This window comes from Prodigiosinella aquatilis (assembly GCA_030388725.1).
Lineage (GTDB): Bacteria > Pseudomonadota > Gammaproteobacteria > Enterobacterales > Enterobacteriaceae > Prodigiosinella > Prodigiosinella aquatilis.
The window spans coordinates 4,723,979-4,781,649 of record CP128857.1 but is presented as its reverse complement, the minus strand read 5'-3'; the positions used below and the strand labels follow the sequence as shown (position 1 = coordinate 4,781,649).

Genomic DNA, 57,671 nt, shown 5'->3' with positions numbered 1-57,671 from the left:
GATCACTAATGCCACAGAGTCCTATTATTCTGGAGACAGCAAAAGCGGTATTGGTTATAACGCCCATCTCGGGGCGGATTATCGGATTAACAAAGAGATGACCATTGGCGGACAGATGGGATATGACACCTACGGCAGTTATAACGAAACAGTAGCCCAACTCTATTTCCGTTATGGGCTTGGGGATAAATAAGCATGAATGAACGTCAGCAACAAACCCTGAGTTATTATCGTCAGCAGCAGTTTCAACCTGGTTGGGTAAGCCTTCTTAATGTGGTGATCGAAGGGATGATAGAAAATGCTGGCGAACAGGATGCTATCACTTTTCTGTACCAGGCTGGCGAGCAACTGGCCGAACGCTATCCTCTGAAGGACGCGGTTACGGTGGAAGGGCTGGAGTGTGAAATTAACCGTGTCCTGGCAATATTTCACTGGGGATGTGTGGATATTCAGCCGAGTGAGCAGGCGCTGGATATTTTTCATCTGGCATTGCCCGATGATGATAATCGACGGCTAAAGGGCAAACAATGGCGAATGGCGATGGGTGCGGTTCTGCAGGGACTCTATTCCCGCTGGTTATCCGCCCAGAATGGGAATGATCATATATTGCTGTCTTGTGAGAAAACAGACAGTGATGTTGTTTTGTTATTTCGTTATCAGAACGCGGCAAGAGGAACGGCACGATGAAACCGGCATGGCGTTGCGGGTGGGTAATGTTACTGATGGTTTTCTTCAGTACATCGGCAACAGCAGCCAGCGGCTGGGAAAGTTATAAAAGCCGTTTTATGATGACTGATGGGCGTATTCAGGATACGGGTAATAAAGGTATCAGTCACACGGAAGGGCAGGGATTCGCCATGTTGCTGGCAGTGCATTATGATGATCGCCGTGCGTTTGATAGCCTGTGGAACTGGACTCGTACTCATCTGCAAAACCCGGGTAATAACCTGTTTTACTGGCGTTATGTTCCGTCTGCCGCGAATCCGGTGGCAGATAAGAATGATGCCTCAGATGGTGATGTGCTTATTGGATGGGCGCTACTGAAAGCCGGAGAGAAATGGCGAGATAAACAGTATCTGCAAGCATCAGACGTTATTCAGAAAGCCATCGTAGCCCACAATATCATCCGATTTGCAGGACGAACGGTGATGCTGCCTGGTGCTGTCGGTTTTAACAAAAATAGTTATGTGATTCTCAACCCGTCTTATTTTCTGTTTCCAGCCTGGCGTGATTTTGCCAGACACAGCCACCTTCAGGTATGGAGTCAGTTGATTGACGATGGCATGGCCTTGCTGAGCGACATGCGTTTTGGCGAGGTGGCTTTACCGGTTGATTGGGTAGCGCTCAATGCGGATGGAAGTATGGCGCCAGCAACTGCCTGGCCGGCACGTTTTAGTTATGATGCCATCCGCATCCCCTTGTACCTCTACTGGTATGACGCCAAAACGCTGGCGTTGGTGCCTTTCCAGCTTTATTGGCGGAATTATGCCCGCTTGCGGACACCTGCCTGGATCGATGTGCTGAATAACCGTACTGCGCCTTACAATATGCAAGGCGGATTGCTGGCAGTGCGCGATCTGACAATGGGTGACATCAGTGATGTAACGGATAGTCTCAGTCCATCCGAAGATTACTATTCAGCCAGTTTGCACCTGTTAGTCTGGTTGGCCAGCGGCAAATAATCATCGGCATCTGTTCTGGGGGCGTTTCCCCCGGAACAGGTTTCGCCATTCTCTCCTGAGTCTCATATAAAGCAGCGAATTTTAGCCATCGTTAACTGAACGAACGCGTGCTTTCATCCCCTCTCCCCACGGCGTTAGTCCCGCCGGATGCTTCTATCAGCGGCGAAAATAGTTGTTGTTTCGGTAATGCTGTTCACTTGCGTTGATTGTCGGAAGAGAACCGGAAATGCAGCTCCCGCAGCGATATCTCACTTTGTGGTTACCCTGGGATCATGGTGCCTTAACGCTGACAAGTATTATGGTCATCAAGGCTTTTTGTGCGAAATGTTGCTTGTAATTTACATTAATGTTTATTTCTCTGCTGATGCAGAAGCGATTCAGCTCTTGTTTTTAACCAATGTCTCACAAACTAAAGTTATAAAAGATGTTCGCTTTGTTAGGGCAATGTTATTTTCCTGCGCAATCACTGGTGGCATGTTTTATCCGTTTTTTACCTACTGGTGTTTTCCTATCAAAGGGTATAAATATGAAAAAATCAATATTTAAAAGTTTATATTTTCAGGTGCTTACAGCTATAACACTCGGTGTTCTGTTAGGCCATTTTTACCCCGAGATGGGTGAGCAAATGAAACCTCTGGGTACTGGATTTGTTAAATTAATCAAAATGATTATTGCCCCAGTCATTTTTTGTACCGTTGTCTCGGGTATCGCTGGCATGGAAAGTATGAAGTCGGTCGGTCGTACCGGTGCGATTGCCTTACTCTATTTTGAAGTCGTCAGTACGTTTGCACTGATGATTGGTTTGCTGGTAGTTAACATCCTTCAGCCTGGCGCGGGGATGAATATCGACCCGGCTACTCTGGATGTTTCATCGGTTTCCTCTTATGCCAGCCAGGCTTCGCAGCATGGTGTGATCCCATTCCTGATGGATGTGATACCGTCCAGCGTGATTGGTGCCTTTGCCAGCGGTAATATTTTGCAGGTATTGCTGTTTGCCGTGATGTTTGGTTTTGCGCTGCATCATCTGGGTGAGAAAGGCGAGCTGGTGTTCAATTTTATCGAAAGCTTCTCCAAAGTGATTTTCGGTATCATTAATATGATCATGCGTCTGGCACCGCTCGGAGCCTTTGGAGCCATGGCCTTTACCATCGGTAAATATGGTGTGGGTTCGCTGTTACAGCTCGGCCAGCTGATCATCTGTTTCTACATTACCTGTGTGCTGTTTGTGGTGTTTGTACTGGGTACTATTGCCAGAATTACCGGCTTCAGTATCTTTAAGTTTATCCGTTACATTAGAGAAGAACTGTTAATCGTGCTCGGCACTTCTTCCTCCGAATCCGCCCTGCCACGCATGCTGGATAAAATGGAAAAGGTAGGTTGTAAGAAGTCGGTAGTGGGTCTGGTGATCCCAACTGGTTACTCTTTCAATCTGGACGGTACGTCTATTTATCTGACCATGGCGGCAGTGTTTATTGCTCAGGCAACTAATGCGCACATGGATATCTGGCACCAGATTACTCTGCTGGTGGTGCTGCTACTGTCATCAAAAGGTGCCGCAGGTGTAACGGGCAGTGGATTCATCGTTTTGGCGGCCACGATTTCTGCGGTAGGTCATCTGCCGTTGGCGGGTCTGGCGCTGATTCTGGGTATTGACCGTTTCATGTCTGAAGCTCGTGCATTAACCAATTTGGTGGGAAATGGTGTGGCGACAGTGGTTGTCGCTAAACTGTGTAACCAGCTGGATGAAAAACAGCTGGATGATGTCCTCTCCGGTCGTGAATCGAGTCAGGGCCTGGAGTCCCGCGTATCCTGATTTCGCCTGCCTGAACTTACCCTGCCTTTTACCCACGGCGCCTGTCAGTGCCGTGGGTAAATTTCATCCAATTCGTGTTAACGTTAAGCAATATCAACTTTTTTACTATTATTTTATCCTGCTGAGTGACATAGGCAAAAGCGTGCGGTCTAACGGAATGGTACACTTTGCCTCTCCTTTTGTGTGGTGCACAGACATAAGGTGATGGGATAAGTGTCACTGACATTCACAAAAAACATATCGTATTGGATAGTGATTAAAGTAGGGGTTCACATGCAGGGCACCAAAATAGGTCTTTTAGTTGGTGGAATGTTGCTGGCGGTTGTCAGCGGTAACGTGCAGGCTGAAACGCTACAACCGGATCCTGCCTGGCAACAGGGAAAACTGGATAATGGTTTTACCTGGCAACTATTGAGCACTCCCCAGCGCCCCAGTGACCGAATCGAATTACGTCTGGTGATAAATACCGGGTCGCTGTCAGAAAATGCACAGCAAGCAGGCTTTTCCCATTTTATTCCCCGCCTGGCACTGACGCCCGGTGAGCATTTCTCTGCGGGACAATTACCATCACTTTGGCAGTCAGCGGATAGTGATCATCCACTGCCACCTGCCACCACATCTTATGATTTCACCTCCTACAATTTGAGTTTGCCGAATAATCGTCCTGAGTTATTGAAGGATGCACTGAACTGGCTGGCAAATACGGCGGGTCAACTACAGATTACGGATAATCGGATTGCCATAGCGTTGAAAACGATGGACCCGGTGACAACCGCACCGGCCAACCCACGGGATCCCAGCTGGCATTATCGCCTGATGAAGGACTCCACACTGCTGGCGCATAATCCTGATCAGCCGATGAAAATTCCGGTTACCACTGAACAGTTGTCCCAGTTTTATAAAACCTGGTACACCCCGGATGCCATGACGCTGTATGTGGTAGGGAATGTAGATAATCGCAGTATCATCGAGCAGATTAATAACGTCTTCGCAAAATTACACGGCAAGCGCGTATCACCATCACCTATGCCAACATTGTCGCCAATTCCGTCGGAACCCGTCATCTTGATGAGTAGCAATGCGAAGCAGGACACGATTTCTCTGGTCTGGGATAGGCCCTGGCAAAAGATTCGAGACTCACAGGCGCTAGCCCGTTACTGGCATAGCGATCTGGCGCGGGAAGCGCTGTTCTGGCATATGCAACAGGCACTGAAAGAAAGCCCTCTGAAAGACACCAACATACGCTTTGATTGTAATGTGATGTATGGCCGGGCACAGTGCGCCATTCATCTGGATAATGTCACCAGTGAATCAGTTGAACAAGACGTCGTGTTTCTGGCAAAAGAACTGGTTTATTTACGGGATAAAGGTTTATCCCAAGCTGAGTTCGATACATTGCTGTCCCGTAAAACCGATGAGCTCAGCAAATTATTTGCTACCTATGCCCGTACCAGCACCGATATTCTTATGGAACAGCGATTGCGCTCACAGAGAAATGGCGTCGTCGATATCGCCCCGGAGCAATATCAGAAACTACGTCATGACTATTTGTCCTCAATCACACTGGAAATGTTGAATCAGGAGTTACGTCAGCAATTTTCTCAAGATGCTACGCTAGTGATGGTACAAAAGCAGGGGGAGCCGGAGGTCAACATAAAAGCGCTGATGGAAACGTATAACCGCCTGATGAAACCAGCTGAAGGCGCGTCTCCTGCCGCGGTGGAAACGCCCGGAGAAGCGGCTCCGGCAACCTAATGAACGGCGCTGATGCAGTCGGCCTGAAGCTGATCGCTTGCGCGTAACGTGATATAGAAAGCGCATGAGGATGCTCTCCTCTGGAGTGCGCTTCTTTCATGCGTTCTCCGGCACCTGGGGTGACGGAGAACGATTATGAGTGATGCTATACCCAGGCTGGCATGGCGTCTGGCGGAATGATGGCACCGCGATGCTGAATGACCGTACTGGCGGTAAGGTGCCCACGTTTGGCTGCCTCTTCTGCACTGCCACCATTCAACCGCACTGCCAGATAGCCAGCGCTGAATGAATCACCTGCGGCGGTAGTATCAATGACCTTTTCTTTCGGTAACCTGATGGCTGGAACATTTAGCAGTTGCGGTTCACCTTTCAGAGAAATAATGCAGGAATCCGCACCGCGTTTCACCACGACCTCCGTTACACCCAGCTTGTGGGTACGTGCCAGCACCTCTTCTATCGGCTGCTTGCCCCACAGCATGTCTTCATCATCCAGCGTCAGGAAGGCGATATCAGTACAAGAGAGCATGTCGGTATAGGCTTGCCGGGTCTCTTCTTCGCTTTGCCACAGGCGTGGGCGGTAGTTGTTGTCAAAAATGACTTTTCCACCGTTGGTGCGACAAGCGCGTAGCACGGACATCAGACGCTGACGGCTGGTCGGGTTAAGGATGGCCAGACTGATACCGCTCAGGTAGATATACTCGAATTGTGACAAATGCTTACTGATGGTTTCAGCATCATCACTTTCCAGCCAGTAACGGGCGGCGGCATCGTTACGCCAGTAATAGAACGTTCTCTCGCCGCTGGCATCGGTTTCGATAAAATACAGGCCTGGCAGCTTGTCATTCATACGCTGGATCAAATCGGTTTTGACACCTTCACTCTGCCAGGCGGCTATCATTTCTGTACTGAAAGAGTCGGTACCCAGCGCGGTCACGTAGTGGACATCCAGCGCGTCGGGCTTTACCTGACGTGCAATATATACGGCAGTATTCAGAGTATCACCGCCAAAGCCGCGGCTGAGATCCGCACCTTTTTGCGACAGTTCAATCATGCATTCGCCAATGATGGCAATGTTTTTTTTAGTCATGACAAGCCGGCCTGTTTGAAAAAGTAAATCGGTAAGTAACCAGGAAAAAGTCAGCGCCAGTCTCAACATTACACTGCGTAGAGTCAAGAGCGATGAAACGATGTTTTATTTTTTCATGATGTGGATCGGAAAACCAGCAGTTTCCCAATCCGGTACACGGCGTGCCTGGCGCAGTGGTGTTATTTTTTACGCAGTTCAGTTACAGGCTGACCACCGATTCCCCAGTTGTCGGTATCCACTTCATCAATCACGACCATGGTGGTGGCAGGATTTTTCCCCAGGGTATCTACCAGCACTTGTGTTACCCCTGCAATCAGCTGTTTCTTCTGCTCTGCCGTTGCTCCGTCTTTGGTGATTCTGATATTAACGAAAGGCATATTTTCTCCTGTCTGTTCGGGTAATAAAGTACAAAAATCGTTACGGAGCGTGACGCCTATTTCGGCGGAACACCGTCATCCCCTGTGTTATCGTCTTTATCTTCTGACGTTGCAATCCATGCCGCACAAAATAGTATTAGCCGAGCAAAAAAGTAGAAGAAAGTCATCAGGCCGATGACAGAGCCAAATGCGGCGCCGGAAGGTGAACGGGCAAGCCAGGGAAGTGCCACCGTCATGGCGAACTTCAGTATCTCGAAACCGATAGCTGCCATCAGTGTGCCGCGCAGTAGTGCGCTGTGTTGGGGTTTGGTGTGTGGCAACACCCACAGTATCCAGATAAATAACAGATAGTTGGCGAATATGGAGATAGACAGTGTGATCAGTGTCATCACGGGTCGCAACCATTCGATGCCGTCCAGACCCAACGCAATAACGATGGTGTTTTGTGCGGTACCCGCCACTGATGTCAGGAACAAGGTGATAATCAGGGCGATGAGCAGCCCAATCAGCGAAAAGAAATCGCGCAGGTACTGAAAATAGAGTTTCTCTTCATCATGTGGTTTACGTTCCCAGACATCACGAGATTGGGCATGGATCGCTTCACGCAGATTACCCATCCAGTTAACGCCGGAATACAGCGCAATCAGTAAACCGGTAATACCTACGGTAGTACGTTGTTGCACGGCGGTATTGACCGTGTTTTTCAGCGTATTGGCCAGGTTGGGATCACTGATGGTATTAACGATATGGTTGATCAGTTCCGCCAGCATATCCGGATTGGAGGCCAGCACAAAGCCCGCCGCCGCGAAAGAAACCATCAAAATGGGAATCAGAGACAAAAAAGAGAAATAGGTGATGGCTGCGCCAAACTGATTCCCCATCCGGTCATTAAAGCGTTCCCCGGCTCGGATAAAGTGCGCTACGCTAGGGACCGTTTTTAGCCGGTCACTCCACCGTTTCATCCGTGACAGCAATGATGTGGGATCTGGCGTGTTGCCATTACTCTGAATTTTCGGTGTGGTACGTTGTCGGTCTGGCATCGCTGGCATGACATTATCTCCTGAATACGGTCATCCATCCTATGGATTATAACTGACATCACGATAACTCCGGTTTTTTGTGCGCTGCACGTGGGTTGGTCAAATACTCGGTGATCAGTGCAATAATTGATATGGTATCAATTAGCGCTGAAAGTCTTGACCGGCTTGTTTATACTGCTGATTCTTGCTGTTAACACTAATCTTTCGTTTAACACGTTTGCCCCGCAAACGTTAATGTTAAGTGAGTCAATCTCTCATGCCTGCTCTGTCGCCGCCAGAACCATCACTGAGCGCGTTGCGCCTTAATGTGTGTATTGCTTCCGTGGTGATGTTTAACTTTGCCAGTTATCTGACCATTGGTTTACCGCTGGCGGTTTTGCCTGGTTATGTTCACGACCATCTTGGTTACAGCCCATTTTGGGCCGGGTTGGTGATCAGCCTACAGTATTTCGCTACCCTATTGAGTCGCCCGCATGCTGGACGTTATGCGGATGAAAAAGGCCCTAAAAACGTTGTGGTACTGGGGTTGGCAGGGGCGTTATTGAGTGGGGTTTTCTATGCGCTGGCGGCCTGGAATGATGCTTCGCCGGTGCTGGCATTATTATTGCTGTGTATGGGGCGCATCATTCTGGGTATCGGTCAGAGTTTTGCCGGTACCGGGGCGACGTTGTGGGGCATCGGAGTGGTGGGGGCACGGCATATTGGCCGAGTGATTTCATGGAACGGTATTGCAACCTATGGGGCGATGGCGGTGGGAGCGCCGCTGGGGGTGTGGATTTACCATCTGGGCGGACTGATGCTGTTGGCAAAGGTCATTATGCTGGTGACAACCGCCGCCATTCTGCTGGCGCTGCCACGACAGGCCGTAAGCGCCACACCGGGGAAAAAATTACCGTTTCGCGAAGTGCTGAGCAAAGTATGGGTATATGGCGTTATTCTGGCCCTGGGCTCGGCCGGATTTGGTGTTATCTCCACTTTTATCACTTTGTTTTATGACGATAAACATTGGGAAGGGGCCGCATTGACGCTGAGTATTTTCAGCTGTGCTTTCGTCGGAACTCGTTTACTGTTTCCTAATGTGATTAACCGATTTGGTGGTTTGGCGGTTTCTTTCGTGTGCTTTGTGGTTGAAGGTGTGGGGTTGCTGCTGGTGTGGCTGGCAATATATCCCGCCATGGCGGAAGCCGGGGCCTTTCTGGCGGGTGCGGGATTTTCGCTGGTTTTCCCCGCATTGGGTGTCGTTGCCGTGAAAGCGGTATCACCACAAAATCAAGGCAGTGGGCTGGCAACCTACACTATTTTCCTCGATCTCTCCCTGGGTATTGTGGGCCCGGTGGCCGGTGTGCTGATGGGATACACTGGTGTCGCGTCAATTTACCTCGCCGCGGCATTGTTGTTGCTGGGGGGAGTATTGCTGATCTGGCGGTTGTACCGACGTTCCCTGATTGTGCCGGAAGACACGTTAAGACGAGTGTAATCCTGTGATATCAGTGTCAGGGCCGTTTACGACCCTGATCCTTGTCAATGGAGTTTCAGCGTACTGATAATGCTTTCCGCATCGCTTTGTGCCTGCTGTTGATCGCCTGCGGGTAGGGTAATTTGTAATGTCATCAGGTGGTTATCCACTTTACCTAGTACGACGGAAGAATAGGCTTTCTGTCCGCCGCTGGTGATGATGCTGTCCAACTGCTGTAGTTTCTGTCCGTCTATCTCAATCGCTTTGTTGGTCACTACCTGGAGGTTGGCGTCACGAGTACGTTGCTGATCCTCCAAACGTTGGCTCAGTACGGCCAGCGTGTCAGGCGTGTTGCCGTCCAAAATAACGATCACGGCTTTTTGGCCATTTGAGTTGGCATAGACATGCATATTGTTCGACTGAGTGCTGAGCTTACCGCTTTGGTCGCTCAGGCCTGCCGGTAAGATAAACGACAGTTTCCCCGACAGTAGAGTAACCGTTTGTCCCGCTGATTTTTCGGCCGTTGCACTTTTACTTTGCACCGGGGTGTTTTTGTCACTATTTCCGTCGCACGCTGCCAGCGTTGCCGCCAGCAGACCGATTCCGAGGTATTTTGCTATATTCGGCATTGGGTCCCTTCTTTTGTCAATAAAACCGATACGGTGTTATGGCACCCGATTCAGGCAGTAAAAACAAGCGTTTTGTTGTCACAAACCCTGTCTTGTACCGGTAAAACCTGACAAAGAAGATAATTTTCCGGTTATTCCGAAATCAGTTTTCGCTTTGAACTGCCGGATAAGGGGTATCTTTTCCCTGCCGACTCAGGCGCCGGAGCAGCATATTCAGCGCTACACCATACATTGGCAGGAAAAATATCGTACAGATCGTGATTTTGAATGCATAGTCCACCATCGCGATCTCTCCCCAGTGTGTTGACATAAACGGGTTTGTACTGTGGTAAAACGCGATAAAGAAAAACGCCATCGTATCAACGAGATTTCCCAGCACGGCAGAGGCCGACGGTGCAACCCACCATGCATGGCGTTGGCGCAAGCGATTGAAGACCTGTACATCCAGAATCTGCCCCAACACGTAGGCCATAAAACTGGCGGAAGCAATACGGGCGACCACGATGTTGACTTCGCTCAGCACACCAAAACCCTGCCAGGCTCCCTGATAAAACAGTGAGGAAATCAGGTAGGAAATCATCAGGGCCGGTATCATTACCGCCAGGATAATGCGGCGTGCCAGCGGTGCGCCGAAAATTCGTACTGTTAGATCGGTTGCCAGGAAGATAAATGGAAAGGTAAACGCGCCCCAGGTGGTATGAAAACCAAAAATCATGATAGGGAGCTGTACTAGGTAGTTACTGGACGTGATGATCAGAACATGGAATAGCGACAACCAGCATAGGGCGGTGAGTCGCTGCTGCGGAGTAAATTGAAACATAGTATGACCTTTTTGGTTATTGGGGGGAGGGAACCCAAAAGTAACAAATCTTTTCGCCTCATATTACGGCACGACGCGGCATAATACGCAATTGTCTTATCTTTGCAATGGTTACTTTTCATGCAAGTATTTTGATGGCTTGCACCGGAAAATGCACAAGGTAAACTAGGGCGCTTCTACTCTTTTATTGACTGCAAACACCGCAAACAGAGAATTTTAATGGCTGATGTCTTTACCAACCCGGATAAAACGCTTGATGCGCAGGGACTGCGTTGCCCGGAGCCGGTGATGATGGTACGCAAAACCGTGCGACAGATGGAAACGGGTCAAACGCTGCTGATCATCGCCGATGATCCTGCTACTACGCGTGATATTCCAGGTTTTTGCCGCTATATGGAGCACGAGTTGCTGGCCCAGATGACAGAGCAACTGCCTTATCGTTATCTGCTGCGTAAAGGCCAGTAAAATACCCTGTATCGTGTCTACAGGGCGCTGAACACCTGATGATATTTAGCGCCCTTTGCAATATTAATCCCGTTTGCGCAGTAGCCGCAGTGCATTGGCAGTAACCAGCGCGGTGGCGCCGGAGTCTGCCAGCACCGCCAGCCATAATCCGGTAATACCCATCAGCGTGGTAATCAGAAATACCGCTTTTAGTCCCAGCGCGATAGCCACATTCTGACGGATATTACGGTAGGTCGCCCGGGATAAATCGATCATTGTTACCAGCGCAGTCAATCGGCTATGGGTTAAGGCAGCATCTGCTGTTTCCAGTGCCACATCCGTGCCGTTGCCCATAGCGATGCCGATCGTTGCGGCTTTCATCGCCGGGGCGTCGTTAATGCCGTCACCCACCATGGCAGTGGCGTATTGCCGATTCAGTGCATTGACCGCCTCGACCTTATCCGTCGGGAGTAGACCGGCACGATAGTCAATTCCCAACGTTTGCGCGATAGCGGCGGCAGCACGCGTATTGTCACCCGTTAGCATCACACATCGGATTCCCATACTGTGCAATGATTCAAGTGCGGCGCTGGCATCCGGACGTACTCCGTCACGTAATGCCAGTAAGCCCAACATCTGGTTTTCCTCTTGTACTGCCACCACGGTTTTACCTTCCCCTTCCAGCCGCTCAATCTGCTGTTGCCACACAGGTGTGAGGACGTCGTTAGGCAATCGGGAAGATGAACTGACCTGAATCTGTTTGCCATTAACCCGGCCTTCCACACCGATGCCAGCTTGTGTGCGACGAGCTTCGGCGAAAGGCAGCAACTTACTGCTCGCTTGTGCCCGCTGGATAATCGCCTGTGCCAACGGATGGTGTGAGCCGGATTCTACGGCGGCGGCACGGCCCAGCAACGCCATCTCACTGACCATTTCTGCGGGTATGATATCCGTTACTTGTGGTTTTCCCTCGGTCAGTGTGCCGGTTTTATCGAATGCGATAACACGTAACGTGCCGAGAGATTCCAGGGCAGCACCGCCTTTGATCAGTGCGCCACGGCGTGCCGCCGCTGCCAGCCCGGCAGTAATCGCCGCTGGTGTCGAAATGACCAATGCGCAGGGGCAACCGATCAACAGTAGCGCCAGTCCACGGTAAATCCAGGGTTGCCAGAGTTGCGACAGCAACAATGGAGGAACGATCATCACCAGCAGCGAAATCAACATGATGGCGGGAGTGTAATAGCGACTGAAGCGGTCGATAAAACGTTCAATGGGGGCCCGACGTTCTTCGGCTTCTTCAATCAGTTGCAACATACGGTCAATAGCATTGTTTCCCGGTTGGGATACCACTTCCAATTGCACCACGTGATCAACACACAGACTACCCGCTGCGATCCGGCTTCCCTGATGATGTTCAACCGGGATGGATTCACCGGTAATGGCACTTTCATCAAAGCTGGCGTCAATGGTCAGCAGTCGGGCATCGGCAGGTAGCCGGCCACCGGGAGACACTTCAATAATATCGCCGGGAATCAGCTCGGTGAGAGGAACGGTAACTCGCTTCTGTCCACGAAGAGTAACGGCCTCTTCCGGTAGTAATTTCATTAATGCGCTAACGCCGCTTCTGGCTCGTTGCGCCGCGTACGCTTCCAATCGTTCACCCAACATGAACAGTAACAACACTACCGTGGCCTCGGTAATAGCGCCGATAAGCAACGCACCCAGTGCCGCTACGCTCATCAGGGTTTCAATGGCAAAGGGGGAACCTGACCGGGTAAGCTGCCAGGCTTTTTTTATAACCGGTATCAGGCCGACTAACGTTGTGGCGAAAAAGGCTGCTTCACTCTTAGAGGGTGAGATAAACGATATCATCCAGCTTGCCATCGCCAGCAGAGCGAACAGGATTAAGAAACCGTTGCCCTGCATAACGCTGGAAGGTTGGGAAACAGATGAGGAGGATGTATCCGTGGTCCGAAGCGTAAATCCGACATTGTGAACGGCTTGCTGAACCTGTTCTCGTACATCGGTACGGGCATCGACGACCAGTTTTTCGGTAGCGAACAGCACGTTGACCTGATCAATGGTGGGAATATATTTTACAGCGGTTTCGATTTTTCTGGCACAACTGGGGCAATCCATGCCGTTGATTATCCAACTGAAACGTTGGCGGGAGAGAGAAGCTCGCTCGTCGCTGTCGGGGTCATCGGTATCGGCATTGCCGCTGTCATCCGATGCGCTGTGGGCGCCATCACGCTCGGTCGCCGCTATCGGATTGAGCGACGCGGCGATTGCTGGACAGCCAGTATGCGCCGACGCCGCAGAAGCCGGTTTGTGATGGTGGCCACAACGGCAGCGAGGGGTTTCAGTATGGTGATGAGGATGCATAGGTTACTCCTGTTTGATAGTCATTCTCATCGGAAACTTTACACCGTCATACCTGAGGAAACCAGTAGTCAGCCCGTTTAAAAATAGAGCGATTTAACAATCAGAAAGTGGCCACCAAAATAGCAGGCCGCCACAATGGCACGCTGGGCTCGGAAGCTGATGCGAAAGTGCTGGATCAGCCAGATAGCATGACCAATGAACAGCAGCCCTGTACCCACCAGCAACGAGAAATTGTAATCGGTACCCAGCGAGAAGTAATGTTCCCCTGCCACCCAGACCATGATGGTGGTCATCACCACAAAGGCGCAAACCAGCCAGCGTTGGGTACCCAGTTGTTGCCACAACACGGCAATCAGTAGCGCAGCAAGAATTATCAGCACTAGCGGCAGCGGCCAGAAGAAGCTCAGGGATAATTGCGAAGAGAGAAAACTCACCGTATAGAGCAGGTGCGCCATAAAATAGGCACCGATGGCAAACTGCAAGCGCTGGGTGGGAAGCAACAGCAGCGCATCACCAATCAGTGTTGCCAGCAGTCCTGCTATCACCAGATATCCCGGGACGCTAGGGATAGGGGTTTGCCAGGCCAAAGCAACCAGTAACAACAGTGTCACGGGCTTGAACAGCCAGCGCTGCCAGACGGGGCCACGGTAGCTGGCGTCGACGTACAACCAGCCAGAGAAGAGAACAGCAATAAAAGACCACAGCATAGATTGTCCTTGATTCAGTTAATTGACCGGTCGAAAAAACACTGACGACAGCAAGCAGCTTGCAGTCAGCCCTGGACAAGCCGTTTTCATCGTTTGTCATCAGGTGATGTTCTCCCCAGTGTAGGGACTGTTAGCGGGATCAACAACATCGGTAACGGCTAATGCGAGGCGGCAAGCTTCATGTTATGTTAACGGCCAGTTTTTTTGTAGCGCATGACATAACAAGTGTTGGCAATATGTCGAAGGAGAGGGTTGTTGCATGAGCACTGAACCTGCACTTTACCGTATTCAGTTTATAAATAACGGCAAGAATTATCAGCTCTATGTGCGAGAATTGGTACCGAGCAATCTGTTCGGCTTTATTGAAATTGCCGATTTTGTTTTCGATAGCCAATCAACGCTACTGGTTGATCCCTCAATTGAGAAACTGAAAACCGAATTTGCCGGCGTCAGTCGCAGCTTTATTCCGTTACAGGCGGTGATCCGTATCGATGCGGTGACTGAGCGGGACAAGGGTAGTGCGCGGATTTCAGAGCTGGGCGACAATGTTTCCCATTTTCCTTACTTGCCAGGCAAAAATCCCTGAATCTTCTGTTTGGTTACTTCGATTCGTTACACCGAGCCTGGATGAACGTGTTCTCCAGGCTTGGTTGCTATGGCTACCTGTGTTTGCGGGGCGATATGGGCGGTTGTTTTTTCTGCCACGCCAGTAGTTCGAACACACCAAACAGGAAGACGCGCAGCTGAAATGCCCGGTCGAGGGGAGGCGCATCTTTAGGTTGACTGGCTTTGAGCAACAGGAACTGGATGCCGTGCATCAGTATCATGAATCCCATCGCGACGGTCATGAAAATATTCAGCGGCCGGGGGAAAGGAGAGATCAGATTAAAAATCAGAAAACTCCATACTCCGAGCATCAGTAGCCGGCCAAAATTAATCCAAATCGTCATCATTTCCTCTTTGTATCACAATCATGCCATGCCATGCCATGCCATGCCATGCCATGCCATGCCATGCCATGCCATGCCATGCTATTGGCGGATGTAGAGCCGATAAGCCACTTGACCTGCTATCTTTTCCCGGTGCAATAGCCAGTTTTTCGGGATGGTTAGCGTATGATTTTCTGCTTCGGTTTCTATGTAAATCCAGGCTTCTGGCGCCAGCCAGCCTTGCGATTCCAATAGATGGAGGGTGTTGTTAAGCAAGTCTTTGCGAAACGGCGGATCCAGAAAAACGACATCAAAAGGCTCACCCGGCTGCGCCAGCCATTGCCGTGTATCCGTATTGATGACGTTGGCATTTTCTGCCCGGAGTAATGTCAGATTCTGCACCAATTGTCGGGCAATAGTGTGTTCTGTTTCTAATAATGTGGCATGGGCAGCATAACGAGACAGTGCTTCCAGGCCGAGTGCACCACTGCCGGCAAAGCAATCCAGACAACGTGCTTGTTGAATAACCGGTGCCAACCAGTTGAATAATGTCTCACGTACCCGGTCCGTCGTTGGGCGCAATCCGGGACTGTCCGGTACGGGAAGTTTCCTGCCACGCCACTGACCGCCGATAATACGGATCTGGCCAGTTGACGATTTTGCATTTTGTTTTGCCATAGCGTGATGTTTTACCGAATTTCGGTACCGATAGTGGCTCTGCCGTAAAATAGAGTAGCGCTATTCTAACGGCGGTCAGCGGTAGAGGGAATGTATAAGATGACATCGTTATGGTTATCTGGTGCAAAGGATGACTCTTTCGGCTTTTCTCTTCAGTGGGTTTGACATACTTGGTTACGGAGATTGTCGGTCAGAGGTACCGTTCGCTGCGTGTTGCTGTGGTCGGGAAAGTGTTAAACTCGTTGTTTTGTTGACTTCATTGATTATTTATCCGCCGCACTGGGTGGCGAGGAGCGCGATTACAACATGGCAAAAGAGAAGAAGCGCGGATTGTTTTCCTGGCTGGGATTAAAGCGGCAGGAAGAAGAGGACACCGAGCAGCCGCAAGAGAAACCTGATACAGGTGAAACGGTCGATTTGGCTCCGGATGCACCGTTATCAACGGACACCTCTGCACCTCAGCCCTTGACGACGGTGCCGGATGATGAACCCGCGGTCTCGCAGGAAGATGAGAAACAGGTTATCAGTCAACAATCTGACGTCGTGGTGGAAAACGTGACGATTTCGTTATCGTCCGCAGAAGCGGAACCTGATGAACCACCCGTTGTCCCGGAAGATCGTGAAACCAACGCCTTGTCGGAAAAGGAATTGCCACAAGAGATGGACGCCAATCCGGCACCCCAGGAGCGCCCAACCAAAGAAGGATTTTTTGCCCGGCTGAAACGCAGTCTGGTCAAAACCCGACAAAATCTGGGTTCCGGATTTGTCGGATTGTTTCGTGGCAGGAAAATTGATGATGATCTGTTTGAAGCGTTGGAAGAACAACTGATTATTGCTGATGTCGGGGTAGAAACTACCCGTAAAATTATCACCAGTCTTATGGACCATGTCAGCCGTAAGCAGCTTAAAGATACCGATATGCTGATGACCAAACTCAAAGAAGAGATGGCCGGCATTCTGGCAAAAGTGGATGAACCGCTGAATATTGAAGGTAAAACACCTTTTGTCATCCTGATGGTTGGTGTCAATGGTGTCGGCAAAACCACCACTATTGGCAAAATGGCGCGTCAGTATCAGGCACAAGGGAAATCGGTGATGCTGGCGGCAGGGGATACTTTTCGTGCTGCCGCAGTAGAGCAGCTTCAGGTGTGGGGTCAACGTAATAATGTAACGGTGATCGCGCAGCATACCGGTGCTGATTCCGCCTCGGTGATTTTCGATGCTATTGAGGCAGCGAAAGCGCGTGGAGTTGATGTGTTGATTGCCGATACTGCCGGGCGTTTACAAAATAAAGCCCACCTGATGGACGAGTTGAAAAAAATCGTGCGGGTGATGAAAAAACTGGATGCAGAGGCTCCACACGAAGTCATGCTGACGCTGGATGCCAGCACTGGACAGAATGCCGTCAGTCAAGCCAGACTGTTCAACGAAGCCGTCGGCCTGAGTGGTATTGCACTCACCAAGCTGGATGGTACTGCCAAAGGCGGTGTGATATTTGCTATTGCCGACCAGTTTGGTATCCCGATCCGGTATATCGGCGTTGGGGAAAGTATTGACGATTTGAGACCGTTTAAGGCTGATGATTTTATTGAGGCCCTGTTTACCCGTGAAGACTAAAAATTTGCTCGCGAGGATGAGAACGGATGATTCGCTTTGAACAGGTCAGTAAAGCTTATCTCGGCGGACGTCAGGCTTTACAGGGCGTAGATTTTCATATTCGCCCCGCTGAGATGGTATTTCTGACTGGCCATTCCGGTGCAGGGAAAAGTACCCTGCTGAAACTGATTTGCGGTATTGAGCGCCCCAGCGCAGGCCATATCCTGTTCGGTGGGCATGACATCAGCCGCCTTAAAAAGCGTGAAATACCCTTCTTGCGTCGACAGGTGGGGATGATTTTTCAGGATCATCATTTGCTGATGGATCGTACTGTTTATGAGAATGTGGCGATGCCGTTAATCATTTCCGGTGCCAGCAGTGAAGACATTCGCCGTCGTGTGTCAGCGGCATTGGATAAAGTTGGCCTGCTGGATAAAGCGCGCAATTATCCGATTCAGCTTTCTGGTGGTGAACAGCAACGGGTGGGTATCGCCCGTGCGGTGGTGAACAAACCCGTGGTACTTCTGGCGGATGAGCCAACAGGCAATCTGGACGATGTACTGTCGGAGGGTATTCTGCGGTTGTTTGAAGAGTTTAACCGGGTCGGGGTGACCGTGCTGATGGCAACCCACGATACAGGACTGATTTCGTGCCGGAATTATCGGGTACTGACCCTGTCTCAGGGACGCATGCTGGGAGGACATTACGATGGTGAATCGCGCCCGTGAAACGAACAAACCCAGTATGAAAACCAAGTCACTGCGCGGTGGTTGGCGGGAGCAGTGGCGTTATGCCTGGATGAGTGCTCTGAAAGATATGCTGCGTCAGCCGCTGGCAACACTGTTGACCATCATGGTTATCGCTATTTCCCTGACATTGCCCAGTATCTGTTATTTGGTCTGGAAAAATGTCAGTCAGGCGGCGGCTCAGTGGTATCCGACACCTCAACTGACCGTCTATTTGGATAAATCGCTGGATGATAATGCCGCCGAGGCGGTTATCAATAAAATCAAGACGGAAGACGGTGTCGATAAGGTTAATTATCTGTCCCGCGCCGAAGCGATGGGTGAATTTCGTAACTGGTCCGGGTTTGGTGGTGCGCTGGATATGCTGGAAGAGAATCCGCTGCCTGCCGTAGCGATAGTGACCCCCAAACTCACTTTTCAGAGTACCGACACGCTTACCTCACTGCGGGACCGCATTGCGGCAACGCAAGGTGTGGATGAAGTCCGCATGGATGACAGTTGGTTCTCGCGGCTGATGGCGTTAACCGGGTTGGTCGGTCAGATTGCCGCCACCATTGGCATCCTGATGGTGGTAGCGGTATTCCTGGTCATTGGCAACAGCGTGCGTCTGAGCATTTTCAGCCGTCGTGATACGATTAACGTCATGAAGCTGATTGGTGCCACCGATGGTTTCATTTTGCGACCGTTCTTGAACGGTGGGGCGCTACTGGGGTTTTGTGGTGCGGTGTTTTCATTGATCTTGTCGCAGGCATTGGTCTGGAAACTGGCCGTTGGCGTCAAACAGGTCGCCTCGGTATTCGGTACAACGTTCACGGTGCAAGGGTTAGGCTGGGATGAAGCCGTCTTGCTGATTCTGATCGCCGCCATCATCGGTTGGTTGGCTGCCTGGTTGGCTACAGTACAACATTTACGCCGTTTTACACCGGAATAAGCTTTTTTTGATATACTCTTCTTGGTGGTACACAGGCGTACAGTAGAAGTAGCGTGTTGCTACGGTGCTTTTCGGCGCGTTATTTCGCTTGTTTTGTGTTTACACATTGCGGGTTTCTCATCTTGATATGTAAAACAAGATGGATAAAAATGTAGGAACTTATAGTGTAAATCACCACTCTTAATCATACATGAGCCGGATTTTGTCGTCGGTGCCACTTGCAGCACAAAAGTACTACAGAGTAACGATGAGTATGATGCTTAATGATTCATTACTGTATGAACGATTTTATGAGAGGGATTGAATGACCAAAGATATGCAAACTTTCACTTTAGTTCCCCAGGGCAGTCTGGAAGGGTACATTCGTGCCGCCAATGCCTATCCGATGCTGACGGCAGAGGAAGAACGGGCGCTGGCTGAACGGCTGCATTACCAGGGAGATCTGGAGGCTGCCAAGCAGCTTATCCTGCCACACCTGCGCTTTGTTATTCATGTCGCCCGTAATTATTCTGGTTATGGCTTGCCGCAAGCGGACTTGATCCAGGAAGGCAACATCGGTCTGATGAAGGCGGTGCGTCGTTTTAATCCTGATGTGGGTGTTCGTCTGGTTTCCTTTGCCGTACATTGGATTAAGGCGGAAATCCACGAATATGTGTTGCGTAACTGGCGTATTGTCAAAGTTGCGACCACTAAAGCACAGCGTAAGCTGTTCTTTAATCTGCGTAAGACTAAACAGCGCCTCGGCTGGTTCAGTGCGGATGAAGTTGAACTGGTAGCGCGTGAGCTGGGTGTGTCCAGCAAAGATGTCCTTGAAATGGAATCCCGCATGTCAGCGCAGGATATGACTTTTGATCCGACGCCGGATGATGATGCACAACCGGGTCATGCTATGGCGCCGATGCTTTATCTACAGGATAAATCCTCTGACTTTGCTGATGGCATCGAGGAAGATAACTGGGAAAGTCATGCGGCTGACAAACTGAGCTTTGCCCTGAAAGGGTTGGATGAACGTAGTCAGCATATCATCCGCGCCCGCTGGCTGGACGATGACAACAAGTCCACGTTGCAGGAGTTAGCCGATCATTATGGTGTTTCTGCTGAGCGTGTTCGTCAATTGGAAAAGAATGCCATGAAAAAGCTGCGTACTGCGATAGAAGCGTAGTTGCAGCGCGGAAAAGCAAGTCAAAACGACCGGGGAGTGTCCGGTCGTTTTATGTTGTTTTCACCATCACCACACCTATTTCTGAACCGTATATTCCCACCCACCTGATACCGGATAGAAACCACAGGACTGCATGAACTTGTCCATGACTTCTTCGCTGACCATCGCGTGGTCAGCTGCATCTAGCCACCACTCCTTTATCTGAGGCAGTGCGCGTAGTACTTCTTCGATCATATATTTCCCTACGCCATGACGTCGAGTTGAATCCCGTACTTTCAAATCAGTCAGTTCGGCATATTTCCCTTCTATCTCAACGAATACGCCTGCCAGCAAATGGCCATTAAAACGGGAGACAAACAGTTTACGGTCCTCACTCAACTCTTTTTCCAGTAGTTCAAAATTCTGATGTGGCCAGATTTTGGCGAGATCAAGTCTGTCCTGTTCGCTAAGTGTAGTCAGGCATTCAACCGTTAATTTCATTTGATGATGCTCCAGTTAATTCATGAAAATATTGTAGTGAGCCTGTATCAAAAAAGTTGTGTAACTTTTTCTGGACGGTTAACAGGGGAAATGTTTTTTTTGTTGCTTATTTTTCGAGTAATGGATCGATATATGATGCATAAACCAGCATAAATAACCATATATAAAATAAAAGTTGGATTTTAAGGCTGGTATTTTATCCTGTTCGTATCGCTTATTTCTGTTAGCATGAGTTGCTTTACAGCATAAAATTCCTGTTTAATGGTATGAAAAATAAAGCCTTATTATAAACTATTGCTAATACTTAGCCTAACTCGTTATTACTTATAAAGAAAGCGTAGATAATCACGATTATCGTTAATGATTATAGCAATATCCAAAAATGACAGACGGGGTAAAAACGGATGAAATTAAATACAGGTAAAGTATTGCTGATGGGGTGTATGGCGTTTGCCATGAGTCACGCGGTTAATGCCGCCGATATCAAGATTGCGGTAGTCGGCGCGATGTCTGGCCCGGTAGCACAATATGGTGATATGGAGTTTATTGGCGCCCGACAGGCGATTGCTGACATCAACGCCAAAGGCGGTGTCAATGGCAACAAACTGGTTGGTGTCGAATATGACGATGCCTGTGACCCGAAACAGGCCGTAGCGGTAGCAAACAAGGTGATTAACGATGGCATTCGCTATGTTATCGGTCACTTGTGCTCTTCTTCGACACAGCCAGCTTCTGATATTTATGAAGATGAGGGCGTGCTCATGATCACGCCCGCAGCCACCAATGCGGATCTGACCACCCGTGGTTATAAAATGATCCTGCGTACCACTGGTCTGGATTCCGATCAGGGGCCGACGGCAGCGAAATATATCATGGAAACAGTGAAGCCGAAGAGAATTGCGGTGATTCATGACAAACAACAATATGGCGAAGGTTTGGCCCGTTCAGTGCAGGAAAATCTGAAAAAAGCCAATGCCAATGTAGTGTTGTTTGAAGGGATAACGGCAGGGGATAAAGATTTTTCCTCATTGGTGGCGCGCCTGAAGAAAGACGATGTTGATTTCGTTTATTTTGGTGGTTACTACCCGGAAATGGGGCAAATTCTGCGTCAGTCCCGTCAAGCAGGGTTAACCGCTCAATTTATGGGCCCTGAAGGTGTTGGTAACTCTTCTTTGTCCAATATTGCGGGTGCGGCTTCTGAAGGTATGCTGGTAACCTTGCCAAAACGCTATGATCAGGTTCCTGCCAACCAGCCGATTGTCAACGAGCTGAAAGCCAAAAAACTGGATCCGACCGGCCCGTTTGTCTGGACGACCTATGCCGCTATTCAATCACTCACTACCGCTATGAAGCGCAGCGGTAGCATGGAACCGGAAAAACTGGTTGCCGACCTGAAAGCGAAACCGGTTGATACCGTAATGGGTACATTAAGCTGGGATGCAAAAGGTGACCTGAAAGGGTTTGAATTTGGTGTATTTAAGTGGCACGCAGACGGTACTTCTTCCATCGTGAAGTAATTGGCCAAATCTGTATTACTCCTGAATACCGATGCCCCTGCTGCTAAAAGACGTGGGGGCAATATCTAAGGTTAAGGTATGTCCGAGCAGTTCCTCTATTTCCTTCAGCAAATGTTCAACGGCCTGACGTTGGGCAGTACCTACGCGCTGATTGCCATTGGTTACACCATGGTTTACGGCATTATCGGTATGATTAACTTCGCCCACGGTGAAGTTTATATGATCGGTAGCTATGTCTCCTTTATCGTGATTGCCGCATTGATGATGATGGGCATTGATACTGGCTGGTTGTTGATCGGCGTGGCCTTCATTGCGTCGGTGGTTATTTCAAGTGCCTATGGCTGGAGCATTGAACGCGTCGCCTATAAACCGGTGCGTAACTCCAAGCGTTTGATTGCCCTTATCTCTGCCATCGGGATGTCTATATTTCTACAAAACTATGTCAGTTTGACCCAGGGCTCGCGTGATGTGGCGTTACCCAATCTGGTGAAAGGGCAATGGACGCTGGGTGAAAGCAACGGTTTTGCCGCGACCATCAGCACCATGCAGTTGATCATCTGGGTGGTGACTTTTCTGGCGATGCTGGCGCTGACGCTATTTATCCGTTATTCCCGCATGGGCCGTGCCTGCCGCGCTTGTGCAGAAGATCTGAAAATGGCTAGTCTGCTGGGCATCAGCGCGGATCGTGTCATCTCTCTGACCTTCGTTATCGGTGCTGCTATGGCGGCGGTCGCCGGTGTATTGCTGGGTCAATTTTATGGCGTGATTAATCCGTATATCGGTTTTATGGCCGGGATGAAAGCCTTTACTGCTGCCGTGTTAGGCGGGATCGGTAGTATCCCTGGGGCGATGATCGGCGGGTTAATCCTGGGTATTGCGGAGGCGCTGACTTCCGCCTATCTGAGTACGGAATACAAGGATGTTGTGTCATTTGCGTTGTTGATTGTCGTGCTGTTAGTGATGCCCACTGGTATTTTGGGGCGTCCGGAGGTTGAGAAGGTATGAAGCAGCACAATGTGATTAATGCCATCATATCGGCATTGGTACTGCTGGTGATGGCCACGTTCCTGATGGGAATGCAACTGAGTCTCGACGGTACGAAACTGGTGGTACATGGTGCCAAAGCGGTACGTTGGTACTGGATTGGGGCTGGTTGCGCGATCGTCTTTGTTTTTCAGCTATTGCGTCCAGCGTTGTCGCAAGGGATGAAGAAATTCTCCGGCCCGGCATGGGTGTTACCGAGCTTTGATGGTAGTACGCCACGGCAGAAATGGCTGGCGCTGGTACTGATTGTCGCCGCGATTGCCTGGCCGTTTCTGGTATCACGCGGTACGGTAGATATCGCCACCCTGACACTGATTTATGTCATGCTGGGACTGGGTCTGAACGTGGTCGTGGGGCTTTCCGGCTTGTTGGTGTTGGGATATGGCGGATTTTATGCCATCGGTGCCTATACCTACGCGCTGTTGAGTCATTATTACGGGCTGGGATTCTGGCAGAGTCTGCCGCTGGCAGGGATTACCGCCGCATTGTCTGGTTTTCTGCTGGGTTTCCCGGTATTGCGACTGCGTGGTGATTATCTGGCGATTGTCACGCTCGGTTTTGGTGAGATTGTTCGCATCCTGTTATTGAACAATACCGGGTTCACTGGTGGGCCGAACGGTATCAGTCAGATTCCCAAACCGACGCTCTTCGGGCTGGAATTCAGCCGCACCCCGCGTGGTGGTGGCTGGGATACATTCCATCACTTCTTCGGTCTGACTTATAATCCCGATGATCGCATCGTTTTCCTGTATCTGGTGGCGCTGCTGCTGGTAATACTGACGTTGTTCGTGATCAATCGTCTGCTGCGTATGCCGTTGGGTCGTGCCTGGGAAGCCCTGCGCGAAGACGAGATCGCCTGCCGTTCTCTGGGGCTCAGCCCGACCAAAATCAAACTGACTGCCTTTACCATCAGTGCCGCATTTGCTGGCTTTGCCGGTACGCTGTTCGCTGCCCGTCAGGGATTCGTCAGCCCGGAATCCTTTACGTTTGCGGAATCCGCCTTTGTGTTGGCTATCGTGGTACTGGGTGGTATGGGATCGCAGTTTGCTGTCATTCTGGCTGCCGTTCTGCTGGTGGTTTCCCGTGAACTGATGCGTGATCTCAATGAGTACAGCATGTTGCTGCTGGGGGCGCTGATGGTGTTAATGATGATTTGGCGTCCGCAGGGGTTGTTACCGATGAAGCGTCCGCAGATGAAGCTAAAGGTGCAGAAGAAGGAAGGTCAGGCATGAGTACGCAGCCATTATTGTCGGTTAAAGGCTTGATGATGCGCTTCGGCGGCCTGCTGGCGGTGAACAATGTGGAACTGGATCTGTATAACGGGGAGATCGTTTCACTGATTGGTCCGAACGGTGCCGGTAAAACCACGGTATTTAACTGTCTGACCGGTTTTTATCGCCCTTCTGGTGGCACCATCATCTTGCGTGATCAGCATCTGGAAGGAATACCCGGCCAGCAGATTGCCCGCATGGGCGTGGTGCGTACTTTCCAACATGTGCGTCTGTTTCGTGAAATGACCGTGATTGAGAACCTGTTGGTAGCACAGCATCAGCACCTGAAAAGCGGTGTGTTTGCCGGTTTGTTGAAAACACCTGCATTTCGTCGCGCAGAAACGGATGCACAAAACCGTGCCGAGGTGTGGCTGGAACGGGTCGGTTTGTTGGATGTGGCGAACCGTCAGGCGGGGAATCTGGCTTACGGTCAGCAGCGGCGGCTGGAGATTGCCCGTTGCATGGTGACACGCCCCGAACTGTTGATGCTGGATGAGCCCGCAGCAGGTCTGAACCCGAGAGAGACGGAAGAGCTGAATGATTTGATTGTCGATCTTCGCAATAACCATCAGGTCTCGGTACTGCTGATTGAGCATGATATGAAGCTGGTGATGGGGATTTCCGATCGGATTTATGTGGTCAATCAGGGAACGCCGCTGGCACAGGGCACGCCGGCAGAGATTCGTAATAACCCGGATGTTATTCGAGCATATCTGGGTGAAGGATAAGGTTATGTTGTCATTGAATCAGGTTTCGGCGCACTACGGCAAAATTCAGGCACTGCATCAGGTGAGCCTGCATATTAACCAGGGTGAAATCGTCACGCTTATCGGTGCCAATGGTGCGGGTAAAACTACATTGCTGGGGACGTTGTGTGGTGAACCGCGGGCGACGGAAGGAAGGGTAATTTTCGACGGTAAGGATATTACTGACTGGCAAACAGCGCATATCATGCGTGAAGCCATTGCTATCGTGCCAGAAGGTCGCCGAGTGTTCTCCCGCATGACGGTAGAAGAGAATCTGGCGATGGGCGGTTTTTTTGCCGACCGCGAACAGTATCAACAACGAATTGAACGAGTTTATGAGCTGTTCCCGCGATTGTATGAACGTCGTGCCCAGCGTTCGGGCACTATGTCTGGCGGGGAACAGCAGATGCTGGCTATTGGTCGTGCGCTGATGAGTCAACCGCGTTTGCTGTTGCTGGATGAGCCTTCACTGGGGCTGGCACCGATTATCATCTTGCAGATTTTCGATACTATCCAGCAATTGCGTGAAGAAGGTATGACCATATTTCTGGTGGAACAGAATGCCAATCAGGCCTTGCGTCTGGCGGATCGTGGCTATGTGTTGGAGAACGGTCGTGTTGTGCTGGAAGATACCGGGGCTGCGTTGCTTGCTAATGAGGCTGTACGTTCTGCCTATCTGGGTGGTTAGCAATTTTCGAGAGAAATGGTCAACGCTGTTGCAGGCCGATAAAACCGACCCATGGTGTGATCATCTTCTTTCCATACATAAGTGAGAGTCAAGATGTCAATTGAAGCGTTATTGGCGCAGCGCATGGCTCGCCTGAAAAGCTCCGCAATTCGTGAGTTGCTGAAGCACAGCAAAATGGACCGGGTCATTTCGTTGGCTGGAGGGATACCTTCTGATGCATTGTTTGATTTTGAGGGACTGAATCAGGCCACGCAATTAGCTATCACCGAACAGCCCAAGTCGGCATTCCAGTATGGTTTAACGGAAGGGAGCCCTTTGCTGCGCGAACGGATTGTGGCGTTGTGCGCACTACGTGGGCTCAAAACCCACGCCGACGAAATTGTGGTTACAGCGGGTTCCCAGCAAGCGTTGGATCTGGTGATGCGTGCGACGGTAAATCCACAGGATATCTTTGTGGTTGAGCGCCCCACCTATTTGGCGGCGTTGCAGACACTGGAACTGGCAGAAGCGCGAATCATGTCGGTATCATCAGATGAGAATGGCATGGTGGTGGATGAACTGGCGACACTGCTGGAAACTCAACGTATCAAAGGCGTTTATCTGGTGCCGAACTTTGGCAACCCCAGCGGCGCGACGTTGAGCGCGGCACGCCGTAAGCAGTTGGTAGAACTGGCCGCACGCTATGATTTCATCATCGTGGAAGACGACCCGTATGGCGAGTTGCGTTTTACCGATGAACGTCATGCCACGCTATATCAACTGGCGAAAGAGGCCGGATATGCTGATCGGGTGATTTATACCTCGTCATTTTCCAAAATACTGGCACCCGGCCTGCGCCTTGGATGGGCCATTCTGCCGGAATGGTTGCTGCATAAAGTGGCGATTATCAAACAGGCAGCGGATCTGCATGCCAGCTCGTTGTCTCAGACTATTGCCGAATACTATCTGGGCTTGAACCGCCTGCCGGCACAGATCGAAAAAATCCGTCAGGCATATAAAGTGAAGGGTGAACTACTGTCATCGCTGATGGAGAAGGAGCTGGGTGGGGTGATTACCTTTAACCAGCCGAAAGGCGGCATGTTCCTGTGGGCCAGGTTTCGTCAGGAATTTAATACCACCGACTGGCTGCAAAAAACGCTGGAACAAGGCGTGGTCTTTGTGCCTGGTGAGTTTTTCTTCGCAGAAAAACCTGATTATTCAACGCTGCGTTTATCCTTTGCTACCGCGACGGAAGAACAGATGCACGAAGCCGTTACTCGCCTGCGGCGGACGCTGTAAGCTTTACTACTCCGGTCATCTTCGTGAAAGAGCGGGGATCTCTCTTGATGTTAACGCCTTGACTATCAGATAGATTCCCGCCTTGACGGGAATGTCCCGTCAGATATCAGATTTTTCACACCACAGGGTGATTAAAAACTTTCCCAGTCTTTGTTGGCGCCGTTGGCCAATGCCAGTCTGGGTTTGGGTTGCACTTTTTCCCGAGGCGTGTGGTGTTGGGCCCCGGTAATAATAAATACTTTCATCAGCTCTACCAGCTGTGATGCCTGGTCGTTCAGGCTGTCTGCCGCACTGGTTGATTCTTCCACCAGCGAGGCATTTTGCTGCGTAACCTGATCGAGCTGGTTAATGGCGTCATTAATCTGTGAAATACCGGCTTCCTGTTCATGGGTAGTGGTGCCAATCTCGCTAATCAGATCGGCTACATTGCGTGCCTGGCGCACCAGTTCATCTATAGTGGTGCCCGCTTTCCCGACCAGATTTGAGCCGGTTTCTACTTTTCGCACGCTCTCGCTGATGAGCTCCTTAATTTCTTTAGCTGCGGAAGCCGAGCGTTGTGCCAGTGAACGCACTTCGCCCGCCACGACGGCGAAGCCGCGTCCCTGCTCGCCAGCCCGGGCAGCTTCTACCGCCGCATTGAGCGCCAGAATGTTGGTCTGGAAGGCAATGCCATCAATGACGCCGATAATGTCGCCTATCTTGCGGGAGCTGCCGGAGATATCCTCCATTGTGCGAATAATATTACCGACGGCTTCTCCACTTTTGGCCGCCGTTTCGCTGGCTGAATTAGCCAGCGTGGTGGCCGAGCGAACGGTATCTGCATTTTGGCGGATAGTCTGACTCATCTCTTCCATTGAAGCCGCGGTTTGTTGCAAGCTCGCGGCTTGTTCTTCCGTCCGTTGGCTGAGATCGGTGCTGCCAGCGGCAATCTGGTTGGACCCCGTAGCGATAGATTCGCTGCTCTGGCGAACCTGATCGACAACGTTACTCAAACCTTTCTGCATTTCATTCATTGCCGCCAGCACACTGGTCGTGTCCCCAGGGCGGAGAGAAATCGTAACGGATAAGTCACCTTGCGCAACCTGTCGAGCTATCTGTGCGGCATAGATCGGTTCACCACCCAGTTGCCTTTTAATGATGTGATTAATTAGTCCAGTGACCAATATGCCAAGTACGGAGGAAATAATGGCCAGTATCAGCATGAAGTTACCGTCGGATTTTGCTTCGTGCATGGCATTAGTTGCCATGGACAGGGTCATGTTTTTTTGTGCGTCAACCATGCCATCCAGTGCCTTGAACACACCATCCTGGGCGGTCTGCATTTCGTTCAGCATGATTGCTCGTGCCTGTTCCCGCAACTCGGGTTGTTGGGACATACTGAGTTCAAGTGCTTGCAGGAAAGCTTTCAGGTACGCCGGACGTGCCTTGGTCATCTGGTCCAGCGAAGCACGGGTTTCCGGGGTATCCAGTCGTTCATTCAGCTGTTTGAGAAGTGCTGTGTTACGTGCGATTTGTTTATCGATTAACTGCTTTTCTTGTTGTATTCGTTGTGGATCGGTGCTGAGTCCGATATTGCGTATCAGCCGGGCATTGATATCGAAGCCAGCTTTTGTTTCCTCTATCAGTATCAGATCGGTCAGACGCTCTTCAGAGAGATATTGAATATCGTTACTCAGGGCAACCAATTGTGAGCGACCAAAAATAGCGACCAGCAGGCCAATGATAATCACCAGTGAGAAGCCGGTAATCAGCATGGCACCAAGTTTCATTTTTTTTAAAACGTCCATAGATATCCTTACTTTTCTTAATTTCCATGAGTTTTTTATCGCTCCGTTTAGAAAAAACGGTACTTCAGTGTATAATTTTACTTAATTTGGCCTCTCTTTCACAAATCGTGTATTAATTTTCGTTAGTGCCTTTTTTTGATATTTTATTATTGGATCATAAATAATGATTCATATTATATGTTCAGCTATACCCGTCATACTTCAAGTTTCAGGTGTGTTGGCTGCGTTTGTTCACCCGAATCACTTATCTGAGTAAGCTCATCGGGATTCACTCTCTTGCCGCCTTCCTGCAACTCGAATTATTTTGGGTATAATGTTTATATACCCAATGAATTTCAAGATATAAGAAGGCGTCAACCGAGTAACGAAAGGCAGATAACGCCCGTGCAACTTGCAAAATGATGGGTGTAATGGAAACACATAGTTGGCTGATAAGAACAATAAAAACCAAACCATTTATTCCTTTGGTAATAACTATTATTTAATAATAAGAATAAGGAAGTGAGCGTGATTTGTCGATTGCAATGTTGGCGATCGCCATATAGAAATACCTGCATCTGTGACAGGATTCTCAGATGCAGGAATAAAATATCAGATTACCAACCACAAACCCCAGATAATAAAAAATCCTGACAGAGAAAGCACTGTGGTGAGTAGCGTCCAGGTTTTCAGTCCATCAGAGACGGACAATCCAAGATACTTGGTGACAATCCAGAATCCGGAATCGTTTACATGTGATAATCCCAGGCCGCCAAAACAGGCCGACAGCGTGACCAGTACCAATTGGATCTGGTTTAAACCACTGACCGCCTGGGTTAACAATCCACAGGTGGTGAGAATGGCAACGGTAGCGGAACCCTGAGAGGCTCGTAGCGCCAGGGAGAGAATAAACGCGGCCGGTATCAGTGGCAGATGGATACTGGTTAGTGTCTCAGCCAGTGCCTTACCGACACCCGATTCCACCAGTACTTTACCAAATACCCCACCAGCGCCGGTGACCATAATCACAACGGCTGCCGCTGGCATTGCATCACCCATCACCATCCCGGTTTTTTCCAGCGTCCATCCCTGACGACGGGCAATAAAGAAAAATGCCAGTGTTAGTGCGACAAGCAGCGCCACCGCCGGCGCGCCAACCAGTGTGGACAGATTACGGATGGGATGTCCTGCCGGCAGAATCGTGGCAGAGACCGTACCCAGCATGATGATGGCGATCGGTATCACAATCAAGGCGGTGATCAGCCCGGCGGACGGTGCGCGGGTATTCAGCGGTGTCGTGCTGTCTTCCGGTTTGGCTAGCTGCAACTGTTCTAAAACGTCAATGGAGAGGGCGTAGTTGCGGCGATTAATAAACGTCGACATCCAAAAACCGATGACACCGACCGGGATGGCAACGGCTATGCCCAGCATGGTCAGCCAGCCAATATCCGCATTCAGCAACCCTGCTGCGGCGACCGGGCCAGGATGAGGCGGCATCGCCACATGGACGGTCAGCATGACACCCGCCATCGGTAAACCGAATTTCAGTGGTGATACTTTGGCGACCTTGGCAAAACCATAAATAATCGGGGCCAGAATAATAAAACCGACATCGAAGAACACCGGGATACCGAGAATAAATGCCGCGATGGTCAGTGCGGCAACAATCCGGTGTGTTCCCAATAGTTGAGTAAAACGCTTTGCCAGGGATTCGGCACCGCCGGAAACCTCAATCATCCTGCCCAGCATGGCACCCAGACCGATGATCATGGTGATTGACCCTAGCACGCCCCCCATCCCGTTGGTCATCACTTTCATGATTTCGTTGGTGGGAATGCCGGTAGACAAGCCTACCAGTAAACTGACTATTAATAGCGCCACAAAAGGCTGTATTTTTATTTTTATTACTAACAAGAGCAGTAATAATACGCCCAGTATTGCGATGCAGAGTAATGCTGAGGTTGACATAATTCTGACCCTCAATTAAATAATATTTATGCGTTGATGTTTTTCCTGTTATTGCAGGTAATAGCAGGAAGTATTTTTTATTTTTTTAAGATAAAAAGATGTTCATGGAGTAATAGTCAGTGATGACAATTACTCCTGAATTTCATTTTTATAATAATGAACATATCCAATAAGTGTTACGTTACAGGAAAGCGACAATGCAATTGTAACGTGAAAGATGTCGATATACTTATTGCCAGGGTTTAATCCAGCCTAATCCCTCTTTTGTATTCCCGCGTGGATTATATTCACAACCTACCCAGCCGGAATAACCGAGACGATCCAGTTCTTCAAATAAGAATGGGTAATTTATTTCCCCTTCATCAGGTTCATGACGTCCTGGTACGGCGGCAATCTGAATATGACCGTAACGACCCTGCATTTCCCGCATAATATGCGTCAGATTACCATCAACAATTTGGGCGTGATAGAGATCCAACTGCACCCAGACATTGTCGCGATCAATCCGGTTTACCATCTCCAGTGTTTGATATTGGCTGGCCAATAGATAACGGGGTTTCAGACCCGGGTTTAGTGCTTCCAGCATGATGTTAATATTGTGCGGGGCAAACTTATCGGCCGCATAGCGAATATTCTCAATATAGGTACGCTGATAAAGAGAAATATCCGCACCCTCTGGAATAACACTCGCCATAATATGTACGGAGGGACAATTTAGGGCGATGGCATATTCCAGAGCACGATCAATATCCCGGTGCGCATCCTCTACCCGTTCCGGCAAAGCGGTAACTCCCCATTCACCCGCCGCGATATTACCTGGCGAGGTATTAAATAATACCTGCTGAAGCCCGTAATGCTGTAATTTCTCAGCCAGTACCTCGGCTGGATATTCATAAGGGAATAAAAATTCAACGCCGTTGAAACCCGCCTCAGCGGCAGCCTGAAAACGGTCCAGAAAGGGCAGTTCGGTAAACAGGGTAGAAAGGTTTGCAGCAAATTTCGGCATGATTAACTCCGTAATTCAGCAATTTCTTCGCCAGTTAAGTAGCGAATACGTCGGTCGCCAAGAATGAAAATCAGTTTGGCGGTTTCTTCCAGCTCTTCCATATTGTCTGCGGCGGCCCGCAAATCCTTGCCAGTGACCACCGGACCATGATTAGCCAACAGAAAGGCGCTATAGTGTGGTGCGAGTGCGGCCAGATCTTCACCCAGGCGTGCATCTCCCGGACGGTAATAAGGCACCACTGGCACCTGACCGACCCGCATCACTACATATGGCGTAAAGGGCCGGATGGCATCCTGTGTATTTAACCCTTCCAGGCAGGAGAGTGCAGTTAAATAGGCGCTGTGCAGGTGTACCACGGCACGGCAGGCCGGATTATTGAGATATAACGCCCGATGGAAACTCACTTCTTTAGAGGGTTTATCGCCGGAAAGCCACTCCCCATCAAGCCTGACCTTCGAAAGTCGCTCTGCCTGCAATTCTCCCAGACAGGAACCCGTTGGGGTAGCGAGTAGCGTGCCATCATCCAGCAGCAGCGAAAGATTGCCCGCAGAGCCAGTGGCATAACCGCGCTGAAAAAATGACGCACCCAGCCTGACCATTTCGTCACGCGCCAGTTGCTCATGGGTGGGCTGACTACCTGTCATAAGGCAAACTCCTGTTGTGCTCGGGCAAAAAAGTCTTCATCACCAAAGTTGCCGGATTTTAGTGCCAGTGATAACGAATGGTCGGTGGATTTAACCCACGGAACGCCGGGGGAAATAGTCGGACCGATGTGGAACGCGCGAATGCCCAACGTTTGCACCACCTTGCTGGAGGTTTCGCCACCAGCGATGATAAAACGCCGGAATCCTGCCGTCTGTAGCTGGCTGGCCACGCAGGCGAACAGGGTTTCGACCGCATGACTGCTGGCTTGTGCCCCAAAACGCTGTTGAATCGTGGCCAATGCTTCCGGTGCCGCGGTGGCGTACAGTAACGGTGCCAGCGCATCGTTACGGTGTTCCTCTGCCCAGCGAGCCAGTTCATGGGCATAAGTTTGCAGTGCGCTCTCACTTTCAAGGCAACGAGCCACATCGATGGCCTGATGGGCGGCCTGCTGGCAATAACGCGCCACCTGTTGGTTGGTCATCACTGAACAGGAGCCGGAAAGCACTATACCCGCGCCCGGTTGTGGTAATCCGGCTTGCGTGGCGGTGGTTGATTGTGGCGCTGATGTGGCCCACACTCGCGCCAGACCGATAGCCAGCCCGGAACCGCCGGTCACCAGTTTCATTTCCCGCAGCGCATCGCCCTGTGTCAACAGATGCTGTTCGTTCAGGGCATCCAGTACCGCGTAGCGGCACCCCTGTTCTTGAAGTTGCGCCAAATGCTGTTTTACCGCCGCTGGACCCTGATCCATGATGGCGTATGGCACCAGACCGGCGTGTCCATTGGCCTGCTGTTCCATTAGCCGCAGCAGGTTACTGTCCGTCATTGGGGTGACCGGGTGGTGACGCATGCCGGATTCCGACAGCAACTGCCCCATCACAAACAGATAACCCTGATACACGGTACGACCATTCACCGGCAACGCCGGGGAAATCACCGTCATGGATTCGCCCAACGCGTCCAGCAGCGCATCGGTCACTGGCCCGATATTCCCGTGGACGGTGCTGTCGAAAGTGGAGCAATATTTGAAATAGAACTGCTGGCAGCCCTGTTGCTGTAGCCAGGCGAGCGCCTTCAGTGCGTCGGTAACCGCCTGTTCAGCCGGACAGGAGCGGGACTTCAGGCTAATGACCACTGCCTGCGCCGTTATCTGATAATCGGCTTCCGGCACGCCATTCAGTTGTACGGTCGGCAGGCCATTCTGCACCAGAAAACTGGCGATATCCGTAGCACCGGTAAAATCGTCTGCGATAACGCCAAGAGTGATCATGCGTCCTCCCGTTTTTCCGGCAGCGTAATACCGCTGAAGACTTTGATCACCGCACTGTCATCCTGCTTACCAAATCCGGCGTTGCTGGCGGCAGTAAACATATTGAAAGCGGTGGAAGCCAGCGGCAGCGGGAAATGCAGTGCTTTGGCGGTGTCGGTCACCAATCCCAGATCTTTGACGAAGATATCGACGGCAGATTTTGGCGTATAGTCGCCGTCCACTACGTGGCGCATCCGGTTTTCAAACATCCACGAGTTGCCAGCGGCGTGGGTCACCACATCGTACATCACGTCCAGCGGGATACCGGCCCGGGCTGCCAGCGCCATCGCTTCTGCTCCGGCGGCGATATGCACACCCGCCAGTAACTGGTGAATGATTTTTACCGTGGCACCGAGGCCAATTTCGCTACCGATGCGATACACCTTGCCAGCCACCGCGTTCAATACCGGCTCCAGTTTGTTGAATGCATCGTCGCTGCCGGAGGCCATGACGGTCATATCACCGGCAGCGGCCTTGACCGCGCCGCCAGATACCGGGGCGTCGAGCATCAACAACTGATGCTCTGCCAATTGTGCGGCAATGTCTTTGGCATCTTGCGCTGAAATGGTGGATGACACCATGACCGCTGTACCGGCCTTGAGTTTGGCGGCGACACTCGCCTCACCGAACAGAATGCTTTTCACCTGCGCGGCGTTCACAACCAGCAGAACTACAGCGTCCAACTGGTCGGCAAAGTCGTCGATACGGGTGGCGGTTTGTGTTGCACCTTCCTGACGCAATCGCTCCAGTGTCTGTGGATTAATATCGATGCCATAAGTAGTGAGCCCGGCGTTGATGCAGGACGTGGCGGCACCAAATCCCATCGATCCCAGACCGATAACCGCTACCGAATACGTTGAGGTTTCATTCATGACTGTCGCCTGTTAAGTTTAGTGATTATTTGTTCTGTTGTGTTAAATGTAAGCGCAGTTGTCTGTTATTATGGTGACTGATATCACATAAATTAACATTAAAATTGTATTATCAAACGGTCCAGTAAGAACAATGTTTGCGATAAATGTTAGTAAGTTTTTTATATCAACAGGTTATATTTAAAGCCATGCTGAATATGTTAATCACTGCATGGCTTATGACGTGAATTTATGGTAATTATCACCCTGAATAATGAGTGATATCACAATATTTATCACGGAAACCAACAGGAGTGCGTGGTGATACCGGTAGAGCGTCATCAAAAGATTTTGTCACTGATTACGGAACGTGGCGTGGTCAGCATCAGCGAACTGATGGAAACGCTGGGCGTATCGCACATGACGGTACGACGAGACGTGCAAAAACTGGAACAGGATGGGCTACTACTCAGTGTGTCCGGTGGTGTGCGCTCGCCGGAACGGCTGGCGGCAGAACCGTCCCATCAGGATAAGTCCGTCATGTTCAGCCAGCAGAAAGACGCGATTGGTCGGCTGGCGGCGCAGCAGATCCCGTACAACAGCTGTATTTATCTGGATGCTGGCACCACTACGCTATCGCTGGCGCGGCAACTGGCGGCACGGGACGACTTGCTGATTGTCACCAACGATTTTGTCATTGCCGGATTTTTAATTGAATCCAGCCAGTGTCGTATGATCCACACCGGCGGCACCTTGTGCCGGGAAAACTGCTCCTGCGTGGGAGAAGCGGCAGCGCAGGCACTGCGTAATCTGTTTATTGATATCGCGTTTGTTTCGGCTTCTTCCTGGAGCCTGCGCGGCTTGTCCACGCCTAATGAAGACAAAGTCGCCGTCAAACGGGCAATAGTGGCAGCCAGCAGCAAGCGCATTTTACTGAGCGACACCTCAAAATACGGTCGTATCGCTACCTATCTGGCAACACCACTAACGGTATTTGACAGCATTATTACCGACGATGGTTTACCCATTGCCGCACAGGAAGCGTTGAGGAAAATAGACGTTGAGGTACTGGTGGCGCGGTGATGTGGCATTGTTATGCCGATAGACAGATTTTAGGGAAAACGCGGGGGGAAGCTCCCGGAGGGATGTCTTACCCCTGCGGTCGCCCCGTGTATCTCGGTGCCATCCAGCGCTTCTGGTGGTGAAGCAATATTCTGATAATCAAAAGATCACTTTCTCACATAATAAAAAATGGCGTGTTATTGGTGGTTGAAACAGTGCGCGACATAAAATGGGAATGCGTATTTTGCGAACAATAGCGACATGATAATCAGATTGACAGGCCAAACGCACGATGGCGGAATGCAATCGTATGCAGTTGTCATTTGCCTGTAATTTAGTGGTTATTTTTCTGTCATCTGGGCATGCCATGTTAGCTCCCGAATATAAAACACGCCGTTTTACTCAGGCGTAATCAATGATTCCAGGAGACAGGCATGTTTAACCACGCTATTCGTAAAGCCGTAGCCGGTGTAGCCATTACAATGGCACTTAGCACTCAGGCACTGGCGGTAACCGAAATCCCTTTCTGGCACTCAATGGACGGTGAATTGGGCAAGACCGTGAACTCGCTGGTGGACCGCTTTAACCAGAGCCATAGCGATGTCAAAATCGTACCCGTCTACAAAGGTAACTACGACCAAAATCTGGCGGCGGGTATTGCCGCATTCCGCAGTGGTAATCCACCTGCCATCTTACAGGTTTATGAAGTGGGCACGGCTACCATGATGGCCAGCAAGGCGATCATGCCTGTCTACCAGGTGTTCCAGCAGGCCGGCATCCCATCCGATGAGAAAGCGTTTGTTCCCTCGATATCCGGCTATTACTCCGATTCCAAAACCGGGCACCTGCTGTCGCAGCCATTTAACAGCTCAACACCGGTACTGTATTACAACAAAGATGCCTTCAAAAAAGCCGGTCTTAATCCAGAACAGCCACCTAAAACCTGGCAGCAATTGGCCACAGACGCCGCCAAATTGCGTGCTGCCGGTATGAAGTGCGGTTATACCAGCGGCTGGCAGGGCTGGGTTCAGCTTGAAAACTTCAGCGCCTGGAATGGTTTGCCCTTCGCCACTAAAAACAACGGTTTTGATGGTTTGGATGCTGTGTTGGAATTCAACAAGCCGGTGCAGGTCAGGCATATCCAGATGTTGGAAAATATGCTTAAGAAAGGTGATTTCAGCTACTACGGCCGTAAAGATGAAGCGACCCCGAAGTTTTATAACGGTGATTGCGCCATGCTTACCACCTCTTCCGGCTCACTGGCCAACATCCGCCAATACGCCAAATTCAACTTCGGCGTAGCAATGATGCCTTATGACGCGGACGTAAAAGGCGCACCGCAAAACGCCATCATCGGTGGGGCCAGCCTGTGGGTGATGAAAGGTAAAGATGCCGCAACTTATAAAGGTGTCGCTGAGTTCTTGCAGTTCCTGACATCGCCGAAAATTGCTGCCGAATGGCATCAGAAAACCGGTTATCTGCCGATTACGACTGCTGCTTATGAGTTGACCAAACAGCAGGGTTTTTATGCTAAGAACCCCGGTGCGGATATTGCAACTCGTCAGATGCTGAACAAGCCGCCGTTGCCGTTCACCAAGGGTATACGTCTGGGCAACATGCCGCAGATTCGTGCTGTTATGGATGAAGAGCTGGAAAGCGTCTGGACTGGCAAGAAAACCCCGCAACAAGCGCTGGATTCCGCCGTAGCGCGTGGCAATGTGCTGTTGCGTCGTTTTGAACAAGCCAATAAGTAAAATTGTATTCCGGGCCGAAAGGAATCGGCCATCCCTTTCTGAGAACGATGTAGATGACCTCTTCCCGTCCTGTTTTTGGTCGCAGCTGGCTACCCTATGCACTGGTCTTACCGCAGATGGCGATCACTGTGGTTTTTTTCCTCTGGCCTGCCGGGCAAGCGCTGTGGTATTCGGTACAAAATGTGGATCCGTTCGGGTTATCCAGCCAATTTGTCGGGCTGGCTAACTTTGTCAACCTGCTCCACGACACCTATTACCTGGGAGCGTTTTACACCACGCTGGTATTCAGTTCTCTGGTGGCGGGTTCCGGGTTGATTATTTCGTTGTTTCTGGCGGCATTGGTGGACTATGTCATCCGTTTCAGCCGTTTTTACCAGACGTTGCTGATGCTGCCCTACGCTGTGGCACCGGCTGTCGCAGCGGTATTGTGGATGTTTTTGTTCAATCCCGGAATGGGGTTGATTACTTATGCACTGGAACAGGTTGGGTATAACTGGAATCACGCACAGAATAGTGGTCAGGCGATGTTTCTGGTGGTGCTGGCGTCGGTATGGAAACAAATCAGCTATAACTTCCTGTTTTTTCTGGCTGCCTTGCAATCGATACCCCGATCCCTGATTGAAGCGGCGGCGATTGACGGTGCCGGTCCAGTCCGGCGTTTTTTCAATCTGGTACTACCGCTGATTTCGCCGGTGAGTTTCTTTCTGCTGGTGGTCAACCTGGTGTACGCCTTCTTTGATACTTTCCCGGTGATTGATGCTGCCACGGAAGGGGGGCCGGTGCAGGCCACCACCACGCTGATTTACAAGATCTACCGCGAAGGGTTTGCCGGACTCGATCTCTCCAGCTCGGCGGCGCAGTCGGTGGTACTGATGTTTGTGGTTATTGTTCTGACCGTGATTCAGTTCCGCTTTGTCGAACGAAGGGTGAATTATCAATGATCAGGAACGCAATGATTGAAAAACGTCGCGGGTTGGATATTTTCAGCCATATCATGCTGGTTATTGCCATTCTGGTGGTGTTGTTTCCGCTGTATGTGGCGTTTGTCGCCGCGACGCTGGATCATGATCAGGTATTTCAAGTGCCGATGACGCTGATTCCCGGCGGCCATCTGTGGGAAAACCTGAGCTACATCTGGCAACATGGTGTCGGCGACAATAACAGCACTCCTTTCGGGCGGATGCTGATTAACAGTTTTATCATGGCGCTGACCATTACGCTGGGGAAAATCAGCGTGTCTATGCTTTCCGCCTTTGCCATCGTTTATTTCCGCTTTCCGTTCCGTAATCTATTCTTTTGGCTTATTTTTATCACCTTGATGCTACCGGTAGAAGTACGTATTTTCCCGACGATTGAGGTGATGTCCCAGCTCCATATCATGAACAGTTACACCGGATTGACATTGCCGCTGATGGCGTCTGCCACTGCCACATTTCTGTTTCGGCAATTCTTCATGACCTTACCGAATGAACTATTGGAAGCGGCGCGCATTGATGGTGCTGGCCCGATGCGCTTTTTCTTCGACATGGTGCTGCCATTATCCAAAACCAATCTGGCGGCACTGTTTGTCATCACGTTCATTTATGGCTGGAATCAGTATCTATGGCCATTGCTGATTATAAGCGATGCTCGTCTGGGTACGGCGGTGGCCGGTATTCAGAGCATGATTGCCATCGGTGATAGCCCAACCGAGTGGAATCAGGTGATGTCGGCAATGTTGCTGACCATGTTGCCGCCGTTGTTGGTTGTGATGTTGATGCAACGCTGGTTCGTGCGCGGCCTGGTTGATAGTGAGAAATAAAACGTTATGGCGGGTTATCTTGCCCGTTAATCAGAGGACCGCTGTTGCGCGGCGTTACGTATTTTCCCCCGGATATTTTTTATGGCATGTTTAAAACTTCAGGCTGTTACCAAATCCTACGACGGTAAAACACAGGTAATTCAGCCCATTGATCTGGATGTGGCAGACGGTGAATTTGTGGTGATGGTCGGGCCATCTGGCTGTGGGAAATCCACGCTGCTGCGGATGGTGGCGGGTCTGGAACAGACCACCAGTGGCGATATCTATATCGGTGACGAACGGGTGACCGATCGGGAGCCGAAAGATCGCGGTATTGCGATGGTTTTCCAAAATTACGCGCTTTATCCACATATGAACGTTTACGATAATATGGCTTACGGGCTGAAAATTCGCGGGTTTGGTAAAGGGCATATTCGCCAGCGAGTAGAAGAAGCGGCCCGTATTCTGGAATTACAGCCCTTGCTGACACGTAAACCGCGTGAGCTGTCTGGCGGTCAACGGCAACGTGTGGCGATGGGACGTGCCATTGTGCGGGAACCGTCGGTGTTCCTGTTTGATGAACCGTTATCGAATCTGGATGCTAAGCTGCGTGTGCAGATGCGTCTTGAGTTGCAACAACTGCACCGGCGACTGAAAACCACCAGCCTGTATGTCACTCACGATCAAGTGGAAGCGATGACGCTAGCCCAGCGGGTGATTGTGATGAATAAAGGCGTCGCCGAGCAGATTGGCGCACCGGCGGAGATCTACCGCCGCCCGGCGTCCCTGTTTGTAGCCAGCTTTATCGGTTCTCCGGCCATGAATCTATGGGCCGGAAACATGAGTGATGATGGTAGCCGCTTTGCCCTGTCACCCGATTTTGCCATTCCATTGTCGATACCGAAACCACAATGGCAGGGATGTGCATTGACGCTGGGTGTGCGTCCGGAGCATATTCAGCTCTCTACACAAGCGGCGGGCGGCATTCCGCTGATCGTCGACACACTGGAGTTGCTGGGCGCGGATAATCTGGCGCACGGTAAATGGGCGGGGCAAAATATTATTGTGCGTTTGTCGCATGAACACTGCCCGGACGTGGGGTCGACCTTGTGGCTGCATTTGCCGGAAACAGCATGGCATTTATTTGATTCACAAAGCGGATTACGGATAGAAGCATGATAAATAACTGGCCTTACCCGGCTATCGTCGCCCACCGTGGCGGCGGTTCGTTGGCACCTGAAAACACGCTGGCGGCGATTGATGTCGGTGCCCGGCACGGTCATCGGATGATTGAGTTCGACGCCAAGCTATCGCAGGACGGGCAGGTTTTCCTGCTACATGACGACACGTTGGATCGTACCAGCAATGGTTGGGGCATGGCGGGTTTGTTGCCGTGGGATAAGCTGGTTACGCTGGATGCCGGTGGTTGGTACAGTCAGGATTTCAAGGGCGAACCGCTGCCGCTGCTTTCTGAGGTGGCACAGCGTTGTGCAAAATATGGTATGGCGGCAAATATCGAAATCAAACCCACCACTGGCTGTGAAGCTGAAACCGGGCGGGTGGTCGCGCTGGCAGCCCAGCAATTGTGGCGGGACCATCCGGTGGCACCGTTGCTCTCGTCTTTTGCGGTGGAGGCGTTGGCGGCGGCGCAGCAAGCGGTACCGGGATTGCCTCGCGGCCTGTTGCTGGATGAATGGAACGACGACTGGCAAGTCCTGACGCAACGCCTGGGCTGTGTCTCCATTCATCTGAATCATCAATTGCTGGATGAATCCCGAGTGGCGTTACTGAAAGATGCCGGGTTACGTATACTGGTTTATACCGTCAATCAGCCAGCGCGAGCACGGACCTTGTTGCAATGGGGCGTTGACTGTATCTGTACTGACCGGATAGATTTGATTGGGGCAGACTTTTCTGCCGGCTGAATTCTGCTTGTCTTGCCGATTAGCGCACTGAGTGCCGGTTAAAAATAAGCGTTAAGGAAGGGGCAATGCCCACGTTTATCATTTCTCTCTGGCACCAGATTTTCCTGTCATTACCTCTGTTTGTATTGATTATGCTGGGTTACGGTCTGATCCGTTGCGGAAGATGGTCTACTGCGGTCACGGACGCTCTCAGCAAATTTGTATTCTCCGTTGCCCTGCCTGCCATGCTGTTTCGCATGATGTGTGATTTCTCCAAACGACCGGCCGTGGATGCTCGTTTGCTGATCGCTTTTTTCGGCAGTTGCATGATTGTATTTGTGCTGGGACGGCTAATTGCCAACAAGATATTCCGGCTGGATGGTGTATCCGGCTCTGTATTTGCCCTAAGCGGTATCTTTTCCAATAACGTGATGCTGGGTTTGCCGATAGCTACCCTGATGCTGGGGCCAGCAGCTATTCCGTCAGTAGCGTTGGTGCTGGTGTTTAATGGCCTGATTTTGTGGACGTTGGTCACTATATCGGTAGAGTGGGCGCGCAACGGTACGCTGTCCATGCAGGGATTCACCAAAACCACGCTTGGCGTACTGAAAAACCCACTGATTGTTGGCATTCTTTCTGGCACGTTATTTAGTCTCACTGGGTTGTCGCTACCATCCACAATTGATAAGCCGATCGCCATGCTGGGGCAAATCGCGGTACCACTGTCGCTGGTGGCGCTGGGAATGGGACTGGCGGAATACCGTGTCCGTGATGGTTGGCAGATCAGTATGGCTGTTTGCATTATCAAATTGTTGGTACAACCGCTGGTGGTGTGGCTGTTGGCCCGGGCGCTTGGCCTGCCGGAGATGGAAACCCGGGTGGTGGTGCTACTTGGCTCAATGGCGGTAGGCGTTAATATCTATCTGATGTCACGTCAGTTTAATGTGCTGGGTGGTCCTATCGCCGCCAGCCTGCTGATGTCTACCGCGCTGGCGGCGGTTACTACGCCGCTGATTCTGACCTTGATGGGGGTTCGGATGTGATGTCCGGTTCTGCTGCGTTATTTTGAATTCGGTTTCTGTGCCTGTAGTCGTTGTTGCTGGAGCTGTAATTGCAACTGCTGTTGCTGTTCACGGCTGCGCTGCTTGATATCCTGATTCAGGCTCTGTTGATGTATCTTTTGATTCTGTTGCATATTCTGTAGCAGCTTTTTCTGGCTGCTAATGCCGTTATCAAATTCTTTCTGCTGGGCTGAAGGCGCCTGTGCATTACCGGCCTGTACCGCCAGCGGCAGTAGCAGCGAAGTCAGTAGTATGACCGGGATAAGTGTTTTATTCATATGACCTCGGTAACAATAGTCCATTTTAGTAAACGTATCTTAAGTATAATCGTCAATCAATGAATCGTCCTGACATAGACACCGGTACTGGTGATCCCCGGTTTTGGGGTGATCCCTATGAATGATATATACTGCCATCAAAATTTTCTTTGCGATTGACGTCATCCCATGTTTCATATTGCGCTCTACGAGCCACAAATTGCACCCAATACTGGCAATATCATCCGGCTGGCCGCCAACAATGGCTGTTTCCTGCATTTGATTGAACCGTTCGGTTTTGATTTTGAAGAAAAAAAATTGCGCCGTGCCGGACTGGATTATCACGATCTGGCCAGTGTCAGTCGTCATAAAAACTATCAGGAATTTCTGCAGGCGGTGGAAGGATGCCGTATTTTCGCCTGCACCACCAAAGGTAGTCGTCCATATGACGAGCCCAATTATCAGCCCGGAGATGTGTTGCTGTTCGGTTCGGAAACGTCTGGACTGCCGGATGCTATTCGTAACGGTTTTGCGCCGGAATGTCGTATCCGCATTCCAATGGAGCCTGACTGTCGCAGCCTGAATCTTTCTAATTCGGTGGCGATTATTAGCTACGAAGCCTGGCGACAGAACGGATTTGGTGGTCGGCGCTAGTCTTTAGTGATATCGATACTTATCAGAAAGGTGGTGAACCATACTTCTATCTGGTTCGCAGAAAATCGACTCAGTGGGTGATCGGCACCCGTCGGGCAGGAACCGGATTGATAAGAAATACCGCTTCGCCGCGGTAGAAAGGTGAAGCGGCTAGTCGATATTGCCAGCGCTCGTCCCACCGTCCGTGCTGTATTAGCCCAATACGAAAGGGAACTTTCAGTGCCAGCAGGGCAGGCAGATAATCGCGGTAATTATTGATGGTATGGCGTCCCTGATAGGTTTGTACCACCAGTTCATCCACGACGTGATTCAGTCGGTTAAGCTGCTTAATGTCACCGGTTTTCGCCCAGTCCAGCAGGCCGGTAACGCTCAGGCGGCACGCTGTGGGCAACTGTCGCCGCAGTGTCTGCAGAAAGGTTACGTAATGTGCTAATTCATAGCTTCGTGCGTCGAAATCAATTTGAATACCCGCAACCTGGTTCCCGTTGGAGAGCCATTTCTCCCGTATTTTTAACATTCTGCGTAGCTGCTTTTCACTGATGTTCAGTGTTGAGACGCGATAGGTGAGCCACAGATGGTTGATATGCAGCTTGCTGACAGGAATTCCCTGTCGCAGAAAGACGGTTTTGCCCTGACGACGGGTGATCTCTCCCTGATGCAGATAAAGTGTCTCTGCCTGATGCAACACTGGCTGAGGCCGGACAGCTGCCCACAACCAGAATGCATGATAGTGGGCGGCGTTAACGGCGCTATAAGCCACCGGACTAAGCACTAAAAGGCTGGTCAGCAAGGCGATACGCGTCACCAATAGTATTTGAGCTGCATCGCCCATTGACTGCCTTTAAATTCGGTTTTGAGTTGTTGGAACCAGGCTCTGCGGGTCGCCTTACTGATGTTTTGTGATCCACAGTCGTTATAGCCGCTGGGGGCGTAGCAATAAATTGCGCGGTAGAGCGCATAACTCTTGTCTTCCGGTGGCGCTTTCGGAGAGGCGATGACCTGCATGTAACCATCCAGGCGGTTATGCTCATCACCATTAAACTGGCTTACGGCTTCCGTCAGGCCGCTGAGCATATTGTTTTCTCCCCAATCGAATCCCACTGTATTCCCGGTGCGCAGGAAAAATTCTCCCAGGCAGTTAATGGCGTGGGCATCATTCGGATTCTGGCTCAGCGTGGTGACCGTCTGTTGCAACGTCGGGCATTGATAGCCATCTTCGGTATCACTGCCGTCCCAGTCAAACACTGTCAGATCATCCTCACTCCAGCTTTGGTTTTCGGTGCTTTTCAGCGGCGCAATAGATTTCAACAATGCGCTGTCTTTCAGGTAACCGGCGTAATCACCGTGTGTTAACTGTTTGGTTAACAGGGTATGTAACGCAATCGCCCGCTCTTCATGGCTTTGTTCGGGGCCGGTCTGCTTACGCAGCAGGTCGGCATTCGCGCTGATTTTCAGTATTGCCGAGCGAAAACGCAGGTTGGTTACCGGACTTTCCGGTGTGAACACCAGCTCCGGGTGGCCGCTGTTGACCAGTGTTTGCGCCAGAGCCAGTTGCAGAAACTGTTGTTGGGTATAGTTGGTTTTCAGGGTTAAAAGATAGCGCCAATGCGCGGTGGCGGCGCTCCATTGTTTCTGATGGTCCAGTGCCAAACCACGTAGAACCTGCGAACTGAACGCCGTAGTGTGGGTCAGATCCTGGCGAGTGGTCCTGGGGATGGTTTTGAGTACTGCTGCATAATCCTTCTGCTGGTAAAACTGAAATGCAGCTTGCAGGTAACGGTATTCATCCCGCATGCCCGCTTTTTCAAACCACGGTCGCTGCTGGTTAATCTCTTCTTGCTTCAACGCGGGAAGAGCCATCCAGCCATCCTCACTACGCAGGCGTTTGATATCCTGCACCAGCATCAGAACGGGCACTTCAGCCGAAGCAATAAATCGACTGTCTTCCAGCAATTTGTTGTCAACTTCATTACTGACTTCCTGTAAATCGCTGACGTTATTCACCGATGCCAGCGTTTTCTGATAACTTTCTGCCAGTTCACGCATATCACCAATGATCCAGTAGGCACGACGATACAATCCACGAGCCGAATCTGCGTAGTTCCCCTGCGGATAGTGTTTCAGGTAGTCGTTAATACGTTGCACGGCGGTCTGTCCGGCTTGTTTATCCATCTTGCGCGCATCGAACATGTTGTATTCGTCCTGCGCGTTTTTCATCGCGTCATTAATGGCAACGCGTATCAGCATATAACGAGCGGTTTCCGCCACCCACGGCTGGCTGGCGTTGACCAGTTGCTGGAAGCCGCTGCCCGCCTGATCAAGATTCCCTTCATAAAACGCTGCGGCGCTATCGAGGTAGTGCTTGAGATCGCCCGCATGGCCACTATCCGGCAGATTGACCCGTTCCGTCGCTATTGCCTTGGAAGGATGGTCGGTCGAGATGATGTCTATCCGGATTTGTGCCAGCAAGATACGCTGCGCGTCATCCAGATCTTTATCATTTAGCAATACATCGAAAAAAGTCGCCAACGCAGTCAAATCATTAGAAACCCAGCGTCCTTCCATCTCCATTGGTGTCAGGTCGCGCAGCTTTTCCTGTGTAGCTGATGGAAGATGGAGCAGTCCGGCTTTTTGCAGTAGCACCGTGTTCTCCTGCGCCACCACATCATCGGCGGAGGCATTGGCATCCGCAGCATTGTTTGGCGTGACGTCCTGCGTGGTGTCTTCCGTTGCCGCCAGTCCCATTACCCGATAAGCAGTGAACGGATCAATACGAGAACTGGCCTGATCCGGCACTGGCAGGGGAATGGGTAAGTCAATATGATTGCGACTGCTTTCCAGCAGCATCAGATTCGTGCGGGTATCGTTATCAGGCAGAAGGTAGGGCAGTGCTGGTATACCGCAATCAGCATCTGAAAAGCCACAGATGCCGTCGCTGGAGCCGAACGCATAAGTGCTGAGTACGGTAATGGCGACGCCAGCCAGTACAAATAATCCTTTCATGCCCATTTTCCTGTGGTGAGGTGTCAGGTGACATTTAAGAACCCATCTCATTAGGCCAAGAACTCCCATGCAAGACATGCGCCTAATGGGATAATTTCTCCGTTGTCAGCGCCGAATATAAAACTGACGGCGTCGAGCACACACTCTACCCGACCTAAAGAAAAACTCAATGAATGGACGTCAGAGATATACTGGGCGCTGGATGTTCAGCGCCCAGTATCATAAACAGGAAACTAACGCTGGTACAACGGTAACCAGATAGTGAGTTGCAGGCCGCCTAGCGGGCTGTCATCTGCTTTTACCCAGCCGTTATGTTGCGAAATGGCATTTTCCACAATCGCCAAGCCCAGACCGGTTCCGCCAGACTCCCTGTCACGCGCTTCATCGGTACGGTAGAACGGACGGAAAATCTGTTCACGATCGTCTGGGCTGACACCAGGGCCGTCATTCCCGACGACAATGGTCACACCCTGACGATCCACAGAGAACGCCACGGTAATGTGGTGATGAGAATAACGCAGTGCATTACGGACTACGTTTTCTAATGCGCTGTCGAGCGCCGATGGATTGCAGCACAGCATCCAGGCACCGGGTGGTGAAGTGATCTCCAGTGTTTTTCCCATCTGTTCGGCTTCAAAGCTGGCATTGGCCAATACATCGTCCCACAGTTCATCCGCACCCAACACTTCCCGTGATAGCTCGTTCTTGTGCTGATTACGCGATAGTAACAGCAGGTCGTTAATCATGCTGTCCAGTCGTTGAGTTTCCGTTTCGATTCGGGTGAGTTCATTGCCTTCGCCCTGACGGCGGCGAAGCAGTGCCGTGGCCAGTTGTAAACGGGTCAGCGGCGTGCGTAATTCGTGGGAGATATCGGACAATAGCCGTTGTTGAACGGTGACCATCCGTTCCAACGCACTGACCATCTGGTTAAAGCTGGCGCCGGTTGCCAGGAATTCCTGTGGACCTGACTCCAGTTCTGGATGTTGACGCAGATTGCCGCGAGCCACTTCGTCAGCCGCATTCTTCAGCTTACGGGCCGGTTTTGCCAGACTCCACGCCAGCCACAGCAGCAGTGGTGAACTGATGAGCATGGTGACGATTAACAACAGGAGTGGGCGATCAAACAGTAGGTTGATAAAATCGGATTGCGGGCTACTGGATGGTCGGATTATGTATAACAAGTAATTATCATCGCCATCATGCACAATAAAAGGACCAAGTAGCTCAACACGCCCATATTTTTTCTTCTTGGGAAACTCCGGGTTATCAGACTGACCGATAAAGTTGCGCACTACCTGCATTTCGTTACGCTGAACGCCGATAACGCGACCTTCACTCGTGACCAGCAACAGGCGTTGCCCAGGAGGCGCCCATTTTTCGATGACGCGGAAAAGGCGTCGCCACCAGAGTAGATCGTTTGCCGGGTCAGCAGCCAGTTCGGCTTCAATATGTTGCTTCAGCATCAGACCCTGGCGCTGTTCGTTTTCGAGCAGCGATGTCAGTTGCCGTGAATCCAGCTTTGGCAACATCAACACCAGCACCAGCACCAGTGCCAGTGTCAGCCAGAAAATAGCAAAAATACGGGCGGTCAGACTATTAATCATGCAGTGGAAACCATCAGATAACCTCGCCCGCGCAGGGTTTTAAACCAGGGCAACCCATCCTTACGTTCTGGCAACTTGCGTCGCAGATTGGAAATATGCATGTCAATAGCGCGATCAAAAGGTGTCAGCCGTTTACCCAGCACTTCCTGACTGAGATGTTCGCGGGAAACAACCTGACCGAGACGTTGGGCCAGCAGATACAGCAGCGTAAACTCCGTACCTGTCAGATCAAGCACAACATCATCAAAGCTGGCTTCCTGTCGCCCAGGGTTTAGCCGCAGTCCATCCACTTCCAACGTGGGTGAACTGGTTTCGCCGGCATGTTGTTGATCCGTCCAGTTAGATCGGCGCAGGATGGCACGGATGCGCGCAACCAGTTCACGGTCATTAAACGGTTTAGGCAAATAATCATCCGCACCCAGTTCCAGACCCAGCACACGATCCAGCTCGCTGCCGCGGGCTGTCAGCATGATCACCGGAGTTTGGTAACGCTGGCGAACCTCTTTCAATGTATCGATGCCGTTTTTCTTCGGCATCATGACATCCAGCAATAACAGGTCAATCGTGTCATCCAGGACGCTTAACGCCTGTTCGCCATCGTAGGCGACAACGACGTCAAAGCCTTCCATTTCGAGCAATTCTTTGAGCAAAGACGTTAGCTCTTTATCGTCATCAACCAACAGGATTTTATTCATGATTTATCTACCTCCATGGGCAAAATACGTCATAGATAGCCGCTATTCCATGACTTTACGTAGTTTTACACCGTCTGACGCATGTTTGCAGCAAGGCGATTAGACTGAACTCATTAACGCACTGAGCCACCACCACACTGAGGAGTCATTGATGCGACGCGTAGCCACATTATCACTTGCTTCGTTGCTGATGTTGGGGTCCGGCATCATCGTGACGGCAGCCGCTGAAAGTCTCCCAATGGGCGACTGGCATTACGATGAATCTGCCATGAAATGTGACCAGAGTCAGCAAAGCATGTTTGATGGTGTGACGTTGACGGAACATCAGCGCCAGCAAATGCGTGATTTGATGCAGCAAGTTCGTCATGGCACACCTTCTTACGATGTCGGCGATATGGAAGATATGCACCGATTGGTGGTAGCGAAAAATTTTGATACGTCTGCTGTCAAGGCGTTAGTGAGCAAAATGGTTCATATGCAGATAGCGCGCCGCGTAGAAATTGCCAGGGTGTGCAACCAAATGTACAACCTGCTGACACCCGAGCAGAAGGAGACTCTGGATCAGGAACATCAGCAGTATATGCAGAAAATACAGCAACAAATGTCGATGATGAACCAGAATGCTCAGAATTTCAGTTTGTCTAAATAGTGTTTTCAGTAATGAGTTATTTCCTGGTAGTGAGTAGTGCCGAGAGTAGTAGTGTGTAAAAGATGTACTTGTTTTCCTTGCCATAGACACCATCCCTGTCTTTTCGCCCTCCTTGATGGAGGGCTTTTTTTTTTGGTTCGAAAACTAAACATAGGCTATTGAAGTGGTGCGTTTTGTTTTCCCTTCTGTGGAGCAATTTCTCACCAAAACGGTGCGACAGATCACACTACTGAACACCTGATGTTAATGTCGTCAGGGGCGTCACGGGCATATTCTTCATACCTGTTGTTGCGTTTAGTCTTCATTATCTAACTGATATATAAATATTTATTCCATTTCTTGTTTTACTTTCTCAACTTATCCATATTTTGGCATTCGTTATGCATTCTTAAAATCATAATGACATTATGAAAATAAAATATTCAATCAAATGTCTGTTGTTAACGTCGTTTCATTTTCAATTCACACTTGGGAGGATTAGTCGGTGGCTAAACAAGAAACAAGTTGTACTCTGCAAAGAAAAATCAACATTGGCATACTGGCTGGTTCACTATTTGGCTTGCTCAGCATGGCTAATTCGGTTTCTGCGAATCAACTTCAGGAGATTAAGGCACGGGGTGAAATGGTCTGCGGCACACTTTCCACCACGGAACCGTTAGGTTTTGTCGATCCAAAAACGCGTAAAATCATCGGGTTCGATGTGGATATTTGTCAGGCGCTGGCGGATCACCTGGGTGTCCGGATGGTGCAAAAAAGCCTTTCTGTCGAAGCACGTATCCCGGAATTACAGATTGGACGTGTTGATATTCTTTCTGCTGCGCTGGGATACACTCCCGAACGCGCTAAACAGATTGAATTTACTGATTCGCATTTTCAGGTGCCGTTGAAAATTTTGGTTCCTGTTGCGGCTGGGTACAGCTCGCTGGCTGACTTAAATGGTAAACGTGTCGGGATGACGTCTGGTTCCAGCTCAGAGTACTGGCTGCGTAAATCTTTCCCGAAAATACAGATCGTTACCTATCATGATTCGCCTTCCGGATTCCTGGCGTTGCAGCAGCATAAGGTGAGTGGTCTGGCGTTTGCCCAGACATCGGGTATGCGTTATCTGCAGGCAGGTAAAGGCGATTTTGCTTTTATTGATCAGCCTATCGGCTGGGAACCTAATGCACTGGGTATTAAAAAAGGTGAACCAGAATTTCTGGCGGCAGTAAACAGCACGCTGGAAAAAATGGAGCAGGACGGGGAACTGGAAACTATCTGGAATAAATGGCTGGGGCCGCAAACCGTTTATAACGTAAAACGGGATCACAAACTTGAGCCTATTGAAAAAGTGAAACTCAGTACCGAATAATGTGGGAAAAATGATCGTGAAATGGTAGGCCACATCCACCATAAATGGATGTGGCACTGAATCTATTTCCTGGCTTTTCAATACGCCGAGGAGTCGAGTCGTATGACGAATTTTGATCCCTTTTCACTATTGCAGGGTGTTTATCTGCAATGGTTGATAACTGGCCTGGAAACTACACTGACTCTGTTTATTTTATGTTTGGTCTCCGGTTTTATTTTGGCGCTGTTTTTGGCGGCTATGCGTATTTCTGGTATTACGCCTTTAAGATGGTTCGTTGCTATTTATGTTGAATATCATCGTAATGTTCCGGCACTGGTTCAGCTTTTATTATGGTATTTCGGTTTATCCGCCGTATTACCTTATACCTTGTCAGAATGGGTTAATCAGCACGGCAGTGAATTTCTTTTTGCCTATATCGCACTGACGTTGAATACCGCTGCATTTATGTCTGAAGATTTGCGTAGTGGTTTACGTGCGGTCGCGAAGGGTCAAATGGAGGCATGCCGGGCTTTGGGCCTGACTTTCCCTCAGGCTATGCGGGATGTTATTTTACCGCAATCAATCCGTATTTCTATTCCGCCATTAATCAGCCAATCGCTGGCATTGTATAAATCAACCAGTCTGGCAATGGCGATCAGCGTGGCAGAACTGACCTATGCTGCGAAACAGATTGAAAATGAAACCTTCAGAACCTTTGATGCCTTCGCCATCGTCTCTGTCATCTACTTACTGGGTTCGCTGCTGATTGTCAGTGTGGGCTTTACCTGTGACCGTTTAGTGTACCGGACCAGGAGCCAATAGTATGAGTGACATGATAGCTATCGTAATGAATTACCGTGATTTACTTCTGGTAGGCGCTTATCCGGATGGGCCGATCGGCGGGTTGGCTTTGACACTGCTTATTGCACTCAGCGGTTTGGTTTGCGCGTTTCCGCTGGCAATATTGGTCGGCATTGCCAGAACCAGCAAATATAAGGTTCTCTTTATCCCTGCGACTATATTTTCCAGTGTTATTCGTGGATTGCCGGTGTTGATGTTGGTGTTCTGGTCCTATTTTGCTGTGCCTCTGCTTTCCGGACACTCAATTTCAGGTGTTATGACGCTGACTGTGGCATTAATTATCTATGAAACGGCTTTTTTAGGTGAAGTTATCAGAGCGGGAATAAAATCAATTCCTGTTGGACAAATTGAAGCCGCAAGAACATTAGGGATTAGTTATTCACGTGCTCTTGCAGAGGTTATATTGCCGCAAGCACTATTTACCATGATTCCCAGTATTCTTAATCAATTTATTAACCTGATTAAGAATACGTCATTGGGATATGTTATTGGTGTCGCAGAACTGACATATTCCGCTTATCAGATTAATACCATCGAATTAACCAAACCATTACAGGTCTTTGGCATTTTGGCGATTATCTATTTCATTATCTGCTTTTCATTGACGCAATTGGTCGGCTATCTGGAAAACATTATTCAGCGCAAACGACAACTGAAAATATAGGAGACTCGACATGTTGAAAATAGAAAACGTTGAGAAATGGTATGGGCCGAATAAAGTGCTGAATAACGTTTCTGAAGAAGTAGCTCGCGGAGAAGTGGTCGTAGTTTGTGGGCCGTCAGGATCAGGCAAATCGACCTTGATCCGTACCATCAACCGACTGGAAGAGATCCAGAACGGACGCATTCTGGTGGATGGTATCGACAGCCGTGCCAGTGATATCGATCTGAATCAGTTTCGTAGCAACATCGGTTTTGTTTTCCAGCAATTTAATTTATTCCCCAATCTGACGGTATTACAGAACGTCACGCTGGCACAGCGCCGGGTGCGTAAAAGTGATAAACGCGACGCGGATGAGGTGTCGATGGCTTTGCTGGAGAAAGTCGGATTGTCGATGAAATTGAGCGCCTATCCCCATCAGCTTTCCGGTGGTCAGCAGCAGCGGGTTGCCATCGCACGGGCGTTGGCGATGAAACCCCCGGTGATGTTGTTCGACGAGCCAACCAGCGCCCTCGACCCGGAGATGGTCGGCGAGGTGTTGCAGGTTATGCAGCAACTGGGCAGGGAAGGCATGACCATGGTGTGTGTGACCCATGAAATGGGCTTTGCTAAAGACGTTGCCGACCGCGTGTTATTTATGGATCGCGGTGAAATCATCGAACGGGCTACGCCTGAAGCTTTTTTCTATCAACCCCAACATCCCCGCGCACAAAAATTTGTCGCTGATATCCGCCATTGACAGGAATTGTAAGCATGAGCATGACATCTGATGTACTCACACGTATCAAACCTTCAGCCAGCAATGCTGTTAGCCAGTTAGCCCGCGATCTGAAAGCGCAGGGGCGGGATGTCATCGCGCTAAGCTCCGGGGAACCGGATTTTGACACGCCGCAGCATATCAAGCAGGCGGCGTTACAGGCGATGGACCGTGGTGAGACAAAATACCCACCAATAGCCGGCATTCCGGCACTGCGCGAGGCGGTAGTCGCCAAATTCAAACAGGACAACCAACTGGCCTATGGCATCAAACAGATCATCGTTTCCAACGGTGCCAAGCAGATTATCTCCAACGCACTGATGGCGACGTTAAATCCAGGCGACGAAGTGATTATCCCCGCGCCTTATTGGGTTTCCTATCCGGAAATGGTGTCGCTCAGTGGTGGTACGCCGGTGACGGTCCCCGTCAGTGAACGACAGGGATTCAAGCTAACCGCCGACGCGCTTGAGGCGGCGATTACGCCAAAAACCAAATGGCTGATGTTTAATTCACCTTCGAATCCTTCCGGGGCGGTATATACCTATCAGGAACTGCGTGCGCTGGCGGATGTCCTGCTGCGCCATCCCCATGTCTGGGTCATGTGTGACGATATCTATGAAAAACTGGTCTACGACGATTGCACGTTCTATACCTTTCCCCAGGTCGAACCAGCATTAATTGAACGCTCACTGGTGATCAACGGAGTATCAAAAGCTTATGCCATGACCGGGTGGCGCGTCGGCTACGGTGCCGCCCCGGCGTGGCTTATCAACGCCATGGAGACGATTCAGGGACAAACCACATCTGGCGTCTCTTCTATTTCACAATGGGCCGCGGTGGCTGCGCTGACGGGGTCACAGGCGTTCTTTGCCGACTGGAAGTCCAGTTTCATCATGCGCCGCAACTATGTCGTTGCCGCTCTGAATGCGGCGCCAGGAATTAATTGTCAGGTGCCTCAGGGCGCGTTTTATGTTTATCCGTCCTGTGCCGGTACGTTGCAGAAAACCACCCCGGAAGGACGTGTGCTCCACAGCGATCAGGACTTTACCGAAGCACTGCTGTCCAGTGAAGGCGTGGCGCTGGTGCACGGTGGCGCATTTGGTCTGGCACCTAATTTTCGTCTCTCTTACGCGGCTTCGATGGCGCAGCTTGAGGAGGCGTGCCAGCGGATTCAGCGCTTTTGTCAGCGTCTTGTATAAGATCTCTGACGCGGCCTGGTGGGTGCCATGGCCACTGCATGGCGGCTCCTTCGTTCATTTCGGGAAGGATCTCTTTTTCATTCTTTATGTGTGCATATTGTGGCGATGTTCAAGGACGTGAAATGACGCTGATTCGTACTTTCCCAGTATTCAGAGAGCCGATGACACGCCGGTATTTAATGGGGCAGGCCGCCTCCATCCTGGGGTTGTGGACGCAGAACGTGACGTTGAATCTGTTGTTGTGGCAAATGACCCATGCCGCGTGGATGCTGGGGGTGCTCAATTTCTTGCTTTATTGCCCAGCGTTGATTGTTCCGTTGCTGTTTGGCAGCCGTCTGACCCCTACGCGCGTCAAGGTCATCATGATGAGGATCCTGTTTCTCTCCATGATTATCTCGACACTGCTGTTAACCAGCGTGACGCTTCATTTCATCAGCCCAACATTTATCTTACTGATTGCCGGTGTTGCCGGGTGCATTTCTTCCATGGAGCTCCCGACCCGTCAATTACTACTGACCAGTAGTCTCCACGATAAATCATTGATGTATAACGCTGTGGCGATGAATACGATGGTATTTAATATCGGCAGGATGTTTGGCCCGGCGATAGCGGCTTACAGCTTTAATCAGGTGGGTGCTGCGGGGGGGTTTGTTATTTCACTGTGCGGGTTGATGACCATGTTTTTTGCTGTCAGGAGGATACAGGTCGTTGAGCCGGATTATAAAAACCGCAAAGCGGGCGGCATGCGCAATGCGATCCGCTACGTCATGCAGGATAGTTTTGCCGTGCGTTTCCTGCCGATGCTGGCGGTTGTTGGTATATTTGCCGGCTCATATCAGTCATTGATTCCGGTGCTGGCTGCTCAAGGGTTTCATGATACCACCCGTTACACTGGCTGGTTTTTCAGCAGTGCCGGGATTGGTTCGCTCTGTTCGGCACTGTTGATCTCCACCAGGGTTTCCCATCAGTGCCTATTGCAGTGGCTGAGTGTTGCTCCCTGGTGTTGCGTGTTGGCGCTGACGGGGATTGCGTTCTCTCACCTTCCCGTGTTGACCAGCCTGTGCTTCCTGCTGCTGGGTTTGTCGCTGACATTTTTCTCGACCATGATTAACTCAACGTTGCAGCATCACAGCCCGTCGGAGCTGCGCGGAGCGGTGGTCGGTCTATATGGTATGTCATTCCAGGGCACCATGCCGCTGGGGAACTTACTGGTAGGAATGATGGCTTCTGTCACAAATATCATGTCGACTTTTCTGTTGATGGCCTTCATGTTGGTGGTGGTATTAGGCGGACAGTGGGGAGCTACAAAATGGAAACACACCAGCAGGAGTTACAACCGATGAGCGAGACGATGATGAAAAAAACCGTATTGATGGCCCGTATGCTTCCCCCCCGTCTGGTTCAGCAATTGCGTGAGCATTTTCACCTGATTGGTCCGTTGACCCGTCTCGACGGGCAAGATCTTCCCGCTGGTGCCGAATCAGCAGAGGTGTTGCTGACCATGAGCGGCATTCCTACGGAAAAGGCCCTGGTAGATGCGTTGCCTGGTCTGCGTTTGGTGAGTTGTTATGGTTCTGGCATCGAGTTCGTTGATAGCGAGTATCTGAAACAAAAGGGGATTGCGCTAACCAATGCCGCCGGCACCAACGCCAGCAGTGTTGCTGAATTTGCATTGGGGTTGATTCTGAGCAGTACCCGACAGATTTTAACCAGTGAACGTTTCTTACGTAGCGGCCAATGGAAAGGAAACAGTGTTGAACGTTATCCGTCGGTCCCCGGGTTGGAAGGCCATCGATTGGGGATCTATGGTTTAGGCGAAATCGGTTTACAAATCGCTCAACGGGCGCAGGCGTTCAATATGGAGATTGGCTATCATAGCCGTACTCAGAAAGTGGTGTCATATCGCTTTCTGGAGAATCTTTTACAACTGGCCGAATGGGCGGATGTCCTGGTGCTCGCTGCGCGTGGCACTACACAAAACTACCATATTGTGGATACCCAGGTTCTGAATGCGCTGGGGCCGCAAGGGCATCTGGTCAATATCGCTCGAGGAATGCTGATTGATGAGGCGGCGCTGTGTGATGCGCTGGAGAACCGGCGGATTGCTGGCGCCGCGTTGGATGTGTATGAATTTGAACCCGAAATCTCTACCCGTTTGCAATCGGTGGAGAATATTATTCTCACACCTCACGTTGCGGCCAATACGCATTCTGCGCAGGATGCTCAACAGCAACGGATGCTGGATAATACGGTGGCTTATTTTAAGGGTGGCCGCTTGATTGGCAGGGTCTGCTAATCCTTGTACATTACTTCTTTTGCTAATTTTGCGGGTAGGTATGTCCAGGCAAAAAACCACTGATGTTGATCGCTCGGTCAAGGCCGTCAAACGGACGTTGGCCATTCTCGATGCATTTATTCATCACTCAGGCGGCATTACGCTGAGTGAGCTGGAAGCGCAAACCGGATTGTTCAAGAGCGTGATCCTCCGTTATATGCTCTCACTGGAAGCTGAACGCTATGTGTTAAAGCGAGTGGATGGCAGCTATGAGCTCGGTTCCCGCGCTTATCAGCTCGGTTGTACATATGAGCGCACATTTAATCTGCGTGAGCACGTGTTACCCGTGTTGGATAAGCTCACTGACGCCACATTGGAAAGCAGCACTTTCTTTGTCCGTGATGGTGACCACCGTTTGTGTTTGCTGCGTAAAGATTCGCCGCAGCATATAAAATCCAGTGTGCCGGTCGGCACGATGCTGCCGATGGATGATACTTCTGCCGCGCATGTTTTACGCACCTTTGAACAGGGTATGCCGGCGAAATGGTCATTTCCCGCCGGTTTGTTTACGTCCACCGGTGCAGGGGCTAACCGTCAGGCATCGACTACCTATCTCACAGCGTCTATCTCCGCGCCGGTATTCAAACATGATAACCAGTTAGCGGGGGCATTGAGTATCTCCGGACCTACCAGCCGGTTCGATCCTGCCGATACCTACAGCCAGCAATTATTGATGGAAGCGGCCATCGCGTTATCACTCGTATTAGGTGCCGTCATGCCTGGATAACGCTATAAAATATGAGTGAGTAATACTTGGAGGGCCGGTTTTCTTAGGTGGAGCCGTGCTGGCTGAGCATAGAGACAATCTCTTGCGGAAAAACGGTTTTTGTCGTCTGACCCAGTTCATCCAGTGACCACCATTTGTGCTGGGTGATAACGTGTTTTTCGTGCTCACTCCATTGGTCATCCCTCAGCGTGTTATCAGCGGTGTAAACGATGAAAAATCGCTCATCCGCTATTACTTGCTCACCGCTGGACAGTACCATGGGGAATGTCCGTGTCGCGATACAACCGCCGGGATCCTGAATAATGATGCCAGTTTCCTCCTGCAATTCCCGTATGGCTGCCTGCTCAAAGGTCTCACCCGCTTCCACGGCACCTCCTGGCGTGGCCCAGTAGGTTTGGCCAGCCAGTGCATCACTGGTATGACTAAATCTGAACAACAGCACCCGTTGTTGTGGGTCGAGTATCAGTAGACGTGATGATGGTCTGTGTTTCATGGGGTCTCTGGCGCTATATCTGATGGGGCAATCATTTTTCTCGCCGACGGGTTCGATGTCAATATATGCAGGATACAGT

At 50.6% G+C, this 57,671-nt stretch carries 58 protein-coding genes (1 of these 58 cut by a window edge); 36 read left to right on the top strand and 22 right to left on the bottom strand.

Annotation, left to right across the window (positions count from 1 at the left end; translation table 11 throughout):
- The 6 genes from PCO85_22275 to PCO85_22250 form a co-directional block, all read left to right on the top strand.
- Positions 1–193: the 3' portion of a cellulose synthase subunit BcsC-related outer membrane protein gene (locus tag PCO85_22275; GenBank protein ID WJV56178.1), read on the top strand. The gene continues 3,566 nt to the left of window position 1, outside the view; the window shows 193 of its 3,759 coding nt (coding positions 3,567–3,759); its start codon lies off the left edge, out of view; it ends in the stop codon at positions 191–193.
- A 2-nt stretch (positions 194–195) separates the two neighbouring features.
- Positions 196–687: a cellulose biosynthesis protein BcsD gene (gene bcsD, locus PCO85_22270; GenBank protein WJV53815.1), complete on the top strand. Its 492-nt coding sequence runs from the start codon at positions 196–198 to the stop codon at positions 685–687.
- Positions 684–1,682, top strand: coding sequence for a glycosyl hydrolase family 8 (locus PCO85_22265; GenBank protein ID WJV53814.1), 999 nt, complete (start codon positions 684–686; stop codon positions 1,680–1,682). Before bcsD ends, PCO85_22265 begins: the two co-directional genes overlap by 4 nt.
- 147 nt (positions 1,683–1,829) lie before the next feature.
- Positions 1,830–2,228 (top strand): hypothetical protein, encoded by a 399-nt coding sequence (locus PCO85_22260; protein WJV53813.1) that lies wholly within the window; start codon positions 1,830–1,832, stop codon positions 2,226–2,228.
- Positions 2,209–3,495: a dicarboxylate/amino acid:cation symporter gene (locus tag PCO85_22255; GenBank protein ID WJV53812.1), complete on the top strand. Its 1,287-nt coding sequence runs from the start codon at positions 2,209–2,211 to the stop codon at positions 3,493–3,495. Before PCO85_22260 ends, PCO85_22255 begins: the two co-directional genes overlap by 20 nt.
- A 273-nt stretch (positions 3,496–3,768) precedes the next feature.
- Positions 3,769–5,250 carry a pitrilysin family protein gene (locus PCO85_22250; GenBank protein WJV53811.1) on the top strand — a complete coding sequence of 494 codons (1,482 nt, stop codon included), beginning with the start codon at positions 3,769–3,771 and terminating at the stop codon, positions 5,248–5,250.
- A 145-nt stretch (positions 5,251–5,395) separates the two neighbouring features.
- On the opposite strand, the gene PCO85_22245 is transcribed toward PCO85_22250, so the two are convergent.
- The 3 genes from PCO85_22245 to yhjD form a co-directional block, all read right to left on the bottom strand.
- Positions 5,396–6,337 carry a sugar kinase gene (locus tag PCO85_22245; protein ID WJV53810.1) on the bottom strand — a complete coding sequence of 314 codons (942 nt, stop codon included), beginning with the start codon at positions 6,335–6,337 and terminating at the stop codon, positions 5,396–5,398.
- Positions 6,338–6,516: 179 nt separating this feature from the next.
- The gene (locus tag PCO85_22240; protein ID WJV53809.1) at positions 6,517–6,714 is read right to left on the bottom strand and encodes a 4-oxalocrotonate tautomerase family protein; all 198 of its coding nucleotides are present in this window, start codon (positions 6,712–6,714) and stop codon (positions 6,517–6,519) included.
- A 56-nt stretch (positions 6,715–6,770) separates the two neighbouring features.
- The gene (gene yhjD / locus PCO85_22235) at positions 6,771–7,763 is read right to left on the bottom strand and encodes an inner membrane protein YhjD (GenBank protein ID WJV53808.1); all 993 of its coding nucleotides are present in this window, start codon (positions 7,761–7,763) and stop codon (positions 6,771–6,773) included.
- A 247-nt stretch (positions 7,764–8,010) separates the two neighbouring features.
- Here yhjD and PCO85_22230 point away from each other — a divergent pair, with 247 nt between their 5' ends.
- Positions 8,011–9,231, top strand: coding sequence for an MFS transporter (locus PCO85_22230; GenBank protein WJV53807.1), 1,221 nt, complete (start codon positions 8,011–8,013; stop codon positions 9,229–9,231).
- Between the two features lie 44 nt (positions 9,232–9,275).
- Here the strand turns inward: PCO85_22230 and PCO85_22225 are convergent, their stop codons facing one another.
- Together PCO85_22225 and PCO85_22220 are read right to left on the bottom strand one after the other, a co-directional pair.
- Entirely contained in the window at positions 9,276–9,839 is a 564-nt protein-coding gene (locus tag PCO85_22225; protein ID WJV53806.1) for a DcrB family lipoprotein, read from the bottom strand.
- 142 nt (positions 9,840–9,981) lie between these two features.
- Positions 9,982–10,659, bottom strand: coding sequence for a 7-cyano-7-deazaguanine/7-aminomethyl-7-deazaguanine transporter (locus PCO85_22220; GenBank protein WJV53805.1), 678 nt, complete (start codon positions 10,657–10,659; stop codon positions 9,982–9,984).
- A 219-nt stretch (positions 10,660–10,878) separates the two neighbouring features.
- On the opposite strand from PCO85_22220, the gene tusA reads away from it, so the two are divergent.
- Positions 10,879–11,124, top strand: a complete 246-nt coding sequence (gene tusA / locus PCO85_22215) for a sulfurtransferase TusA (protein ID WJV53804.1) — start codon at positions 10,879–10,881, stop codon at positions 11,122–11,124.
- Between the two features lie 63 nt (positions 11,125–11,187).
- On the opposite strand, the gene PCO85_22210 is transcribed toward tusA, so the two are convergent.
- Together PCO85_22210 and PCO85_22205 are read right to left on the bottom strand one after the other, a co-directional pair.
- Complete coding sequence (locus PCO85_22210; protein WJV53803.1) at positions 11,188–13,488, bottom strand: zinc/cadmium/mercury/lead-transporting ATPase; 2,301 nt, start codon at positions 13,486–13,488, stop codon at positions 11,188–11,190.
- A gap of 77 nt (positions 13,489–13,565) precedes the next feature.
- Positions 13,566–14,195, bottom strand: a complete 630-nt coding sequence (locus PCO85_22205; protein WJV53802.1) for a lysoplasmalogenase — start codon at positions 14,193–14,195, stop codon at positions 13,566–13,568.
- A 259-nt stretch (positions 14,196–14,454) separates the two neighbouring features.
- On the opposite strand from PCO85_22205, the gene PCO85_22200 reads away from it, so the two are divergent.
- The gene (locus tag PCO85_22200; protein WJV53801.1) at positions 14,455–14,781 is read left to right on the top strand and encodes a DUF1820 family protein; all 327 of its coding nucleotides are present in this window, start codon (positions 14,455–14,457) and stop codon (positions 14,779–14,781) included.
- 73 nt (positions 14,782–14,854) lie between these two features.
- Here the strand turns inward: PCO85_22200 and PCO85_22195 are convergent, their stop codons facing one another.
- Both PCO85_22195 and rsmD read right to left on the bottom strand, forming a co-directional pair.
- On the bottom strand, positions 14,855–15,145 hold the full coding sequence (locus tag PCO85_22195; protein ID WJV56177.1) for a DUF1145 family protein: 291 nt from the start codon (positions 15,143–15,145) through the stop codon (positions 14,855–14,857).
- 81 nt (positions 15,146–15,226) lie between these two features.
- Entirely contained in the window at positions 15,227–15,802 is a 576-nt protein-coding gene (gene rsmD / locus PCO85_22190; protein WJV53800.1) for a 16S rRNA (guanine(966)-N(2))-methyltransferase, read from the bottom strand.
- A gap of 306 nt (positions 15,803–16,108) precedes the next feature.
- Here rsmD and ftsY point away from each other — a divergent pair, with 306 nt between their 5' ends.
- The 4 genes from ftsY to rpoH all read left to right on the top strand — a co-directional run bounded on the left by ftsY (position 16,109) and on the right by rpoH (position 20,237).
- On the top strand, positions 16,109–17,419 hold the full coding sequence (gene ftsY, locus PCO85_22185) for a signal recognition particle-docking protein FtsY (GenBank protein WJV53799.1): 1,311 nt from the start codon (positions 16,109–16,111) through the stop codon (positions 17,417–17,419).
- A gap of 26 nt (positions 17,420–17,445) precedes the next feature.
- The gene (ftsE, locus tag PCO85_22180; protein WJV53798.1) at positions 17,446–18,126 is read left to right on the top strand and encodes a cell division ATP-binding protein FtsE; all 681 of its coding nucleotides are present in this window, start codon (positions 17,446–17,448) and stop codon (positions 18,124–18,126) included.
- On the top strand, positions 18,107–19,075 hold the full coding sequence (ftsX, locus tag PCO85_22175; protein ID WJV53797.1) for a permease-like cell division protein FtsX: 969 nt from the start codon (positions 18,107–18,109) through the stop codon (positions 19,073–19,075). Before ftsE ends, ftsX begins: the two co-directional genes overlap by 20 nt.
- A 304-nt stretch (positions 19,076–19,379) precedes the next feature.
- A complete protein-coding gene (gene rpoH / locus PCO85_22170; GenBank protein WJV53796.1) occupies positions 19,380–20,237 on the top strand; it encodes an RNA polymerase sigma factor RpoH in 858 nt (285 codons plus the stop codon).
- A gap of 75 nt (positions 20,238–20,312) precedes the next feature.
- Here the strand turns inward: rpoH and panM are convergent, their stop codons facing one another.
- Positions 20,313–20,717 carry an aspartate 1-decarboxylase autocleavage activator PanM gene (gene panM, locus PCO85_22165; GenBank protein WJV53795.1) on the bottom strand — a complete coding sequence of 135 codons (405 nt, stop codon included), beginning with the start codon at positions 20,715–20,717 and terminating at the stop codon, positions 20,313–20,315.
- 404 nt (positions 20,718–21,121) lie between these two features.
- Between panM and PCO85_22160 the strand changes: the two genes are divergently transcribed.
- The 6 genes from PCO85_22160 to PCO85_22135 all read left to right on the top strand — a co-directional run bounded on the left by PCO85_22160 (position 21,122) and on the right by PCO85_22135 (position 27,261).
- The gene (locus PCO85_22160) at positions 21,122–22,234 is read left to right on the top strand and encodes a branched-chain amino acid ABC transporter substrate-binding protein (protein WJV53794.1); all 1,113 of its coding nucleotides are present in this window, start codon (positions 21,122–21,124) and stop codon (positions 22,232–22,234) included.
- Between the two features lie 78 nt (positions 22,235–22,312).
- The gene (livH, locus tag PCO85_22155) at positions 22,313–23,239 is read left to right on the top strand and encodes a high-affinity branched-chain amino acid ABC transporter permease LivH (protein WJV53793.1); all 927 of its coding nucleotides are present in this window, start codon (positions 22,313–22,315) and stop codon (positions 23,237–23,239) included.
- On the top strand, positions 23,236–24,510 hold the full coding sequence (locus PCO85_22150; GenBank protein WJV53792.1) for a high-affinity branched-chain amino acid ABC transporter permease LivM: 1,275 nt from the start codon (positions 23,236–23,238) through the stop codon (positions 24,508–24,510). Before livH ends, PCO85_22150 begins: the two co-directional genes overlap by 4 nt.
- Positions 24,507–25,277, top strand: coding sequence for a high-affinity branched-chain amino acid ABC transporter ATP-binding protein LivG (gene livG / locus PCO85_22145; GenBank protein ID WJV53791.1), 771 nt, complete (start codon positions 24,507–24,509; stop codon positions 25,275–25,277). The genes PCO85_22150 and livG overlap by 4 nt, the downstream gene beginning before the upstream one ends.
- Positions 25,246–25,983, top strand: coding sequence for a high-affinity branched-chain amino acid ABC transporter ATP-binding protein LivF (gene livF, locus PCO85_22140; protein WJV53790.1), 738 nt, complete (start codon positions 25,246–25,248; stop codon positions 25,981–25,983). The genes livG and livF overlap by 32 nt, the downstream gene beginning before the upstream one ends.
- A 93-nt stretch (positions 25,984–26,076) precedes the next feature.
- On the top strand, positions 26,077–27,261 hold the full coding sequence (locus PCO85_22135; GenBank protein ID WJV53789.1) for a PLP-dependent aminotransferase family protein: 1,185 nt from the start codon (positions 26,077–26,079) through the stop codon (positions 27,259–27,261).
- Positions 27,262–27,392: 131 nt separating this feature from the next.
- Here PCO85_22135 and PCO85_22130 read toward each other — a convergent pair whose 3' ends face one another.
- The 6 genes from PCO85_22130 to PCO85_22105 all read right to left on the bottom strand — a co-directional run bounded on the left by PCO85_22130 (position 27,393) and on the right by PCO85_22105 (position 34,827).
- Positions 27,393–29,048, bottom strand: coding sequence for a methyl-accepting chemotaxis protein (locus PCO85_22130; GenBank protein ID WJV53788.1), 1,656 nt, complete (start codon positions 29,046–29,048; stop codon positions 27,393–27,395).
- Positions 29,049–29,639: 591 nt separating this feature from the next.
- Positions 29,640–30,995, bottom strand: a complete 1,356-nt coding sequence (locus tag PCO85_22125; GenBank protein ID WJV53787.1) for a GntP family transporter — start codon at positions 30,993–30,995, stop codon at positions 29,640–29,642.
- Positions 30,996–31,224: 229 nt separating this feature from the next.
- On the bottom strand, positions 31,225–32,001 hold the full coding sequence (locus tag PCO85_22120; protein ID WJV53786.1) for a hydroxypyruvate isomerase family protein: 777 nt from the start codon (positions 31,999–32,001) through the stop codon (positions 31,225–31,227).
- A 2-nt stretch (positions 32,002–32,003) separates the two neighbouring features.
- Complete coding sequence (locus PCO85_22115) at positions 32,004–32,645, bottom strand: aldolase (protein ID WJV53785.1); 642 nt, start codon at positions 32,643–32,645, stop codon at positions 32,004–32,006.
- Positions 32,642–33,916 (bottom strand): four-carbon acid sugar kinase family protein, encoded by a 1,275-nt coding sequence (locus PCO85_22110; protein ID WJV53784.1) that lies wholly within the window; start codon positions 33,914–33,916, stop codon positions 32,642–32,644. The genes PCO85_22115 and PCO85_22110 overlap by 4 nt, the downstream gene beginning before the upstream one ends.
- A complete protein-coding gene (locus tag PCO85_22105; GenBank protein ID WJV53783.1) occupies positions 33,913–34,827 on the bottom strand; it encodes an NAD(P)-dependent oxidoreductase in 915 nt (304 codons plus the stop codon). The genes PCO85_22110 and PCO85_22105 overlap by 4 nt, the downstream gene beginning before the upstream one ends.
- Positions 34,828–35,127: 300 nt before the next feature.
- On the opposite strand from PCO85_22105, the gene ygbI reads away from it, so the two are divergent.
- The 7 genes from ygbI (at position 35,128) to PCO85_22070 (ending at position 42,349) form a co-directional block, all read left to right on the top strand.
- Positions 35,128–35,889, top strand: a complete 762-nt coding sequence (ygbI, locus tag PCO85_22100) for a DNA-binding transcriptional repressor YgbI (GenBank protein WJV56176.1) — start codon at positions 35,128–35,130, stop codon at positions 35,887–35,889.
- A gap of 413 nt (positions 35,890–36,302) precedes the next feature.
- Positions 36,303–37,622, top strand: a complete 1,320-nt coding sequence (ugpB, locus tag PCO85_22095; protein WJV53782.1) for a sn-glycerol-3-phosphate ABC transporter substrate-binding protein UgpB — start codon at positions 36,303–36,305, stop codon at positions 37,620–37,622.
- A gap of 53 nt (positions 37,623–37,675) precedes the next feature.
- A complete protein-coding gene (gene ugpA, locus PCO85_22090; protein WJV53781.1) occupies positions 37,676–38,563 on the top strand; it encodes a sn-glycerol-3-phosphate ABC transporter permease UgpA in 888 nt (295 codons plus the stop codon).
- A gap of 11 nt (positions 38,564–38,574) precedes the next feature.
- The gene (ugpE, locus tag PCO85_22085) at positions 38,575–39,423 is read left to right on the top strand and encodes a sn-glycerol-3-phosphate ABC transporter permease UgpE (GenBank protein WJV53780.1); all 849 of its coding nucleotides are present in this window, start codon (positions 38,575–38,577) and stop codon (positions 39,421–39,423) included.
- 81 nt (positions 39,424–39,504) lie between these two features.
- Positions 39,505–40,581 carry a sn-glycerol-3-phosphate import ATP-binding protein UgpC gene (locus tag PCO85_22080; GenBank protein ID WJV53779.1) on the top strand — a complete coding sequence of 359 codons (1,077 nt, stop codon included), beginning with the start codon at positions 39,505–39,507 and terminating at the stop codon, positions 40,579–40,581.
- Positions 40,578–41,327, top strand: a complete 750-nt coding sequence (gene ugpQ / locus PCO85_22075) for a glycerophosphodiester phosphodiesterase (protein ID WJV53778.1) — start codon at positions 40,578–40,580, stop codon at positions 41,325–41,327. The genes PCO85_22080 and ugpQ overlap by 4 nt, the downstream gene beginning before the upstream one ends.
- 65 nt (positions 41,328–41,392) lie before the next feature.
- Entirely contained in the window at positions 41,393–42,349 is a 957-nt protein-coding gene (locus tag PCO85_22070) for an AEC family transporter (protein ID WJV53777.1), read from the top strand.
- 17 nt (positions 42,350–42,366) lie between these two features.
- On the opposite strand, the gene PCO85_22065 is transcribed toward PCO85_22070, so the two are convergent.
- Positions 42,367–42,645: a hypothetical protein gene (locus PCO85_22065; GenBank protein ID WJV53776.1), complete on the bottom strand. Its 279-nt coding sequence runs from the start codon at positions 42,643–42,645 to the stop codon at positions 42,367–42,369.
- 168 nt (positions 42,646–42,813) lie between these two features.
- On the opposite strand from PCO85_22065, the gene PCO85_22060 reads away from it, so the two are divergent.
- Entirely contained in the window at positions 42,814–43,278 is a 465-nt protein-coding gene (locus PCO85_22060) for a tRNA (cytidine(34)-2'-O)-methyltransferase (protein ID WJV53775.1), read from the top strand.
- Positions 43,279–43,348: 70 nt separating this feature from the next.
- Here PCO85_22060 and PCO85_22055 read toward each other — a convergent pair whose 3' ends face one another.
- From PCO85_22055 to cpxR, 4 genes are all read right to left on the bottom strand, one after another.
- Positions 43,349–44,110: a DUF3142 domain-containing protein gene (locus tag PCO85_22055; protein WJV53774.1), complete on the bottom strand. Its 762-nt coding sequence runs from the start codon at positions 44,108–44,110 to the stop codon at positions 43,349–43,351.
- Entirely contained in the window at positions 44,080–46,281 is a 2,202-nt protein-coding gene (locus PCO85_22050; protein ID WJV53773.1) for a hypothetical protein, read from the bottom strand. Before PCO85_22050 ends, PCO85_22055 begins: the two co-directional genes overlap by 31 nt.
- A 233-nt stretch (positions 46,282–46,514) precedes the next feature.
- A complete protein-coding gene (gene cpxA / locus PCO85_22045) occupies positions 46,515–47,885 on the bottom strand; it encodes an envelope stress sensor histidine kinase CpxA (protein WJV53772.1) in 1,371 nt (456 codons plus the stop codon).
- Complete coding sequence (cpxR, locus tag PCO85_22040) at positions 47,882–48,580, bottom strand: envelope stress response regulator transcription factor CpxR (protein ID WJV53771.1); 699 nt, start codon at positions 48,578–48,580, stop codon at positions 47,882–47,884. The genes cpxA and cpxR overlap by 4 nt, the downstream gene beginning before the upstream one ends.
- 151 nt (positions 48,581–48,731) lie before the next feature.
- Between cpxR and cpxP the strand changes: the two genes are divergently transcribed.
- From cpxP to PCO85_21995, 9 genes are all read left to right on the top strand, one after another.
- Entirely contained in the window at positions 48,732–49,229 is a 498-nt protein-coding gene (gene cpxP / locus PCO85_22035; protein ID WJV53770.1) for a cell-envelope stress modulator CpxP, read from the top strand.
- Positions 49,230–49,713: 484 nt separating this feature from the next.
- Positions 49,714–50,580, top strand: coding sequence for an ABC transporter substrate-binding protein (locus tag PCO85_22030; protein WJV53769.1), 867 nt, complete (start codon positions 49,714–49,716; stop codon positions 50,578–50,580).
- Between the two features lie 102 nt (positions 50,581–50,682).
- Positions 50,683–51,381, top strand: a complete 699-nt coding sequence (locus PCO85_22025; protein WJV53768.1) for an amino acid ABC transporter permease — start codon at positions 50,683–50,685, stop codon at positions 51,379–51,381.
- 1 nt (position 51,382) lies between these two features.
- Positions 51,383–52,084: an amino acid ABC transporter permease gene (locus PCO85_22020; GenBank protein WJV53767.1), complete on the top strand. Its 702-nt coding sequence runs from the start codon at positions 51,383–51,385 to the stop codon at positions 52,082–52,084.
- A gap of 10 nt (positions 52,085–52,094) precedes the next feature.
- A complete protein-coding gene (locus PCO85_22015; protein WJV53766.1) occupies positions 52,095–52,820 on the top strand; it encodes an amino acid ABC transporter ATP-binding protein in 726 nt (241 codons plus the stop codon).
- 14 nt (positions 52,821–52,834) lie between these two features.
- Positions 52,835–54,037 (top strand): pyridoxal phosphate-dependent aminotransferase, encoded by a 1,203-nt coding sequence (locus PCO85_22010; protein WJV53765.1) that lies wholly within the window; start codon positions 52,835–52,837, stop codon positions 54,035–54,037.
- A 122-nt stretch (positions 54,038–54,159) separates the two neighbouring features.
- Positions 54,160–55,380: an MFS transporter gene (locus tag PCO85_22005; GenBank protein ID WJV53764.1), complete on the top strand. Its 1,221-nt coding sequence runs from the start codon at positions 54,160–54,162 to the stop codon at positions 55,378–55,380.
- Positions 55,347–56,333, top strand: coding sequence for a 2-hydroxyacid dehydrogenase (locus PCO85_22000; protein WJV53763.1), 987 nt, complete (start codon positions 55,347–55,349; stop codon positions 56,331–56,333). The genes PCO85_22005 and PCO85_22000 overlap by 34 nt, the downstream gene beginning before the upstream one ends.
- Positions 56,334–56,373: 40 nt before the next feature.
- The gene (locus PCO85_21995; GenBank protein WJV53762.1) at positions 56,374–57,099 is read left to right on the top strand and encodes an IclR family transcriptional regulator; all 726 of its coding nucleotides are present in this window, start codon (positions 56,374–56,376) and stop codon (positions 57,097–57,099) included.
- Between the two features lie 43 nt (positions 57,100–57,142).
- Here PCO85_21995 and PCO85_21990 read toward each other — a convergent pair whose 3' ends face one another.
- On the bottom strand, positions 57,143–57,592 hold the full coding sequence (locus PCO85_21990) for an NUDIX domain-containing protein (GenBank protein WJV53761.1): 450 nt from the start codon (positions 57,590–57,592) through the stop codon (positions 57,143–57,145).
- Positions 57,593–57,671 lie beyond the last annotated feature (79 nt).

Coding starts and splice junctions, on each gene's coding strand:
- tusA (WJV53804.1), top strand. CDS start 10,879: ATGGCTGATGTCTTTACCAACCCGGATAAAACGCTTGATGCGCAGGGA.
- cpxR (WJV53771.1), bottom strand. CDS start 48,580: ATGAATAAAATCCTGTTGGTTGATGACGATAAAGAGCTAACGTCTTTG.
- PCO85_22070 (WJV53777.1), top strand. CDS start 41,393: ATGCCCACGTTTATCATTTCTCTCTGGCACCAGATTTTCCTGTCATTA.
- PCO85_22015 (WJV53766.1), top strand. CDS start 52,095: ATGTTGAAAATAGAAAACGTTGAGAAATGGTATGGGCCGAATAAAGTG.
- ugpE (WJV53780.1), top strand. CDS start 38,575: ATGATTGAAAAACGTCGCGGGTTGGATATTTTCAGCCATATCATGCTG.
- PCO85_22020 (WJV53767.1), top strand. CDS start 51,383: ATGAGTGACATGATAGCTATCGTAATGAATTACCGTGATTTACTTCTG.
- bcsD (WJV53815.1), top strand. CDS start 196: ATGAATGAACGTCAGCAACAAACCCTGAGTTATTATCGTCAGCAGCAG.
- PCO85_22200 (WJV53801.1), top strand. CDS start 14,455: ATGAGCACTGAACCTGCACTTTACCGTATTCAGTTTATAAATAACGGC.
- ftsY (WJV53799.1), top strand. CDS start 16,109: ATGGCAAAAGAGAAGAAGCGCGGATTGTTTTCCTGGCTGGGATTAAAG.
- PCO85_21990 (WJV53761.1), bottom strand. CDS start 57,592: ATGAAACACAGACCATCATCACGTCTACTGATACTCGACCCACAACAA.
- rpoH (WJV53796.1), top strand. CDS start 19,380: ATGACCAAAGATATGCAAACTTTCACTTTAGTTCCCCAGGGCAGTCTG.
- PCO85_22225 (WJV53806.1), bottom strand. CDS start 9,839: ATGCCGAATATAGCAAAATACCTCGGAATCGGTCTGCTGGCGGCAACG.
- PCO85_22115 (WJV53785.1), bottom strand. CDS start 32,645: ATGACAGGTAGTCAGCCCACCCATGAGCAACTGGCGCGTGACGAAATG.
- PCO85_22230 (WJV53807.1), top strand. CDS start 8,011: ATGCCTGCTCTGTCGCCGCCAGAACCATCACTGAGCGCGTTGCGCCTT.
- PCO85_22195 (WJV56177.1), bottom strand. CDS start 15,145: ATGACGATTTGGATTAATTTTGGCCGGCTACTGATGCTCGGAGTATGG.
- panM (WJV53795.1), bottom strand. CDS start 20,717: ATGAAATTAACGGTTGAATGCCTGACTACACTTAGCGAACAGGACAGA.
- ftsE (WJV53798.1), top strand. CDS start 17,446: ATGATTCGCTTTGAACAGGTCAGTAAAGCTTATCTCGGCGGACGTCAG.
- rsmD (WJV53800.1), bottom strand. CDS start 15,802: ATGGCAAAACAAAATGCAAAATCGTCAACTGGCCAGATCCGTATTATC.
- PCO85_22265 (WJV53814.1), top strand. CDS start 684: ATGAAACCGGCATGGCGTTGCGGGTGGGTAATGTTACTGATGGTTTTC.
- yhjD (WJV53808.1), bottom strand. CDS start 7,763: ATGCCAGCGATGCCAGACCGACAACGTACCACACCGAAAATTCAGAGT.
- PCO85_22255 (WJV53812.1), top strand. CDS start 2,209: ATGAAAAAATCAATATTTAAAAGTTTATATTTTCAGGTGCTTACAGCT.
- ftsX (WJV53797.1), top strand. CDS start 18,107: ATGGTGAATCGCGCCCGTGAAACGAACAAACCCAGTATGAAAACCAAG.
- PCO85_22120 (WJV53786.1), bottom strand. CDS start 32,001: ATGCCGAAATTTGCTGCAAACCTTTCTACCCTGTTTACCGAACTGCCC.
- PCO85_22105 (WJV53783.1), bottom strand. CDS start 34,827: ATGAATGAAACCTCAACGTATTCGGTAGCGGTTATCGGTCTGGGATCG.
- livF (WJV53790.1), top strand. CDS start 25,246: ATGTTATTCGAGCATATCTGGGTGAAGGATAAGGTTATGTTGTCATTG.
- PCO85_22010 (WJV53765.1), top strand. CDS start 52,835: ATGAGCATGACATCTGATGTACTCACACGTATCAAACCTTCAGCCAGC.
- PCO85_21995 (WJV53762.1), top strand. CDS start 56,374: ATGTCCAGGCAAAAAACCACTGATGTTGATCGCTCGGTCAAGGCCGTC.
- ugpA (WJV53781.1), top strand. CDS start 37,676: ATGACCTCTTCCCGTCCTGTTTTTGGTCGCAGCTGGCTACCCTATGCA.
- ugpQ (WJV53778.1), top strand. CDS start 40,578: ATGATAAATAACTGGCCTTACCCGGCTATCGTCGCCCACCGTGGCGGC.
- PCO85_22135 (WJV53789.1), top strand. CDS start 26,077: ATGTCAATTGAAGCGTTATTGGCGCAGCGCATGGCTCGCCTGAAAAGC.
- PCO85_22110 (WJV53784.1), bottom strand. CDS start 33,916: ATGATCACTCTTGGCGTTATCGCAGACGATTTTACCGGTGCTACGGAT.
- PCO85_22025 (WJV53768.1), top strand. CDS start 50,683: ATGACGAATTTTGATCCCTTTTCACTATTGCAGGGTGTTTATCTGCAA.
- PCO85_22205 (WJV53802.1), bottom strand. CDS start 14,195: ATGCTGTGGTCTTTTATTGCTGTTCTCTTCTCTGGCTGGTTGTACGTC.
- PCO85_22065 (WJV53776.1), bottom strand. CDS start 42,645: ATGAATAAAACACTTATCCCGGTCATACTACTGACTTCGCTGCTACTG.
- livG (WJV53791.1), top strand. CDS start 24,507: ATGAGTACGCAGCCATTATTGTCGGTTAAAGGCTTGATGATGCGCTTC.
- PCO85_22240 (WJV53809.1), bottom strand. CDS start 6,714: ATGCCTTTCGTTAATATCAGAATCACCAAAGACGGAGCAACGGCAGAG.
- PCO85_22125 (WJV53787.1), bottom strand. CDS start 30,995: ATGTCAACCTCAGCATTACTCTGCATCGCAATACTGGGCGTATTATTA.
- PCO85_22150 (WJV53792.1), top strand. CDS start 23,236: ATGAAGCAGCACAATGTGATTAATGCCATCATATCGGCATTGGTACTG.
- PCO85_22160 (WJV53794.1), top strand. CDS start 21,122: ATGAAATTAAATACAGGTAAAGTATTGCTGATGGGGTGTATGGCGTTT.
- PCO85_22210 (WJV53803.1), bottom strand. CDS start 13,488: ATGCATCCTCATCACCATACTGAAACCCCTCGCTGCCGTTGTGGCCAC.
- ugpB (WJV53782.1), top strand. CDS start 36,303: ATGTTTAACCACGCTATTCGTAAAGCCGTAGCCGGTGTAGCCATTACA.
- PCO85_22000 (WJV53763.1), top strand. CDS start 55,347: ATGGAAACACACCAGCAGGAGTTACAACCGATGAGCGAGACGATGATG.
- PCO85_22220 (WJV53805.1), bottom strand. CDS start 10,659: ATGTTTCAATTTACTCCGCAGCAGCGACTCACCGCCCTATGCTGGTTG.
- PCO85_22250 (WJV53811.1), top strand. CDS start 3,769: ATGCAGGGCACCAAAATAGGTCTTTTAGTTGGTGGAATGTTGCTGGCG.
- PCO85_22260 (WJV53813.1), top strand. CDS start 1,830: ATGCTTCTATCAGCGGCGAAAATAGTTGTTGTTTCGGTAATGCTGTTC.
- PCO85_22060 (WJV53775.1), top strand. CDS start 42,814: ATGTTTCATATTGCGCTCTACGAGCCACAAATTGCACCCAATACTGGC.
- cpxA (WJV53772.1), bottom strand. CDS start 47,885: ATGATTAATAGTCTGACCGCCCGTATTTTTGCTATTTTCTGGCTGACA.
- PCO85_22005 (WJV53764.1), top strand. CDS start 54,160: ATGACGCTGATTCGTACTTTCCCAGTATTCAGAGAGCCGATGACACGC.
- PCO85_22080 (WJV53779.1), top strand. CDS start 39,505: ATGGCATGTTTAAAACTTCAGGCTGTTACCAAATCCTACGACGGTAAA.
- PCO85_22245 (WJV53810.1), bottom strand. CDS start 6,337: ATGACTAAAAAAAACATTGCCATCATTGGCGAATGCATGATTGAACTG.
- PCO85_22130 (WJV53788.1), bottom strand. CDS start 29,048: ATGGACGTTTTAAAAAAAATGAAACTTGGTGCCATGCTGATTACCGGC.
- PCO85_22050 (WJV53773.1), bottom strand. CDS start 46,281: ATGAAAGGATTATTTGTACTGGCTGGCGTCGCCATTACCGTACTCAGC.
- livH (WJV53793.1), top strand. CDS start 22,313: ATGTCCGAGCAGTTCCTCTATTTCCTTCAGCAAATGTTCAACGGCCTG.
- cpxP (WJV53770.1), top strand. CDS start 48,732: ATGCGACGCGTAGCCACATTATCACTTGCTTCGTTGCTGATGTTGGGG.
- PCO85_22055 (WJV53774.1), bottom strand. CDS start 44,110: ATGGGCGATGCAGCTCAAATACTATTGGTGACGCGTATCGCCTTGCTG.